This window comes from Haloferax elongans ATCC BAA-1513 (genome assembly GCF_000336755.1).
Taxonomy (GTDB): Archaea; Halobacteriota; Halobacteria; order Halobacteriales; family Haloferacaceae; genus Haloferax; species Haloferax elongans.
This window is the reverse complement of record NZ_AOLK01000011.1, coordinates 1-57,671: the sequence shown is the minus strand read 5'-3', so window position 1 is coordinate 57,671 and position 57,671 is coordinate 1. Positions and strand designations below refer to the sequence as shown.

The window sequence follows — 57,671 nt, the reverse complement described above, 5'->3', positions numbered from 1 at the left end:
GCGACCGAACTCTCCGGGGCGGGCGCGAGTTACGTCCTCGCGCGGGCGCTCGAACCCGAGGGCGGCGACAACCGCGACCTCGCGGCCCTCGCCGTCGTCGGCGCAGTCGGCGACATGCAAGACTCCGACGGCGGCCTCCACGGCGCGAACGAAGGCATCGTCGAAGAGGGTATCGAGGCAGGTGTCGTCGACGAGGGAACCGACCTCCTCATCTACGGCCGCCAGACGCGACCGCTTCCCAAACTCCTCGAATACGCGACCGACGTGCGGATTCCGGGCATCTCCAACGACCAAGCGGGAGCCATCGAGTTCCTGACCGAACTCGACGTGCCCTGCCGCGACGACGACGGCGAGTGGAAGCGCTGGGTCGACCTGACGGGCGACGAGCGACAGACGCTCGCCAGTGCCCTGATGCGCCGAGCCATCGCCAGCGGCGTTCCCGCCAGACGCATCGACGACCTCGTGGGGACGACCTACGTCCTGACGCAGGAAGCCGAAGGGACCGAACTCCGCGACGTAAGCGAGTTCTCGACGGTGTTGAACGCGACAGCCCGCTACGACCGCGCGGATGTCGGTCTCGCGGTCTGTCTCGGCGACCGCGACCGCGCTCTCGACCGGGCGCGCCGACTCCTCCAGAACCACCGCAAACATCTCTCGAACGGGCTCAACTGGGTGAAAGACCACGGGGTGACGGTCGAAGAGAACCTCCAGTGGTTCGACGCGGGCGACGCGATTCGCGAGACAATCGTCGGCATCGTCGCCGGGATGTCCGTCGGTACTGACGCGACGCGCGCTGGGATTCCTGTCCTCGCGTTCGCCGACAAGGAAGACGGCGAAGTGAAAGTCTCCTCGCGCGGGTCGTACGTGATGGTTCGCAAGGGTCTCGACCTCTCGGCGGTCATGCGCGAGGCGTCTCGTGCAGTCGGCGGCGACGGCGGCGGCCACGACGTCGCTGCGGGCGCGACGATTCCGAAGGGCACCGTCGAGGAGTTCATCGCCGAAGCGGACCGCATCGTCGGCGAGCAGTTAGCGTAGAGAGCGAAAGTCGGACCTCTCACTCGTCGACTGGGTTCGCTCCGAACCTCGCCGGTACCCAGTTTTGACTGTCGATTGGCGGGCGTTCGTATCCGGTGTTGTCCTGTCTGGGCGGGAGTTCGATCGGGTCGGGCGTGAGGTCCTCGTAGTCGATTTGGTCCAGCAGGTGTGAGATACAGTTCAGTCGCGCGTGGCGTTTCACGTCGGCGTGGACGACGTTCCACGGTGCCTCGTCGATGTCAGTGTGTTCGAACATCTCGTCTTTCGCCTTCGAGTACTCGACCCACTGCGAGCGCGCTTCGAGGTCCATCGGGCTCAGTTTCCACCGCCGCTTCGGGTCGTCGGAGCGCTTCTGGAAACGCCGTTCCTGTTCGTCGTCGCTGATAGAGAACCAGTACTTGATGAGAATCGTTCCCGACCGGACGAGCATCCGCTCGAACTCCGGGCAGGTTCGGAGGAACTCTTCGTACTCCTCGTCGGTACAGAAGTCCATCACGCGCTCGACACCCGCGCGGTTGTACCAACTTCGGTCGAAAAGCACCATCTCTCCCTCTGTCGGTAACTGCTCGACGTAGCGCTGGAAGTACCACTGTCCCTGTTCGCGGTCGGTGGGCTTTCCGAGCGCGACGACGCGTGCGACCCGCGGGTTGAGCCGTCGCGTGATTCGCTTGATAACGCCGCCTTTCCCCGCGGCGTCGCGCCCCTCGAAGACGACACAGACTCGGAGGTCGTTTTCTTTTATCCAGTACTGGAGTTTGACCAACTCTTCTTGCAGCCGGTGGAGCTCGCGCTTGTAGTGTTTCTTCTTCAGAACACCGTCGTCAGTGTACAGGTCCGAGTCGGTCGCCATACACAGATTGTGTATTCAGTTAACAAATAACAAGCGGCTCACTCGATTCCTCCACGACTCACTGTCTGTCCGGCTCCCAATTCGCACGCCAATGTACATTCAATATCGCGGTATCTGGTTTATCGGTGCTGATTTACTGACTCTCTCAGAATCCGGAATAGTCGCAAATTCTCGCTCGTACCCACCGAAATCCGCGAAATCCTCATATTGGATGCTTGTGTATGACACGGTACCGGCCGTGCCGGTCGGTCGGGGGGACGCCGATGGCGACAGCAAAATCGAACAGGTTCGAATACGAGTACCCGGTTGGTTACGAACCGGAGGTAGAGACAGAGACGGTCGAGCTGAACCGTCGAACCGTCGAGCGACTCGACGCGCTGTGCGAGGAGGACGAGTCGCTAGACGAGCTAATCAACGAGTTGGTATCTATCCACGTCGCAAGCGAGCTTCTCGCAGCGCGCGTGGACAGCCCACTCGTCGAGTGACGCATCGCGTCGCTCGATTTCCTACATCTGAGGCGCTCGCTGAGAGGAATCACTCTGTCGCCAGCTGACAAGGATGAATGAATAGACGCTATACGAAACGAGCGCGAGGCGAGGTTCAATCGCTCTCCAACGTTCTGGCGGCCATCAAAAAGGGAACATGTGGAGTCAGTCCGCCTGCATCGAGTGCTTCGAACTCGACGCGAGCAACTCACCATCGAACAGTGCGCGTTCGAGTGAGAACGCACCCGGTCCCAGCAACACGACGACGAGAGCGACCAGACACAGCGTGAGCGTCAATTCGACGCCGCCATCCGAAGCGGGGTATCCGTTCGGGAGGTGGACGAGCACCGTCGCAGCGAACATGACGACGGCGACCAACCCGCCCACGACGCGGACGAGCAACCCGACCAGCAACAGGAGCCCGCCGAAGAGTTCGACGAGGCCGACACCCCAAGCGACCGCAGTCGGCAGTGGAACCCCGAGGTTCGCCAAGAACCCTGCAAAATTCGAGATTCCCATGGCTTTCGGGCCGACTGCAAAGACCTTCCCAACACCAGAGATGAGGATGGGAATCGCGAGGGCGAGCCGAACGAGCACTGAGGACCACTCCATGGCCGTCTCAGACGATGAGCGACGAGACATGAGTTACGGCACCTCACTTGTCGGACAGTTCTGCGGACAGTCTGTTTCGGTAGGAGGTACTTCCATCCCAGTCCTACAATCAGTTAGAAGATTAATATAATATTTGCAACATTATTGTGTGTCTCAACACATCGTTCGAGAACACTATTCGCGCGAGCGGAGCGTGCACCGGCCAATCGTCCGATTTTTTGCTGGCAACGGGAAAGCACTGGTATGAGCGACTTCGACCCCGAGAAGTTCGAAGACAAATACGTCCACTACTTCCCTCAGCTCCAGCGAGCGTACAAGAACGCGTTCGAGACGATGAACGACGAGTTCGACTCGACGCTCATCCACGGCATCGACCAGCAGATTCTCAACGAGTCTGAGCCCTTCTACGAGGACGGCGACTTCGTCGTCGAACTCCCGAAAAACCCCGGCGAGCGGCTCACTGCCGTCGTCGTGGACGATGACAAGCTCGATGCGGTTCTCGAACGCTATATCGACGAAATCGAGGCCGAACTGCACCGCGTCTTCGGCGTCGAAGCCTAACCCGAACCAAAGGCCTAAGCCCGTTCACCCCGAAGCCGCGCCCATGAGCACGGAGACGCAGGACGGCGAGGACGACCTCAAAGAGCGTGTCGTTAATTTCCTCCGCCGCAACTTCCCGCAAATCCAGATGCACGGCGGCAGCGCAGCCATTCGTGACCTCGACCGCGAGTCGGGCGAAGTCACGATTCTCCTCGGCGGTGCCTGCTCCGGCTGTGGCATCTCCCCGATGACCATCCAGGCCATCAAGACGCGAATGGTCAAGGAGATTCCCGAAATCAACGAAGTCCACGCCGACACCGGTATGGACGGAGACGGCATGGGTGGCGAGAGCCGCGGCGGGAGCCCGTCGTTCCCCGGCGACACCACCGACGACCGCGAAGACGACCAAGGCCCGCAAGCGCCCTTCTAAGCGGCTGCAGTTCGGTTCTAGCGTGTCGTTCGACTGACGCGCATCCGAGAACAGGAGTTTTATCGGCGACTACGCCCCACCGTGGGGTATGACCGCCGAGTCGCCCGAGAACGTCCTCTTCGTCGTCATGGACACGGTCCGAAAGGACCACCTCACCCCGTACGGGTACGACCGACCGACGACGCCGGGACTCGAGCAGTTCGCCGAGGAGGCGACCGTCTTCGAGCAGGCCGTCGCGCCCGCGCCGTGGACGCTGCCAGTCCACGCGTCGTTGTTCACCGGGATGTACCCGAGTCAACACGGTGCCGACCAGGAAAACCCCTACCTCGAAGGCGCGACCACCTTGGCCGAGACACTCTCGGCCGCCGGGTACGACACCGCCTGCTACTCCTCGAACGCCTGGATTACGCCCTACACACACCTGACCGACGGCTTCGACGAACAGGACAACTTCTTCGAAGTCATGCCGGGCGACTTCCTCTCCGGGCCGCTGGCGAAGGCCTGGAAGACGATGAACGACAGCGACACCCTCCGCGCGCTCGCCGACAAGCTCGTCAGCCTCGGCAACACCGCCCACGAGTATCTCGCCGGCGGTGAGGGTGCCGACTCGAAGACACCCACAGTCATCGACCAGACTATCGACTTCATCGACGACTCCGAGGAGTTCTTCGCCTTCATCAACCTGATGGACGCACACCTCCCGTACCACCCGCCGAAGGAGTACGCCGACGAGTTCGCACCGGGCGTCGATTCGTCGGAGGTGTGCCAGAATTCCAAGGAGTACAACGCCGGAGCCTACGAAATCGAAGACGACGAGTGGGAGGACATCCGCGGCCTCTACGACGCCGAAATCGCCCACATCGACGACCAACTCACCCGCCTGTTCGACCACCTCAAAGAGACCGGCCAGTGGGACGACACCATGGTCGTCGTCTGTGCCGACCACGGCGAACTCCACGGTGAGCATGGCCTCTACGGCCACGAATTCTGCCTCTACGACCCGCTCATCAACGTCCCGCTCATGGTCAAGCACCCGAAACTCGGGGCAGAGCGCCGCGAGGACCAGGTCGAACTGGTGGACCTCTATCACACGGTGCTCGACTCGCTCGGCGTCGAAGGCGGCGAGCCCGCGAGTCCCGGCGACGACGCTATCGCCCTCGACCGGACGCGGTCGCTCCTCTCGGTGGACTACCGCGACTTCGCCAAGGCGACGAATGACGACCCCGGCCAACTCCGCGACGGCGAGTACGCGTTCGTCGAGTACTCGCGTCCCGTGGTCGAACTCAAGCAACTCGAAGAGAAGGCCGCGAGCGCGAACATCGTCCTCGGCGAGAACACTCGGTTCTACTCGCGGATGCGGTCTGCACGGCGCACGGACGCCAAATACACCCGCATCGACCGTATCGAAGACGAGGCGTTCCGTCTCGACACCGACCCCGAGGAGTTAGAGAACCTCGCCGACTCGGACGACGAGGCCATCCGCGAGACCGAAGCCGCGCTCGCGGAGTTCGAAGACGAAATCGGCGGCGCGTGGACCGACGCGCTTGATACCGACGTTTCAGACGATTCGGTCGACCAGATGGACGACGAGGCACAAGAGCGCCTTCGCGACCTCGGCTACCTCGAATAGCGGCTGTCTTTCCGCCCTACCGAAGCCCTTCTCCTCGTTCCCACGCCCGCAAGAGCGCCGTGAGCGTCCGATTCGTCGGCACCTCGAAGTTGTGGCGGGTGGCACTGTCGACCACGGCACCGTTGATGGCGTCGACTTCGGTTCGCTTACCCGCGTCTACGTCTTGCAGCATCGACGAGCGGTTCGCAGCGGTCTTCTCGACGACCCGGTCGATAGCGTCGCGTGCCACTCGGTTGGGCAAGCGAACGCCCTCTAACCGAGCGACGCGGGCCGTCTCGCGAGCGGCCAGATGAGCAACGTCGTGCGCGTCATCGCTGGCGAGCGCGCCGTTTTCGACCCGCGCGAGTGCGGTGACGGCGTTGATGCCCGCGTTGACGGCGAGTTTCTCCCAGCGACGCCGCGGCATGTCCGAGGCGACGAGCGTGTTGATGTCGGCGTCGCGGAACGCCTTTCCGACACGTTCTGCGAGCGGAGAGGGTCCGCCACCGAGCGCGCCGAGAACGACGCGGCCGATTCCGGTACACTCCACGCGACCCGGGTCGACGAGGCGAGCGCCGTAGGTCGCGGTTCCGGCGAGAACAGGCACATTAAGGGCCGATTCGAGAGTTTCCTCGGTCAGTCCGTTTTGCAGTGAGAGGACGGCGTCGACGTCGCACTCGGCAAGTGACTCGGCCGCGGCGTCCGTGTCGAACGATTTGACGGTTACCAAGGCGAGGTCGGCGTCGTGGCCCGTCTGTACCGTCGTCGCATCTGGGGAGACGTGCCGAGATTCAGCGCCGACGATGTCGAGGCCAGCCTCAGCGACCCGCGAGGCGTGAGGGTCGCGGGCGACGAGCGTCACGTCGTGGACCGACGCGAGAAGTCCGCCGATGAGCGTCCCGAGACTGCCCGCGCCGAAGACGAGGATACGCATGGCTGGACGTACACGTCGGGCGATAAAAATCGAGGAGTCTGCGGGCCGCGCGTCTCAATCTTCGGTCCAGTAGTAGATGTTCTCCCGCTCGGTGCCGCAGTTGGGACACGTGTCGGGTAAGTCGTTGACAGAGCCCATCTCGCCGCACTCGTCACACCGCCACATCAACTCCGCCTCGCCGAACTCGTGGCCCGCGCGCTCGTGTTCGATGGACATCCCCTCGATCCCCTCGCGGGTCGTGACGAAGAAACCGTCCTCGTCGAAGCCGCGGATGGTTCCGATTTCGATTCCGTCCTCGGTGTAGACCGTCATTCCGACCGTTGGCTCACTTTTGGTTGCCATATGCCCACATTAGTCATGCAACGACCTAAATTCGAATGGCCACCGAGCCGCACTTGTGGCTGCGACAGCGACCCGAATATAAGTAATAAACTGAATAGCGCGATATAGAATTAGAGAAGAGGCTGAACAGTATCGTCGAACACGGAGTGTCAGAAACGAGTTCGGCTCAGGTGTCGAAAAGGAAGGTGAAGCCCCGTCTCGTGGGGGTGGTCAGTACGTCGCGTCTACGATGTCGTCGTCGAGGTCCGAGAACTGTTCGAGGTAGGACGTCCGCTCGGCACGGAGGTCGCTGTGGGCGTCGGCGAAGTCTTCGACGTGGTCGGCGACCGCGAACTGCTCGATGTCGATGCCGGGAACAGCCGACGGAACGGTTAGACCGAGCGTGTCGTCGTGGGTCCACTCGATGTTCTCGCGGGCGACACCTTCGAGAATGGCGATGGTCTCTTCGACGCCGACATCGACAGGGTCGTCGGTACCGACCGCACCGGTGTTGATGACGAAACAGTCCACGTCGAGGTCGTCGATGAGGTCACGGAAGCGGTTGCCCTCTTCACCCTCCGACCCGACGATGAAGGGGTTGGTTCCAACGACCCGAATCGGTTCGCCGATGCGCGAGGGGTCGCCGGCGCTCGTCTCGACGGACTCGCCGAGCATGAACGCGGCTGCCGCCTGCGACTCGTCGAGTTTCGCAATCGGTGGCATCAGCGGGTTTCGCGTGATGAAAAACACCTGGTCGACCTGTTCGAGGTCGATGTCGTCCGCCGAGCTTTCGAGGTGGTCACGTCGAATCACCGCACGCGCGTTCCGCCCGTGGCGCGGTTCGTCGAAGTGGACGGTCCCGTCGTCGTCGACGGCGACGTTTTCGAGGACCGCGCTGTCGTCGGTCGCCGCCCCGTGGAGTTCGGGCTGTTCGTCGGCGTCGAGGCCGAGCGTCTTGATGTAGAGGCCGCCGCCCTCACTACCGGCGACAGTTCCCGAGGGGAGCAGTGCACAGACGTCGTCCTGAAGCATCTCCGCGCCCTCCGGGTCGTCTAACCAGAGACCGTGGCTGGTGAGCGTCGACTTACCGGTTCCCGACAGTCCCAAAAAGAGCTGTCCGACCTCGCGGCGGCCGTCGGCCGCGTCGAGCGCGACTCGCTTACTCCCGGCGTGCAGTCCGAGCCCACCGGCCTGCTTCGCACGGAGCATGAACAGTCGCAGGAACGACTTTTTCGCCTCACCAGTGTAGTCGCTGCCGAGGACCGTGGTGAGTCCTTCTTCGGGGAGGATACGAATACACGGCTCGTCGGTAGCGTCGGGGAGTTGGACAGTGACGAAGTCCGGTTCAGCACCGTCTTCGGGCTCTTCGAGGAGTTTGGCCCACGCGAGTGCGATGCGGCCGTACTCCTTCGGGAGGAACAGTCGACAGACAGCCGAGACTTCCTCGTGGCGACCGACGACCCGGTCGACACAGAGCACGTCGTTCGAGGGGTCAGACACCCACTCGATACCGCGCTGAAACACGTCGAAGTCGTCGTCGTCGAACGAATCGTCGACAGCGTTCGCGGTCCGGTCGGCACTCCGAGACCGATACGAACTGACGTACGACGGGGACTCGTAGTCGGTGGTCGTCTCGAAGTGTGCAGAGTAGTCGCGGAGGTCCGCAAACGACGGATTGTACGTGATGTGGTCCGTCGCCACAGGGTCGGGGAAGTCGGCTACTGTCGGCCAGAGAGTCGATTTTGCCATTCCACAAGATACTCCGCTAGATATCAGCATAAGCTTTTTTGAACTAGAAATACTGATGAAGAAAATTCACTTGCGTCCGGGTTAATCTAACAAACAATCATACACAATCGTCAGCGTGTGTCACGTCGAAAGACAACTAGAGGGTAAGAAAACAGTACTCGGCACTGGATCAATGTGCCAGCACTTCGCACGCGCGTGCCGGACACATAACTAGAGTAGTGTACAAGGTCGGCTTGTGTCGTACGTCATTATCGGCGAGCGCCGATTATCACCACACTATGCCCCAAGAGTGGAAATCCACGAGCAGATACTAACAGATGGTTTTGGGATCGTATCTGCGGTCCATTCCACCTTGTGCGCTGAGGAAGTGCGCGGGACACCGCTCGAAAACCTGGAGGAAAAAGCTGCACCGGACCGACGGCCACACCTACATGAAGTCCGCAATTCCCGACTGCTTGTTCTCCACTTTTTCTCCCCGAGTGACTCCGTCACTCGACTCGAAAACCTGGAGGAAAAAGCTGCACCGGACCGACGGCCACACCTACATGAAGTCCGCAATTCCCGACTGCTTGTTCTNCTCGAAAACCTGGAGGAAAAAGCTGCACCGGACCGACGGCCACACCTACATGAAGTCCGCAATTCCCGACTGCTTGTTCTTGTCGTTCTCGAAGATAGATTCGAGGCTCTTTTCGAGCACTTCGAGGCGCTGTTTGGTGTAGTCGCGGCAGTCGAACTCCTCTGCAACCTGAATCGCGGTGTCCATGTACTTGTTCACCGAACCCTGGTGGACGGTGAGGTTCACTCGACCACCGCACTCGCGGCAGTCACCCGTCAGGGGCATCCGCCGGTACTTCTCGCCGCAGTCGAGACAGCGCGTCTCCTGCCGGGAGAACGCACGGAGGTTTCCGATGAGGTCCGGCAGGAAGTGGTACTCGATGACGCGCTCGGCTACGTCGGTCTCGTCGACCGCCCGGAGCTTTCGCGCGAGGAACAACTGGGCGTCCATCTTGTCCATCATCGACCCGAGCGTCTTGTACGCGGAGAGGTCCGGCCCGGCGGCGATGTCGGTGGTGTCGTGGGTGTGGTCGAATCCGGTGTACTCGCGGTCGGTACCGAGGTACTCCTCGGCGATGGTGACTTCGTCTTCCCAATCGTCGGGGTCTTCCATCCGACGGGTCGCCTCGTAGAACTCCCGCGGGTACTGCCGGACGATGTCCATGTTGTGTGCCTCGTCGTCGATTTCCGAAGGGTCGATACGCGAGGACATCACGAGCGGGGCGTCCATCTGCCCACCGCGTTTGTCGGGGAGGAATTCTTTCGAGAAGTTGAGAAGGCCGTCCATCAGGAGCATCACACAGTCTTCGTCACCATCGCACTGCTTTTGCGAGAGGTCGTTAGCGACGAGCGAGTGTGTCTCTGCGACGGTGAGACAGTACGTGTGGTCGGTATCCGCAGCGACGTACTCGACGCTCGCAACCGACTCGACGAGATAGTCTCCGTCCCCCCCGTCGAACACGCGCCGAGCAGCGGGTGTAATAGTGTCTACTTGGCGACGAAGTTTCTCGTCTTTCCGAGTCAAGTGGAACCCGATTTGCTGGCTGAACATCACTGCGTCCGACGACGTGACGTAGACGACGTACGACTGCGCAGATTTCGATTCGTCGCCAATTTCGTAATGGTCCGGGAACTTCCCGCACAGTGGCACCGGATCGTGGATGTTCACCTGGGCAGTGATACCAAGTCGCTTCAAGAGTGCAACAACATCCTCTTTGAGTTCACGGCTAACAGTCGTCGCAGAGACTTTCAATGCGTTTTTGGAAACGCAACCGTCACCACTGAAGTACCCGTTCAAGTACGCCTCGACGATGTAATCCGGCGCATTAAACATCACCCGCGGCACGCGTTTTTCTGTAGCGAGGACTCCGGCATCGAGTATCGTATCGAAGAACGTCCGAAGAAGCCGCCCAGAGACAGTCACCTTTGCCTCGTTCTCCCGGTATGGCTCGACACCGAACGCGTTCTCTAAAACCTCGACAAAGAAACTGCGTGCCTCTAGTTCAGTCCCACAGATTGTCGTCTGGTTGACAGTCCCTTTCGGTGTTTCCTGTACTCGGGTGAACCCCTCTGCGGCGTAGTATCCGAGAAGTGTTGCGAGGTCCTCGTCTAACGTCACGTATCGGTCGATAGATGTCCGGTCCCGCGTAAGTCCCAGCTTCACGTTGTCTGGTACGTATGAGAGGAGTTCTTCATCTGTATCGAAGAATTCGCGTAGCAGCGAGACGGGGAGGCTCTCTCGGTAGAGATAGTTACTCAACCCTTTCTTCGTGAGTCCGAGGTGTTCGGCAGTGCTCTGGAGCGGGTAGAACGCGCCCTCCCAGTCATCGGCGAGCTTCGACTCGAACAGGTCGTACAACTGGTCTCTCTCCAGCCCGCGAATCGTTAGCCGGTCGATCGGGAAGTCGTCCATCGCGAAGAATTCTTCGAGGAGGTCGAAGCGCGGGGTGTCGACCGATGGTGCTACGGTCGTCAGTCGCTCGGGAGTGACCGTGTAATCTTCACTCGAGACTTCGCTTGCCCGTTTAGAGACGAGGCGACCATCCTCGAAGACGTGCATCTCGTGGTCTGGAGTCACCGTTATTTCTCGACCACTCCGCGTCTCGACACGAATCATGTGGTCCGGGGATTGGTGTTTCGACACCGCTTCGACCGGTTGTAGTACTTCGTTTCCGTGGGGGCCAATCGACGGAACGGACACCTCCCCATTGAGTTCCTGTACCAACGTTCCGAAGTCGTCTGTCTCTGGGTCGTCGAGCCGGTCCTCTACGAACGTTCGAATGTCGTCGTAGTGCCAGCTATCGGCTTCGTCCCTGTACCAAACCTTGGTTTCGGGGTGGAAGCAATTCCGGCGTTTCGCGGCGTGAAAGTACGGATGGGCATATCCGACAGCTGCTGTCGTGAATCCGATAACTCTGCCGACGACTGCCGCGGAGGTGTGGGGTGCCATCCCGAAGACGAGTTCGCCGATAAGGTCGTCGCGCTCGTCCATCTTGTAGAACGGCTCCAACCCGTAGAACTGCTCTAAGAGGTCGTCGACGAAGTTCGCGGTCTGCATCATATGCTTCGCCGCACCGTTCGAGAGGACGATGTCCTGAACTTTGAGTTCGACCAGTTGGTCGTCGAACCGGAGCGGTTCGCCGTCGATGTCTGTCTCGTAGCCGAGTTCGCGGAAGTGGTCGGCCGTCACGTCGAGTTCTTCGGGGCGGACCGCCGTGACCGGGAGGTCGGTCATGTCGTAGCGGACGGTTCCGTCTTTGAACGAGGAAACGTCGTGTTTTGCCCGGAGGATGCCCTTCTCGATGGGTTCGGGCGTCTTGTTCGACGACGTGAGTCCTTTGACGCCTTTGAGAATCTCGAAGGAGGACTCCCGCTCCCCGACCGATTCGAGCGCGTCCCGATATTCGGTGTTCAGGTCGATAGTCTGCCACTCGGCGCTCTCGACGTCCCACTCACAGCGGTCACAGTAGACACGACCCGATTCGTCGGGCTGGATGACCGTGCCGCAGTCGTCGCACTCGTAGTGAGGCTTCGTGTGGCCGCCGCAGTTGGAGCACTTCGGTTTGAACCCGAATTGCCCACAGTCGGGGCACTTTCGCTTCCCGAGTCGCACGGAGACTTCGCCGCGCTTGCCCGAGTCGCCGAATTTCCGAGCGGCGTCGCCGACGTCGCGTTGGCTCCCGCCCGCTTCGCCAATTGGGAAGAGCGTGTGAACCGCAGGCGAGAGGTCGCGGCGCTCGGATTTCTCGGGGCGACCCATTCGACCGCCGATTCGGGTCGGGGCTCGTTCGCGGACTTCGAACGGTGCGAGTTCGTTGACCGCCTCGACGGCGTTGTCGCCGTCGTCCCATTCGCGGGCGCGCGCCGAAAGGTCATCAAGGGACCACGTACGCTCCCGGTCGTCAGCAAGGCCGAGCGAGCGAGCGAGTGGTCGCCAGATAGGAATACGAAGCTCCTCGTCGGTCTGTCGGTGTTCGACGAGGAGGTTTTCGAGTGTTTCGCGGATTTCTGGCGTGTTCTCGACGACGAGCGTGCCCTCGTTTCCGTCTTCGGGTTCGACGGCGATATCGCCGCCATCGGCACGGTCACCACCTGCTCGGCTGCTGCGCGACTGTCCACCGTCTGCTTCGGCGGCGACAATCTCGCCCGCTGCGACAGCATCGGTGAGAGCGTCGTACTGCTCGACTGAGATATCGTGCCAGAGATAGGTGAATTTCGGATGCAGCGGGGCGTCGTACTCGTCGGCCCAGGCGAGTGCCTCCTCGACAGTCGGGTCTTCGAGCGAGACGGTCGGGTCGTCGCGGAGGGCTTGTACGTTAGCGTCGGTCGCTTCGAAGTCCTGAATCCACCACTCGAAGACGTAGGAAGCGGGTGCGAGCGGGTGATTGTTCTCGACGAACTCGCCGAAGTTGACGAGGTACTCGCCGAGGTCGATGATTTTCTCGACCCCGTTTTGCAGTTCCTCGGCTTCTTCGGGGTCGTCAATGCGGCGAACGTCGCCATTGGCGAGTCTGACCGTCGGCCCCTCGATAGAATCAACGGGGACGACACCGCCTGCCTTCCCGGGGCGTTCGGTCTTAATCTGGGTCCCGGTGGCGATGAAGTCGTCTACGATGTGCATCGTCGCCGGGTGGACGCCGGCCGTCGCGAATCCGTGGTTGCGAGCGCGGCCGTATCGAAGCCGGAATCCACCGGGTGCCGAGGGGTGGCCGAAGACCGGGCGACCAGCGATGAGGTCACGGAGGAACTTGGTGGCGGGGTCGACACGAGGCGGCCCTTCGGGTTCGTCGTGAGCGTCGTCGTCTTCGGCGGCGTCGGCGTCGTCTTCGTCACCATCGTCGGACTCGGAATCTGCTTCGGCCTCGCTTTCGTCGTTCTTCCCGTCGTCCTTGCCGATGGTGCCGTCGATGAGGTCTTGCAGCCATGGCCACTCCACTTCGTCGAGTTGTCGGGTGTAGCGCTGAATCTTCGGGGCCTTGAGCGCGATACCCTCGGCCATGACGAGACACATGCCACCGCGTGCGGAGTTGGTATCGACGCGTTCGAGGTCACGAAAGCCAGAGACTTCTTCGTCGCCGGTCGCCTCGCCGTCGAGCATGATGGGCATGTTCGTGGCGATAAAACGGGTCTCTTTGTCCTTCGGCGAGTACTGGAGGCCAGTCTCCTTGTCGTAGAGGTTGACTTCCTCGACGTAGCGCTCGATTTCGTCGTCTCGGCCCTTGTACTCGTCTATCCCGAGAAGTGAGCGGGCGTAGTCGGCAACGAGCACCGAAAGTGCTTGTGCAGTCCCACCCGCAGAGCGAATCGGCCCGGCGTAGTAGACGTTGACGAACTCGGTGCCGTCGTCGTTTTCGAGAATCTCGACACGGTCGATACCTTCGATTGGTGCGGCGACCACACCCTCGGTGAGGAGGGCAACAGCAGTTCGAACCGCACCCTCGACTTTGCCCTCGCGGGAGTCGTAGTCACCGACGTTGCCGTCGACGAAGTCGGTCACGAGTTCGAGGGCGGCCTCCTCGCGTGACATCTCCCCTTCGAGTTCGCGGACGCGCTCGGCGACACCATCGATGCCGAGGATGTTCTCGACACGGTCGGCCATGTCCTTGGCGACCGGGATTTCGACGTCCTGTTTCGGGTCGTGGCCCTGCTGTTTTGCGGCGCGTGCGACTTCGAACGCCTCGTCGAGTCGGCCTTCGATGCGTCCGAAGTACCGTTCTTCCTCTTCGCGCACGGTTTACAACCAGAGGTCGAGGTCGGTTACGTCGTCGTGTTCGCGTTCGAGCGGTTCTTCGAACGCACGGAGATACAGTTCGCCCGCGAAGACGGTCCCCGCGTTGAGGTGGCCTGCGAGTGACTGCCCACTTCGACGGGAGAGGACAGCATGAGTGTGCGCGAAGGGTTCACCGTCGAGGAGTGCGACGTTCCCCACGCACGAAGCGACTTCGAGCGGTTCGTCGAACGTGACAGACTGATACTCCTGGGTATTCTGGTCGTAGAACCAGAGTTCGGCGTCTTGGACGGCACCCATCGCGTTGAACCACGCGGAGTCGATGTCCTTTCTGGCGCAGAACTCCTCTATCTCCTCGCGCCAGTCTGCCCCGTGTTCGAGGCTCGCGAGGTACTCCTCGCTCACCGTCACCGCTCGAGCGTTCATACTACGAGTCACGGGAGAGTCAGACTAAAATGTGAATGTTCTTCGCGTGGACCGCGAGAGCGATTATCGCCAGTCGTCGAGTGCGAGTGCGTCGGCTACGTCGGCCGCGAGCCATGCGTCGTCGCGGGAGATGTCCGCGATAATAAGACGCTGGCCCGTCTGAGTACGATCCACCGAGGACATAACCTCGGCGCCTGAGTCGTCGACGGAAGCCGTCGCATCCGGCGTCATGTATGATACATAGTGTCACCCCTATATAAGTTGCCCGAAACGGCAGTGTCCCACGTCAACACGGGGTGTCGATTCTGTCCTCTCGAAAACTAGTTTAAAATCCAAGACGTAAGTTCCGGCAGTTCTCGCGGCAGTTTTCGCCGTTTGGGTGGGTAACTACACCCCAACCAATCCACACCATATCAAACAAATCGAATACGGTAAGTTTATCCTCGAGGACTGGAAAGAGTTGTCCGAATGCCAGACACTAACAAACTCTCGCGTCGCCGTTTCCTGAAGGCAACGGGTGGGGCCGCTACGGCCGCTGCTCTCGCCGGTTGTACCGGTGGCGGTGATGGAGAAGAGACGACGACAGACGATGGAACTGGTGGCGATGATACCACCGAACAGCAGACCACGGCTGAAGACAGCGGACAGGAACTCTCCGGGTCCGTCTTCAATCGTATCCTCTCGGGGACCATCACGACGATGGACCCTGTTTCGGCGACGGACACGTCCTCCGGTATCGTCATTCAGCAGGTCTTCGACTGCCTGATGTCCTATCCGGACGGACTGCCGACGGTCGAGAACGAGCTCGCCGCGGACTACACCGTCTCCGACGACTTCACGACGTACACGTTCCAGCTCGAGGACGCAACGTACCACGACGGTTCGAAGGTCAAAGCGTCTGACTTCGCCTACGCGTGGGAGCGCCTCGCATCCTCCGAGAACAGCCGCCGCGCTTACTTCATCCTCGATTCCATCGGTGTCAAGCACGAGACGGACAGCGAAGATAGCTACAAGCCCGGTACGCTCAGCATCGAAGCCCCGAGCGAGACCGAGCTCGTCGTCACCCTCGACGAGCCGTTCCACAGCACCCTCGAGATGCTCGCCTACACCTCGTTCGCCGCCGTGCCGGAAGGCATCGTCGGTGACGTCGGCGACTACGACGGCGAGATGGAGTACACGGAGTTCGCCAGCAAGAACCCGATTGGCTCCGGTCCGTTCGAGTTCAACTTCTGGGAGAAAGGTACCGCCGCAGCCGTCACCAAGTACGACGACTACTACGGTGAAGTTGCGAAGGTCGACAACGTCCGCTGGCAGGTCATCGAGGACGACACGGCCCGCTACAACTACGCGATGAACGAGAACGCAGACTACTTCGGTCTGCCCACCGCGCAGTACGACCCCGGTAAGGTCCAGGTGGAGTCTACTGACGAGTTCGGCCGTGAAATCGGTACGTACGGCCCGCTCCGCAACGGCAAGACCGCCAACTACGTCGGCGTTCCGACCCTGTCGATCTTCTACGTCGGCTTCAACATGAACAAGGTCCCGAAGCCGGTTCGCCAGGCGTTCGCGTACGTCCTGAACCAGGACCAGATGGTCGAAGAAGTGTTCAAGGGTCGCGGCTCCCCGGCGTACGTCTTCACGCCGCCGACCATCTACCCCGGTGGCGCACAGGCGGCGAACGACAAGATCGAGTCCGACTACCCGTACGGTGTCGCCGAGACGAACATCCAGAAGGCAAAGGAGGTCATGGAAGAAGCTGGCTACGGTCCGGACAACAAGTTCGAAGTCCAGTGGACCCAGTACAACTCCGACACGTGGGAGGAGATGGCGAAGATTCTGCGCGACCAGCTCGCGTCGGCTCACGTCAACATGAAGATTCAGAAGGCCGACTTCTCGACGCTCCTCGAACGCGGCCGCAACGGTCAGCTCGAAGCGTACACCCTCGGCTGGATTGCTGACTGGCCAGCACCGGACAACTTCCTCCAGCTGCTGAACCCGCCGCAGACGGACACGTCGAAGCAGGGCCCCATCTCGTACGTCAACTGGACGGCTGACAACGGCGACGCCTACCAGAAGGCGACCGACGCCTACCAGGAAGTCGTCAACAACCCGGCACCGACCGACGACGCCCAGCAAACCCGCAACGACGCCTACGTCGCCATCGAAGAGGCGAACTGGGAGGACGTTGCGATGCTCAACATCTACAACCGCAAGGACGAGACGTTCTGGTACGACAGCGTCGACATCGAACCGTTCGGTGGCATGGGCCCGAGTCGCCAGAAGCTGAACAAGGTTCAGCTCAACCGGTAACCACCCGTAGCGTCGCGGGAAGCCACCGGCGCACTTCCGCGCCAATCGACAGACAACACTCGAAATATTTTTTACAATCGTTTAATTAGCCACTTCTGCCCGTAATATTCGGCAGCCATAGTGCCTGAGAGTTCGATATTACAACTTGGAAGCGCAAGACATATCCATCCCTCTCATTAAACCCTTACAATAATGTCCGCTCGAACGGTCAGTGAGGTGACTCCATGAGTCGATGGCAGTACTTCATGCGACGGGTACTGATGTCGATTCCTGTCGTCATATTTGGGACAACGATTACGTTCGCGCTCATCCGTCTGGGTCCACTGGACCCTGTATCGGCAATTCTGGGGACACAGTACAACCCAGAGGCGGCAGAGCAAATTCGAACGAATCTCGGCTTGAACCAACCGCTCTGGAGTCAGTACTTCGACTTCATGTATCGCTTGTTCACTTTCAACCTCGGCCAGTCGTGGGTTATCGCACCCGGGACGACGGCGTACGAGCTTATCCAAGTGTACGCACCACGGACGATTTGGCTCGGCTTCTGGTCGGTCCTCATCGCGCTGTTCGTCGGGATTCCGCTCGGCTTCTACGCTGGGCTGAACCCGAACACGCCGTCTGACTACTTCGCCTCCTTCGGCGGAATCGTCTGGCGTGCGATGCCAAACTTCTGGCTCGCGATTATGCTCGTCACAGCCCTCTCACAGACTGGGCAGTGGACGAATGGCTTCTTCACGTGGCAATCGTGGATCGTGAAGACGAACGTCGTGACACCGCCAACGCTGGGCTTCTTCGTCTCTCCGCTCGAAAGCTTCATGCAAAATCCAGGGGAGTGGCTGAACGAACTCGTCCGAGCAACAAAGCAGATTGCACCCGCCGCGCTGGTCCTCGGGTCGGCGTCGATGGGTAACGAGATGCGTATTGGTCGGACCGCCGTCCTCGAGACCATCAACTCGAACTACGTCGAGACCGCCCGCGCAAAGGGCGTCTCCGGACGGACGCTCGTCTGGAAGCACATCTTCCGGAACGCGCTCATCCCGCTCGTGCCCATCATCACGGGTGAGGCGTTCCTGCTTCTCGGCGGTTCTGTCTTCGTTGAGACAGTCTTCGCTATCAACGGCCTCGGGTGGCTGTTCTTCAACGCAGCCATCAACGGCGACTTGCCGCTCATCGGGACGCTGATGTACATCTTCATCCTCATCCTGGTGGGAACGAACATCCTACAGGACTTCCTGTACACGATTATCGACCCGCGCGTCGGGTACGAGGGGTGACTTACAGTGAGTACGAAAACCGAAACTGAACTTCCGCTTCGACAACGTATCGCTGAGAATCCCCAACCGGCACTCGTCTGGGCAGCCGTTGGTGCAGTACTCATCGGGGTCGAACTCGGTGCAGTCTTGCAGGTCTTCGGTGCGCTCGCCGGCGTCATCGTCAACTTGCTTCCGGGGGACCCGGGGGCCGCCACCGTCGCGTCCCTCCAAGAGTCGCTGAAGAGCATCCCGACGCTCGTCTCACGCGACGTCATTCCGAACCAGGGCTACTGGGACGGGTCGCAGTACGTCGGGACGTTCCTCGGACTGTCGCCCGCAGCAGCGTGGGCGGTTCGTTTCGTCTTGGTCTACGCATACGCGTTCGCAGTCCTCGCGTGGCTCTGGGACGGGTATAACCGCTTCCGTCGACACTACCGCCGCGTCGACTGGACGCCCCGCGACGACGTTATCGACCGCTTCCGGGGACACTCCTGGGGCGAGTTCGGTCTTATCATTACTATCATGTTTGTGGTTATGGCGGTATTCGCGCCCGCCGTCGGTCCAACCACAATGGAGAAGAACATTCTCCAGCCGTACGACTACGAAATCAGCTACTTCGACGAAGAAACCGAGTCCGTCGAGACGGCACTCGTCGGTGAGGCCAACATCGGTTCGGGGTCACAGGGTGCCGGTGACGAAAACGTCGGTCCCATGAGCTACGACGACTTCGGCAGATTCCATCCGTTCGGGACTGCGACAAACGGGAAGGACTTATTCACACAGGTGGTGTTCGGGGCCAGGATATCCCTGACCATCGCCACCTTGTCCATCGGTATCGCCGGTCTCATCGGCCTCGCATTGGCCATGATCACAGCGTACTACAAGGGCCTCGCCGACATGGTCGTCGTGCTGGCGAGTGACTCGATACAGTCACTACCACTCATCATGGTCCTCATCTTGATGCTCGTCATCTTCCAAAACACCTGGGTAAGGGAGTTATATGACGGTGCGGTGTTGATTATCCTCATCTTCAGCCTGGTCTACTGGCCCTTCATTTGGCGTGCGATACGTGGTCCAGCATTCCAGGTGTCCGAGCAGGACTGGATTGACGCCGCGAAATCGTTCGGTCAGACACCCGGGCAGGTCATGCGCAAGCACATGGCTCCGTACGTGTTCAGCTACATGCTCATCTACGCTTCGCTCAGTCTCGGTGGTATCATCATCAGCGTCGCCGGTCTCTCGTACCTCAACCTCGGGATTACGGCTCCGACGCCCGAGTGGGGACGACTCATCGCCGACGGTCAGCAGTACGTCGCAAGCCCCTCGTGGCACATCTCGTTCATCCCTGGTGTGCTCATCACGCTCGTCGTGACGGGACTCAACGCGTTCGGTGACGGTATCCGCGACGCTATCGACCCGCAGGCTGACACTGGCGAGAACGAAACCGCGGCCGCAGGGGGTGGTGGTGCATGAGCACCGACCAGTCCACGAAGACCCGTGCCGACGCAGAGCCCATCCTGTCGGTCGAGAACCTACGCACGGCGTTCTACACCGACAAAGAGGTCATCCGCGCCGTCGACGGCGTCTCGTTCGACATCTATCGCGGCGAGACGGTCGGTATCGTCGGCGAGTCCGGGTCCGGAAAGTCGGTCACTGCCCGCTCTATCATGCGTCTTATCGACTCACCGGGACGCATCGAAAACGGGCGCATCATGTTCGACGGCGAGGACCTAATCGAGAAATCGCCCAAGCAGATGCGGTCGATTCGCGGTGGCAGCATCGCGATGGTGTTCCAGGACCCGCTGACCAGTCTGAACCCCGTGTACACCGTCGGGAACCAGATTAAGGAAGCACTCCGCCTGCACCGCGGGCTATCTGGTTCGAAGGCGACACAGGAAGCAATCGAACTCCTCGAAGCAGTCGGGATTCCGGACGCCAACCGCCGACTGCGCGAGTATCCCCACCAGTTCTCTGGCGGGATGCGCCAGCGTGCCGTCATCGCGATGGCGCTCGCGTGCGACCCCGAACTGCTCATCTGCGACGAGCCGACGACGGCACTCGACGTGACCATCCAGGCGCAGATTCTGGAACTTCTCGAAGAGTTACAGGAAGAACGCGACCTGGCGATTATGTTCATCACCCACGACATGGGTGTCATCGCCGAAATCGCAGACCGCGTCAACGTGATGTACGCTGGCGAAATCATCGAGAACGCGCCGGTCGTCGAACTGTTCGAGTCGCCGAAGCACCCCTACACGCAGGGGCTGCTCAATTCAATTCCGGGGCAAGGGCTCGGCGAGGACGACCGCCTCTCGACTATCGAGGGGGACGTCCCGACGCCGAACGAAGACCCCACCTATTGTCGATTTGCACCGCGCTGTCCGAAGGCGTTCGACCAGTGTGACGTAGTGCATCCGAAGCCCATGAGCGTGGGGTCGGACGACACCGAACACCTCGCAGCGTGTCTCCTCTACCCGGAGGACATCTCGACAGACGAGGCGGTCGCAATCCACCGCGACGGCAACACACAGAGAGGTGACAACTGATGAGTACGACGACGACCGAAGAAGAAGAAGCAGTGACCCGAGAGACACAGGAGACGCTCCTCGAAGTCAACGACCTGAAGACCTACTACGAAGACGGGGGGTTCCTCAGCAGTAACCCAGTCAAGGCAGTTGACGGTGTCTCGTTCGACATCAAACGGGGCGAGACGCTCGGGCTCGTCGGTGAGTCCGGCTGTGGGAAGTCCACGCTCGGTCGCACGCTGATGCGTCTCGAAGAGGCCACTGCGGGTGAGGTCAAACTCAACGGAACCGACATCACGACGCTGTCGGGAGCGGACCTCAAACAGTTCCGCCGCGACGTTCAGATGGTGTTTCAGGACCCCGATTCGAGCCTCAACGAGCGGATGACTGTCGGTGAAATCGTCCGCGAACCACTCGATGTCCACGAGTGGAAGACGCCGAAGGAGCGTCGCCAGCGCGTCCGCGACCTCCTCGAAACCGTCGGCTTGCAAGAGCAGCACTACTACCGCTACCCGCACCAGTTCTCCGGCGGCCAGCGCCAGCGTATCGGCATTGCCCGAGCGCTCGCGCTCGAACCCGATTTCATCATCCTCGACGAGCCGGTCTCTGCGCTCGACGTGTCGGTGCAGGCGAAGATTCTCAACCTGCTCGAAGACCTCCAAGAGGAGTTCGGGCTAACGTACCTGTTTATCGCCCACGACCTCGCCGTCGTCCGGCACATCTGTGACCGCGTGGCAGTGATGTACCTCGGGAACATCATGGAAATCGGTCCGTCGGACGAGATGTTCGAGGCACCGGCGAACCCGTACACGCACGCACTCCTGTCGTCGATTCCGGAGCCAGACCCGACAACGGCACGCGACCGAATTACCCTTCGGGGTACGCCACCGAGCCCGCGTGACCCGCCGGCTGGCTGTCCGTTCTCGACGCGCTGTCCGGTCAAGATTCGTCCCGACGAGTATCGCTCGCTCGACGACGACGTGTGGCAGCGCATCGAGGTGTTTCGCGAAGTTCTCCGCGAGCGGTCACGCGTCGAGCCATCGATTTCCGATCGGGTGCGCGAACTTCTCGGCCGCGAGACCCACGAATCGGGGATGGACGAGATACTCGAGGAACTGTTCGGCAACCTCGACGTTCCGAACACGGTCATGGAACACATCAACGAGGCAGCCGAATACGCCGAAAACGACGACGAAGAGGCCGGGCGGACGTATCTCCGTGAAGAGTTCGGGAGCGTCTGTGATCGCGAGCGCCCCAGCCAACTCGGTGTTGGCGACCAGGGTCGCCTGAGCCTCTGTCACCGCCACGAGGACGAATACGACGAGCCTGCAACCGTCTTCGAGTCACTCGTTCACTAAGCCATGGAGTTCAATCCACGCCGATTCGGTCTCAAGACCATCGATGCGGTGGCCTACGCCGTCGTACTCACCGGCGTGGTGTTCGGCCTGACTGCCACGGTGAGTGTTCTCGCCGGTGGTGGTCTCCCGGGAGCAAAGTGGCTCATGTTCTTCCTGGGGTTCACGATGCTCGCATATGCGTCCCTGAAGGTGCGTCCGAAAGCAGCGTGGAAAGACGGACGTGACGATGGTGGGTTGTTCTCCGGCGGCGACGAACAGGTCGGCATCGAGAAACTGGTCTCGTCCCTCCTCGACGTGACGTTGCCGCCGACACTTCGCCCAGGTCCGAACGAGCGCCCGTCGAGTGGGACAAAGCTGTTTCTCGCAGCGATGTGCATCCTCGCGATGTCGTTCGCGATGGAAGTCGTCTTCGGCATCAACTACTGACAGCCCTGTTCGCACACGGGTCGAACGACCGAACCGTGTGCTTCGATGCCTTTTACCATATCCATCGTCCAGCATCTGTATGGTCGAAATCGGAGACGAGGAGACGCCCGACGTCGAGCGCATCGCGAGCGAAGCGGACCGCCGTCGAGAGGCGTGGGGAGCAACCCTCGACGACATGACTGCGATGGCCGATGACCTCGAAGCAGATGGGTGGGACACCGTTCGTATCGCCGCCGGTGACACCGGCGTGTTTGGTCCATCATCACTGAAAAGCGACGATGAGGCATACGGCATCGCGTACGTGGTTCCCGGAGACAAAGCCGAGGAGATCTCCGAACTCTTCGAAGAGACACAGTTCCCAGAGTACGAGGTGTACCGCGCCGAGAACGACGGCCGCGTCTACATGGTGACGGCACTATTTGCACCGGACATCGACACTGCCGTGCTCGTCGCCGGCGCGTGGAACCTCCGCGAGGCGCTGGAGTGTGCGACGGTGGCCGTCGAAGAGGGTTACATGTACACGTATCTCCAGAAACTCGACGGAACAGTCGTCGGTATCGTCGAACACGACGACCCCGAGAAGTTCTTCCCCAACCTCGACGCCATCCGACGACTCGCGCCGAACGCGGACGGCGACGAGGAGTAAGTCAGTCGGACGACCGGCCCACGATGGGAGCATCGAGGTGGCGTCGAAGTTTCAGGTTCTCTCTTTCACGCACCTACCCGACGCTCATGCTATGTTATTGATGCGTTTGTTTGAGAACTCGAACGAAGAACCAACCGTGTGAAGGATGCGCGAGCCTTCGCAGAGTACATTAGGCGTGGGGATGAAAGCGGTGGTATGAAAGTAGCCGACGCGATGACGCCCGGTGAGAAGGTCGTGACGGTCTCCCTGCCGGGTACCCGCGATGACGTGCTGGAGTATCTGCAGGAGCGCGGTTTTTCCTCCGTGCCGGTCGTCAAAGAGACGGACGAAGGGACGAAGTACCGCGGTCTCATCTCCCGAGAGGACCTCATCAAGCACCCGGACGAAGACCAGCTTGCGGTCCTCGTCCGCGAAGTACCGACCGTGAGTTCGGACGACGACCTCGAAGTCGTCGCCGAGACGATGGTCTCGGAAGATGCGCGACGCATCCCCGTCATCAACGGTGACGGTATCGAAGGCATCCTCACCGTGACGGACGTCATCCGCGCAATCGCTCGCGGCGACATCGACGGTGAGACCCCGGTCGGCGACCTCGCCGCTCGCGACGTGAACACGACGTACATCGAGACGCCGCTGCCGGTCGTCGAACGCGAAATCTACTACGCGAACGTCCCGTACGCGGTCGTCCTCGACGACGAAGCGTCGCTGGCCGGTATCGTCACCGAAGTCGACATCATCGAAGTCGCTCGCGTCGTCGAAGGCGAGGCAGGCACCGGCGACTCCGTCGCGGGGCAGGACGACGAGTGGATGTGGGAAGGCATCAAGGCCGTCGGCAACCGCTACATCCCGACTCGGAACGTCGAGATTCCGGCTGAACCGGTCTCGAAGTTCATGACCGACGACCTCGTCTCCGTCTCGACGCGCGTCACCGCAAAGGACGCCGCCCAGACGATGATTCGCGAGGACATCGAACAGATTCCGCTCGTCTCGGGCGACGAACTCATCGGCATCGTCCGCGACATCAACCTGCTGGAGGCGCTGCATGAGTGAGGGTAACGAGGCGGCCGCACTCGTCGAACTGGCGAAGCGACGCGGCTTCTTCTTCGGTTCGTCCGGTGCCTACGGTGGCGTCGGCGGCTTCTACACGTACGGCCCGCAGGGCGCGGCGCTGAAGTCCAACGTCGAAGAGGCGTGGCGCGACCGCTTTGCGGTCCAAGAGGGCAACCTCGAAATCGAGGCTCCGACCATCATGCCGGAGCCAGTGTTCGAGGCTTCCGGCCACCTCGACGGCTTCGACGACATGCTCGTCGAGTGCGCCGAGTGCAGCGAATCGCACCGCGCGGACCACCTCATCGAGGACAACTCCGACCTCGAAGACGCCGAGACGCTGTCGCTCGAAGAAGCCGCAGAGAAGATTGCGGAGCTCGACCTCGTCTGTCCGAACTGCGGTGCCGAACTCGCTGGCCAGTCCGTCGAGAGCTTCAACCTGATGTTCTCGACGAACATCGGCCCCGGTTCCTCGTCCCCCGGCTACCTCCGGCCCGAGACGGCACAGGGCATCTTCGTGGAGTTCCCGCGAATCAAAGAGTACGCGCGGAACCAGCTTCCGTTCGGCGTGACCCAAATCGGCCGCGCCTACCGCAACGAGATTAGCCCGCGCAAGAGCATCGTCCGCACCCGCGAGTTCACGCAGGCCGAACTCGAACACTTCATCGACCCCGAGCGAGACGAACCCGACCTCTCTGGCGTCGAGGACGTTGAGGTGCTTCTGTACCCCGCGACCGAGCAGCAGGCCGACGACGGCGACTACGTCGAGACGACCATCGGCGAGGCTGTGGAAGACGGCATCATCGGCAACGCGTGGCTCGGCTACTTCCTCGGCATCACCCAGGAGTGGTACGAGAACATCGGCGTCGACATGGACCGCTTCCGCTTCCGCCAGCACCTCGCGGGCGAGCGCGCCCACTACTCTGCGGACTGTTGGGACGCCGAAAGCGAAGTCGACGGCGACTGGATAGAGATTGCGGGCTTCTCGTACCGCAGCGACTACGACCTCTCGAAGCACGGCGAGTACGGCGACGACGACTTCACCGTCTTCCAGCAGTACGACGAACCCAAGACGGTCGAACGCGCCGTCGTCGACCCCGACATGGCGACGCTCGGTCCCGAGTTCGGCGCACAGGCCGCAGACGTGGCCGAGGCGCTCGAAACCCTCGCCGAGCGCGACCCTGACGCCTTCGACGCCGACGAAGTCACCCTCGACCTCGACGGCGAGGAAGTCACCGTCGATACCGACGTCGCGAACTTCTCGGTCGAGACGCAGACCGAGGCGGGCGAGCACATCACGCCGCACGTCGTCGAACCCTCGTTCGGCGTCGACCGCACGGTGTACACGCTTCTCGCGCACGCGTACGAGACCGACGAGGTCGACGGCGAAGAGCGCTCGTTCCTCTCGCTTTCGCCCACCGTCGCACCGACGAACGTCGGTGTCTTCCCTCTCGTCAGCAACGTCGACGAACTCGTCGACCTCGCAGACGACATCGCGGAGAAACTCCGCGCCGCTGGCTTCGCAGTCGCCTACGACGACTCCGGCAGCATCGGTCGGCGCTACCGCCGACAGGACGAAGTCGGCACGCCGTTCTGCGTGACCGTCGACCGCGATGGGATGGAAGGCGATGGCCCGAACACCGTCACCATCCGCGAACGCGACTCCGGCCGACAGGTCCGTGTCGCAGTGTCCGACCTCGTCGACACGCTGGTCGGTCTCCGCGCCGGAACCGTCTCGTTCGACGCGGTGGTCGAAGACAACGAGGCAGTCGAAGCCTAAACTCACCGTGTGGCGACCGAGTACCGCCGAAGTCAAGCGGCGACTGGTGCACGCGAGTGGCTCGGGGATGCCGCTTTTGTACATCCTCGACCTCGTCGACTGGCGGGTACTCGGCTATCTGTTCATCCTCGCGTCTGTCGTCGTCACCGTCCTCGAAGCGCTCCGTCTGTTCGGCGGCCTCGACTGGCGCATCTACGACGAACTCACCCGCGAGTACGAACAGGACAACGTCGCGGGCTACGCACTCTACATCTACAGCCAGACGGCTGTCGCGCTGGTGTTCGCACCCCACATCGCCGTCCCCGGAATGTTGATGCTCACTATCGGCGACCCGATAAGCGGGCTTCTCGGGTCAGCCCCGGTCGGTGAGATGAAGTCGCTTCCGACGCTCGGCGCGATGTTCACCGTTTGTTTCGCCCTCGCTGCACCCTTCGTCGTGCCCGTCGTCGGCGTCGTCGCTGGCGTCGGCGCATCGGTGGTCGGTGCAGTTGGTGCGACACTGGCCGACGGCGCAAAGCCGGTCGTCGCGGGCTACGTCATCGACGACAACCTCTCGATTCCGCCGGTCGCATGTGTCGGTATCGCGGCGATGCTCTGGGTCGTCGCCTGAGCTCGTCGACCTCGCCGACGACAGACCGGACTTCGGTCCAAACCGGGAGACGGCTTTATTTTTGTTTGTCGCTAAGGTTTCTGTCGTGACTGTCTACGAGAGCGACCTTCCGGGCGTCGGGAAGAAACACGAAGTGGAAATCGGTGACGGGTCTCGACTCGTCATCGTGACCCACAACACAGGTAAAAGAGAGGTGTTCCGCCGCGAGAGTGCCGACAGCGACTCCGAGAAGCTGTTCGAACTCAACGATAAACTCGCCAGACAGGTCGGGACACTCCTCGAAGGGGCCTACTTCCAGCCGATTCGGTCCGGAGATATCCAGACGTTCCTCGGCGAGGACACACTCATCGAGTGGGTCGAAGTCAAGGAAGAGTCCGAGGTGGCCGGAAAGACGCTCGGCGAGTCTGACCTCCGACAGGAGACCGGTGCGTCGGTCATCGCCATCGAGCGCGGGGACGAAGTCATCACCTCACCCGGCGGCGACACGACCATCAAGACGGGCGATAGGCTCGTCGTCATCGGCCCGAAAGAGGCCTGCCGGAACTTCGTCGACCTCGTCGAAGGGAGCTGATGGCTGGAGAACTGCTCGAATTCGGCTACCTGTTTGCGGTGGTCGCAGTGACGGGTGCGGTCGCACTCCGTCTTGGGCTCTCGGTTATCCCGCTGTACGTCGTCGGCGGTGTCGTCGTCGGGCCGCACGTCGCGGGCAGACTCGGCATGCCGTACGTCGCCGACGGCGAGGTCGTCGCACTGCTGGCCGAACTCGGTATTGTCTTGCTTTTGTTCTTCCTCGGCTTGGAGTTCAGTCTCGACAGACTCCGTGCTGCGCGACGCAATATCGGCCGCGCGGGCATCATCGACCTCGGCATCAACCTCCCGCTCGGTATCGTCATCGGACTCGCGTTCGGGTGGTCAATCGTCGAGGCGCTCCTTCTCGGCGGCATCGTCTACATCTCGTCGTCGGCAATCGTGACGAAGACGCTCATCGACCTCGGGTGGATTGCCGACCCCGAATCGGAGCCGATACTGGGGACGCTCGTCTTCGAAGACCTCGCTATCGCAGTCTACCTCGCAGTCGTCACGTCGCTCGTCCTCGGCGGCGGGGGCGCGGGGAACGGCGGTGTGGCCGCAATCGGCCAGTCGCTGGCCATCGCGTTCGGCTTCCTCGGCCTCCTACTCGTGGCCGTCCAGTACGGGACGGGGCTTTTCACCCGCGTCCTCGACATCGAAAATCAGGAAGCGTTCGTCGTCCGCACGCTGGCGGTGGTCATTCCGATTTCGGGCGCGGCCCTGGCACTCGGCGTGAGCGAGGCCGTCGCCGCCTTCTTCGTCGGCATGGGCTTCTCGACGAGCGGCCATCGAGAGCGAATCGAGCGTCTGCTCGTTCCCGTTCGCGACGTGTTCGCGGCCGTCTTCTTCGTCTGGATTGGTCTCGGAACCGACCCGATGCTCCTCGGGGCGGCCGCCGTCCCGCTCGTCGTGGCGGTGGTGTTGACGACGCCCGCGAAGGTACTGTCGGGCTATCTGGGCGGGCGCGTCTACGACCTCTCGACCCACCGGTCGCTCCGCGTCGGCGTCGGGTTAGTCCCGCGCGGCGAGTTCTCGCTCGTCATCGCGGCGTTGGCCGCGTCGGGAACCACGCAGGTGATGCGGGAGGTGATTCCGGCGTTCGCCGTCGGCTACGTCCTCGTCATGAGCGCCTTCGGGACGGTGTTGATGCAGCGGTCGGACCTCGTCGAACGACTGGTCTTTCGCAGTGGGACGACAGAACCGAACGCCTGACGGGAGAATCTGGACACGGCCAGACGGCCACAGAGCATTTTTCCGACGCGTGACTCACGCCCGGATGCATCCATGACACTCATCGAATGGCTCGCAGTCGGTCTCGTCGTCCTCCTCGTGGTTGCACTCGTGGTCGCACTGTTCGACCGAGAACTCCTCTTCGAACTCGCCGTCGAGGTGCTCGACTGAGGCGAAGGTTGCGTCGCCGAAAGAATTTAATAGGGACGCTGTTGTACTCATTCGCAACTATGGCGACTCGCAGCACCCTCGCCACTTTTGCCCCGCTGCGAGCCGCTGCTGTCCGACGACGACGACCGGCCCTTTAGGGCCAGTATCATCATATCCTTCGGGACACGTCGAATTTGCTAATCTTCCTTTTTCGTGGCTATAGACATCTCTACCCCTTAATTTCATAATCTAAATGCAAAGAATTTATTTAGCTATCCACGTCACAAACAGGTACATGAAGAAAGTCGCACTCGCGTTCTCGGGCGGACTGGACACAACAGTCTGCGTTCCGATTCTCGAAGAAGAGTACGGATACGACGAAGTAATCGGCGTCACGGTCGACGTCGGCCAGCCAGAAGAAGAGTTCGAGGAAGCCTACGAAACCGCAGAGGCGCTCGGTCTCGACCACTACGTCATCGACGCGAAACAGGAGTTCGCACAGCTCTGTCTCGACTCGGTCTGCGCCAACGCGGACTATCAGGGCTATCCGCTCGGTACGGCGCTCGCGCGCCCGGTCATCGCACAGGCGATTCTCGACCTCGCACAGGAAGAGGGCTGTGACGGCATCGCCCACGGCTGTACGGGCAAGGGGAACGACCAACTCCGCTTCGAGGCCGTCTGGCGCGCCTCCGACCTCGAAGTCATCGCGCCCGTCCGCGAGATGGGCATGACCCGCGAGTGGGAAATCGAGTACGCCGCCGAGAAGGACCTACCCGTGCAGGGCGGCAATGAGGGCGTCTGGTCCATCGACACGAACCTCTGGAGCCGTTCCATCGAGGGCGGCAACCTCGAAGACCCCAGCTACGTCCCGCCGGAAGACATCTACGAGTGGACCGACCAGCCCACCGGTGAGACGGAACTCGTCGAAATCGAGTTCGAAGATGGCTACCCCGTCGCCATCGACGGCGAGGCGATGGAACCCCTCGAACTCATCTCGCATCTCAACGAGAAGGCCGGTTCCTACGGCGTCGGCCGCACGGACATGATGGAAGACCGCATGCTCGGCCTGAAGGTGCGCGAGAACTACGAGCACCCGGCCGCGACGACGCTTCTGAACGCCCACAAGGCGCTCGAAGGCCTCGTCCTCACGAAAGAAGAACGCGACTTCAAGGCCACCGTGGACAACGAGTGGTCCCAGAAGGCCTACGAAGGCCTCATCGACGCCCCGCTCGTGGGCGCGCTGAACGCGTTCCTCGAAACGACCCAAGAGCGCGTCACGGGCACCGTGACCATCAAGTTCGAGGGCGGACAGGCCCGCCCGGTCGGCCGCGAGTCCGAGTACGCCGCCTACTCCGAGTCCGCCGCCTCCTTCAACACGGAGACGGTCGACGGCATCGAGCAGGCCGACGCCACGGGCGTCGCCAAGTACCACGGCTTCCAGGCGCGTCTGGCAAACCAGAGCGCAGCACAGAAAGAAAAGCCCGAACTCGCCGCCGACGGCGGCAGCGAAGAGTAAGATGACAGGCGAGGACGGCGACTCCGAGAGCGTCATTCGCCGGGACCGCTTCAGCGGCGGCCCCGCCCGCGGGTTCATGTCGAGCCTCGCGTCCGACGAGCGCATCTTCGAAGCCGACCTCGCCGTCGACCGGGCGCACGTGGTGATGCTCGCGGCACAGGACATCATCGAGTCCGACGTTGCAAGCGAGATTCTCGACGCGCTGGACGAGGTCGAGACCGCTGGCCACGACTCGCTTTCCGGCGGCGAAGACGTCCACGAAGCCATCGAGGCCGCCGTCATCGACATCGTCGGTGTCGACGGCGGGAAGATGCACACCGCGCGTTCGCGCAACGACGAGGTGGCGACCTGTATTCGCTACCGCCTGCGCGAAGACGTGCTGGAGGCGCTCGACGCCGCGCTCGCCCTGCGCGAGTCGCTCGTCGAGACAGCCGCCGAGCACACCGAGACGGTGATGCCCGGCTACACGCACCTGCAACCTGCCCAACCCACGACGGTTGCGCACTTCTTGCTCTCGTACGAGCGAGCGGTCGCCCGCGACTGCGCCCGCCTCGTCTGCGCGTACGAGCGCATCAACCAGTCACCCCTCGGGTCGGCCGCCTTCGCGGGCACGCCCTTCGACGTGAACCGCGAACTCGTCGCCGACCTGCTCGGCTTCGACAGCGTCATGGAGAACTCGATGGACGCCTCCGCGACCCGCGACTTTCTCGCGGAGACGCTGTCCGCACTCGCCACGCACGCGGTCACGCTGTCAGGACTCGCCGAAGACCTCGTCGTCTTCTCGAACAAGGGACTCGTCGACCTCTCCGACGACTACTCCTCTACGTCGTCGATTATGCCGCAGAAGAAGAACCCCGACACGATGGAACTCGTCCGCGCCGTCGCGGGCGACGCTGTCGGGGAACTCACCGGCCTGTTGACGACGCTGAAGGGACTGCCCCGCGCGTACAACCGCGACCTGCAACGCGCGCACAACCACACGTTCCGCGCGGTGGACGACGTGACCGAAGCGGCCGCCGTGGCCGCTGGGGCAGTCGCCTCCGCGACGTGGCCCGAAGACGAATTGGCGGAGGCCGCGGGCGAAGGGTTCTCGACGGCGACGGGCGTCGCCGACCTGCTGGCGATGGCCGGGCTGCCGTTCCGCACGGCCCACGAAGTCGTCGCCGAAGCGGCCGCCCGCTCCTCGGGAACCCCCGACGTGGCAACACTTGACGCCGTCGCTACGGACGTATTAGGTGAGTCACTGTATACACACGTGAGCGAAGCGGCCGTCAACGCAGCGCTGGACCCCACCGAGAGCGTCGCCAGTCGCGACTCCCTCGGCGGTCCCGCCCCCGTCGCCGTCGAGGCGACGCTTTCGACGGCCCGTGACGAACTCGAAGCCGACGCTGCGGCGGTCGCCGACGCCCGCGCCTCGCTGGCGGCGGCCGCCGAGCAACTCGACGAAGAGGTATCGAACTATGTCTGAGAACGCGACCCGCAGCTCCGGCCTGCCGCGACCGCCGCGAGCTGTTGCTCCGCGACGACCGCGACGAGCGGTTTCGGTCCCGCGACGACCGCGAACCGAACCGCGACCGCGACCACGACCGCGCCCGACGCTGGGGACGGCCCGACCGGTCCCGTCCCCGGTGTTGGGTGAGGCTGGCAACCGAGCCCGACGCGTCGTTCGACCGACCACCAGTGTCGGTCGATTCGCCCGATAACCACCGAGAGACGCTTCTTTACACTGTTTTTTGCTTCGTAAATTTCGACGGATTTAATACCCATCACCGTCCAGAATCGGGTGTAATGAGCGACACCATCACTGCGGAAGACCCGCTGACCGGCGAAGAAATCGAGCTGCCGTCCGACGTGGAAGTCGGCGAGATTATCGACAGTCCCGCGACGGGGACGGAACTCGAGGTCGTCTCCCTCGACCCCGTGACACTGGAAGAAGCACCTGAACTCGAAGAGGACTGGGGAGAGTAAGCGTGAATATTGGACTGCTCTATTCCCGGATTCGCCGCGACGAGAAGTTGCTTCTCAACGAGCTTCGCGACCGCGGTCACGAGGTGACGAAGATAGACGTGCGGAAAGAGCAGTTCGACCTCTCTGAGCCACCGGCGGCGTTCGACGACGTGGACATCGTCGTCGACCGCTGTCTGGCGACAAGCAGGAGCCTCTACATCACGCGCTTCCTGCAGTCGTACGGCATTCCCGTCGTCAACTCCCACGAGACGGCCGACATCTGCGCCGACAAGGCGAAAAACAGCCTCGCACTCGCAGATGCGGGTGTCCCCACGCCGAACACGAAGGTCGCGTTCACCGTCGACTCCGCGATGGACATCGTCGAGGAGTTCGGCTACCCCTGCGTCCTCAAGCCCGTCGTGGGCTCGTGGGGTCGTCTGATGGCGAAAATCGACTCCGAGGCGGCCGCCGAGGCCATCCTCGAACACAAAGCGACGCTCGGCAACTACGAGCACAAGGTGTTCTACATCCAGGAGTTCGTCGAGAAGCCCGGCCGCGACATCCGCGTGCTGGCTATCGACGGCGAGCCCATCGCCGCGATGACCCGCTCGTCGGACCACTGGCTCACCAACGCCGCGAAGGGCGCAGACGCCGAGGCATTCGAACTCGACGCCCGCGCGAAAGAACTCGTACAGCAGGCGTCCGACGCAGTCGGCGGCGGTCTGCTCGGTATCGACCTCATGGAGACAGGAGAAGACTATACCGTCCACGAGGTCAACCACACCGTCGAGTTCAAGGCGCTCAACGAGGCCGTCGACGTGGACGTGCCCGCGACAGTCGTCGATTGGCTCGAATCGAAGGTCGAAGGCGAAAAGACGCTCGCGGAGGCCTCCCTATGACCGAGCAACTCACCGCGGGCGTCGTCGGTGGCTCCGGGTTCACTGGGGGCGAACTCCTTCGCCTCCTCGATGGCCACCCGAACTTCGAGGTCGAACAGGCCACGAGTCGCTCCTACGAGCGCAAGACCGTCGGCCACGTCCACCCGAACCTCCGCCACCTCGACCTCCGCTTTACGTCGCCTGCGGACCTCGAATCCGTGGACGTCCTCTTTACCGCGACCCCTCACGGCGTCTCGATGGAACACATCGATGCATTCCAAGAGGCCGCAGGCACCGTCGTCGACCTCTCTGCTGACTTCCGCCTCTCCGAGGAAGCGCAGTACGACGAGTGGTACGACGGCCACATCTGTCCCGAATACCTCGACAAATCCGAGTATGCGCTTCCCGAGCTGAACCGCGAGAACCTGCCCGGTGCTGACCTCATCGCGGCAGGTGGCTGTAACGCGACGGCGACGATGCTCGGTCTCAAGCCCCTCTTCGACGCCGAGATTCTCTCCGGTGACGAACAGGTCGTCGTCGACGTGAAAGTCGGCTCGTCGGAAGGCGGCGCGGGCGCGAGTAAAGCGTCCTCGCACGCAGAACGCTCCGGCATCGTCCGGCCCTATGCACCAACCGGACACCGCCACGAAGCCGAGATTCAGGAGTATCTGGGCCTCTCGGTCTCGTTTACCGTCCACGCCGTGGACATGGTTCGCGGCGCGGCGGCGACCTGTCACGTCTTCCCCGACGACCCGGTCTCGAAAGGTGACATGTGGAAATCGTTCCGCGGCACCTACGGCGACGAGCCGTTCATGCGCACCGTCGCTGGCGGCGGCGGCGTCTATCGCTACCCCGAACCCAAGTCCGTTGCAGGTACCAACTTCGGCGAAGTCGGCTTCGAAATCGACCCGACGAACGGCCGACTCGTCGTCTTCTCCGCCATCGACAACATGATGAAAGGCTCCGCCGGGCAGGCAGTCCACGCGGCCAACATCGCACTCGGACTGGAGGAGACCGCCGGATTGGAATTCACCGGTCTCCACCCGGTCGGCTCACCCTGAGCGCATCGTCCCCGAACATCCCCCAGACTGACCACCTCTCGAACCACATCGACAATGACAGACTACACACGTGAGGAACTGCTCGCGGCACACGAACAGCTCGTCGACAACGACAAAAACCTCGTTACGGATGGCGGCTCTGAACCGCCGGTCGTCGTCAAAGTCGGCGGCGCGAAGGCCGTCGACCCGGAAGGAGCCGTCAACGACGTGGCCCACCTCGTCGCCAACGGCACCGACGTCGTCGTCGTCCACGGCGGTTCGACAGCCGTCGACGAGACGCTCGAAGAACTCGGCGAGGAACCCACCTACGTCGAATCGCCCTCCGGCGTCACCGGCCGCTTCACCGACGAGCGCACCATGGACGTCTTCTCGATGGTGATGCCCGGCAAGCTCAACACCGACCTGACGGCGCTGTTCCGCGAGGCCGGTGTCGACGCGCTCGGCCTCTCGGGCGTCGATGGCGGTCTCCTCACCGGCCCGCGCAAATCGGCAGTTCGCGTCGTCGAAGACGGCAAGAAGAAAATCAAGCGCGGCGACCACTCCGGGAAGATTACCGCGGTCAACACAGACCTCCTCGAAACGCTTCTCGACGGCGGCTACACGCCTATCGTGACGGTTCCGATGCTCGCAGACGACGGCGTCCCGGTCAACGCGGACGCCGACCGCGCCGCCGCAGCAGTCGCGGGCGCACTCGGCGCGAGACTCGTCGTCCTCACCGACGTGAAAGGTGTCTACGAGGACCCCGACGACGAATCGACGCTCATCGAGACGGCCGACACGCCTGACGAGTTCGCGGCCCTCGAAGACGCCGCTGAAGGGTTCATGACGAAGAAGGTCATGGCCACGAAGGAAGCACTCGACGGCGGGGCCGCCGAAGTCGTCGTGTCCGACGCGAACCTGAACGACCCCATCACCACCGCACTCGACGGCGGCGGCACGCACGTGACGCCCGGCGCGCTCGTCGAGACAGAGACGACGGAGGCCACACAATAATGTCCGGCTTCGTCTTCAACGAGAAACCCATCACCATCGAATCCGGTGAGGGTGCGTACCTCTACGCTGACGACGGCACCGAGTACCTCGACTTTGGCGCGAGTTACGCCGTCGCGGCGCTCGGCCACTCCCACCCCGCCGTCACCGAGGCAATCCAAGCGCAGGCTGCCAAACTGACCTACGTGCAGGCGTCGTATCCCGTGGAGGTTCGCACCGAACTCTACGAGAAGCTTGCGGCGCTCGCACCCGGCGACATCGAGAACGTCTGGCTCTGTAACTCCGGGACCGAGGCCAACGAGGCGGCGATGAAGTTCGCCCGCTCGGCGACCGGACGCGAGAAAATCGTCGCCACTAAGCGCGCCTTCCACGGCCGTACCCTCGGGTCGCTCGCACTCACGTGGAAACAGAAGTACAAGAAGCCCTACGAGCCGGTCGCAGGCGGCGTCGAGTTCGTCACCTACGGCGACGCCGAAGAACTGGCCGAAGCCGTCGACGACGAGACAGCCGCCGTCTTCCTCGAGCCCATTCAGGGCGAAGGCGGCATCAACCCGGCCACGACCGAATATCTCCAGACCGCCCGCGACCTGACCGAAGACGCGGGCGCAGCGCTCGTCTTCGACGAGATTCAGACCGGTATCGGCCGCACCGGGACGCTCTGGGCCTGCGAACAGGCCGGTGTCGTCCCCGACATCCTCACGAGCGCGAAGGGCATCGCCAACGGCCTTCCCCTCGGCGCGACGCTCTGTGCCGACTGGATTGCCGACGGCGCGGCCTCTCACGGCTCGACCTTCTCGGGCGGTCCCGTGGTTTGTGCTGCCGCCAACGCCACCCTCGACACCATCGTCGAGGAAGACTTGCCCGGCCACGCGGGCGCGGTGGGTGAGTACCTCACGAGCGAACTCGAAGCGGCCGTCGAGGAACACGACCTCCCGGTTCGCGACGTTCGCGGCGATGGCCTGATGGTCGGCGTCGAAGTCAAACGCGGCGCGAACCGCACGCTCAAGCATCTCGCGCTGTCCGAACAACTGCTCGCGCTCCCTGCCGGACGTTCCGTCGTGCGCTTCCTCCCGCCGCTGATTATCGAGGAAGAACACGCCGACCGCGCGGTAGACGCGATGACGAACGTGTTGTCATGAACGCCGGAATCGACCACGACGCCACAGGAGAGGGCGACTCGGCAGCACACACGGATGCACCCGCGGAACTGACCGCCGGGAGCGACTGGGCCGACGCGCGCGAACTCCTCTACGACATGGTCTCGACGCCCTCGGTCTCGGGCGACGAGGAGGCCGCCGCCGAGGTGCTGAAGGCGTTCTTCGAGGCCCACGACCGCGAGGTCTGGATAGACGAGGTCGGCAACGTCCGCGCACCTGCCGACGACTCGGTCTTACTGACCTCGCACATCGACACCGTCCCCGGAGACATCCCCGTGACGGTCGAAGACGGGGCGCTCTGGGGGCGCGGCAGCGTGGACGCGACTGGCCCACTCTGCTCGATGGCCGCCGCGGCCGTCGAAACCGGTGTCTCGTTCGTCGGCGTCGTCGGCGAAGAGACAACCTCGCGCGGCGCGTGGCACCTCGTCGAAGACCGCGAGGAACCCGACGCCGTCGTCAACGGCGAACCCTCCGGCTGGGACGGCGTGACCCTCGGCTACCGCGGGTTCCTCTCGGGGACCTACGTTGCGACGAGCGAGTTGGGACACTCCTCGCGCCCCGAGGACAACGCCATCCAGTCGGCCGTCGCGTGGTGGTCGCGCGTGGCCGACTTCTTCGACGAAGACCGCGACGGCGTCTTCGACACGGTGACGACCAAACCCGTGAACTTCGACGGCGGCCCCACCGAGGACGGCCTCGCGGTCGAAGCGACCGTGGACGTGCAGTTCCGCGTCCCGCCGCGTCTCAGTATCGACGACGTGCGCGAAGTCGCCGAAGGCGAACTCACTCGCGGCAGCGTCCACTGGAACAAGCCCATCCCGCCCGTGATGATGAGTCCGCGCACGGACGTCGCACGGGCCTTCCGCGTCGCTATCCGCGGTGTTGGCGACACGAAGCCACGCTTGCTCCGCAAGACTGGCACCAGCGACATGAACATCTTCGCCGGGACGTGGGACTGCCCGATGGCGACCTACGGCCCCGGCGATTCCGACCTCGACCACGCGCCGAACGAACACCTCGAACTCGACGAGTTCGACGACGCAATCGACGTGCTGGTCACCGTCTGCGAGCGTCTCGCGGACGACTGAGGCATCGACTCGACAGGAGACACGATTACCACAATGCTCGAAACGACACACTTCATCGACATCGACGACATCAGCGCATCGGAGTTAGACCGCGTTCTTTCCCGTGCCGCCGCCATCAAGGCCGGCGACGACGAGACGCGACTGCCCCGAACGACGATGGCGATGCTCTTCGAGAAGCCGAGTACGCGCACCCGTGTCTCCTTCGAGACCGGCATGACCCAACTGGGCGGCCACGCGCTCTTTCTCGGCCCAGAAGACATCCAACTCGGACACGGCGAACCGCTCTGTGACACCGCCCGCGTGCTGGGTCGCTACGGCGACACCATCATGGCCCGTCTGTTCGACCACGACGACCTGCTGGAAATCGCCGAACACTCCACGGCACCAGTCATCAACGGCCTGACCGACGACGCCCACCCCTGCCAGACGCTCGCCGACCTGCTCACCATCCGCGAGCACGTCGGGTCGTTCGAGGAGGTGCAGGCCGCGTGGGTCGGCGACGGCAACAACGTCGGCCAGTCGTTCGTCCTCGGCTGTGCCATGGCCGGTATCGACCTCACGGTGGCGACGCCACCGGACTACGCGATGGACGACGAAGTCATGGAGCGCGCCGCCGACCTCGGACAGGCACCGACGGTCACGACCGACCCCGAGGAAGCTATCGACGGAGCCGACGTGGTCTACACCGACGTGTGGATTTCGATGGGCCAAGAGGACCAACGCGACGAAAAGCTCGAAGCGTTCGAGGGGTTCCAACTGAACGAGGACCTGCTCGACGGGACCGACGCGCAGGTCATGCACTGTCTGCCCGCCCACCGCGGCGAGGAGATTACCGGCGACGTGCTCGAAGGCGAGCAGTCGCTCGTCTGGGAGCAAGCGGAGAACCGCCTGCACGCCCAGAAGGGACTCATCGTCGAGTTGCTGGAAGAATAGTCGGTCGGAGCGGCGATTCCTTTTGCAGCCAGTTTAGAAGACGCGCTCGACTGCGGGGTACGCGACTCCGAGCGCAGCACCGTAGACGATGTGACCGACGAGGCTCGTCGTGCTCACGTTCGGCAGCGGCGGGTTCGCGGGCGACCCGACTGCGCTCAGCCAGACGGGCATCACGAGAACGGCGAGAACGACCCAGAGAACGATGCCGTAGCCGACGCCGAGGCCGAGTGACTTCGGTGTCGAGTCGAGGTCAACGACGCCAGCGACCCCTGCGAACGCGACCCCGAGGACCGCGCCGTGGGCGACGTGGATACTGAATCCGGCGGCACCGCCCATCAGGGTGTACATCGACGGGATAGCGACTTCGAGAACCGGGCGCATCTGTACGACCATCATCGCGCCCATGACGACGGCGGCGACCGCGCCAGCGACGACGCCCGCTTGCCAGTCCGCGTCGAGTGTCGATTCGGTTCGTGAGGTGGCAGTGTCTGTTGCCATGTAGCCGGACGTTCACGAGAGCGCGACAAAATGCTCTCTCGGACGGGCATCGCGGTCGCAACGCGGAGATACGATTAAGTAGGGTGTGTCAAGTGGGGGGTCCCCCTCCGAGGTTTTTAACCGGATGGCGACCGAGAATCGGTCGTGTCCCACGCAGACGACTCCCGCGACGAGGCCGACGCCGGGAGGACGTGGCGATTCTTCCCCTACGACGAGCCGTATCCGAATCAGGAGGCGGCGATGTCGGGAATCGCCGACGCGCTCGACGAGGAGCGAAACGTCCTCCTCGAAGGCGCGACCGGGACGGGAAAGACCATCTCGGCGCTCGTGCCCGCCCTCCAGTACGCCCGCGAACGCGACAAGACGGTCGTCATCACGACGAACGTCCACCAGCAGATGCGCCAGTTCGTCGCCGACGCCCGGCAGATAACGCGAACCGAGCCGATTCGCGCCGTGGTGTTTCGCGGCAAATCCTCGATGTGCCACATCGACGTGGGCTTTCAGGAGTGTCAGACCCTCCGCGACACCACCCGAAGCATCGTCGAAAAGGAGTCGGACAAATCCGAACTCTCGGAGCAGGCCGACCTCCTCTTGGACCAGATGCGCGAGGGTGACTCGAACGCCGCCGACGCCAGAAGTGCCGTCACCGACGAACTCGACCGCCTCGACGAGGAGTTAGACGAGTTGCAGGAGGGCAACTACTGCGACCACTACTACAACAACCTCACGCGGAACACAGACGAGTTCTTCCAGTGGTTGTTCGACGACGTGCGGACGCCCGACGAGATTTTCGAATACGCCGGCAAGCAGAATTTCTGCGGCTACGAGTTGCTGAAGGAGGGCATGGAGGGCATCGACCTCGTGGTCTGTAACTACCACCACCTGCTCGACCCGATGATTCGCGAGCAGTTCTTCCGGTGGTTAGACCGCGAACCCGAGGACATCATCACGGTGTTCGACGAGGCCCACAACATCGAAGGCGCCGCCCGCGACCACGCGAGTCGCGCGCTCACGGAGAACACCCTCGAAAGCGCGATGAACGAGTTAGAGGGCGTCGAGGACTCGCGTGCCGAGAGTGCCCGCAACGTCGTCGGAAGCTTCCTCGACGCCCTCCGTGAGAGCTACGACGAGGCGTTCGGCTTCGGCGAGCGCGAACAGGTCGGCGAGAACTGGTACGACCTCTCTATCGCCAACAAAAACCGCCGTGACGACCTGACGCTCACGTTCCTCCAGTCGTACGAGGGCCGCGGCATCGACGTGGAAGTCGAACTCGCGTTGCAGTTGGGCAAGCGTCTCGACGAGCAGTACGAAGAGGAGTACAAAAACGGCGACGCGACCACGCGCAAGGAGTGTCAGACGTTGCAGGCGGCGAACTTCATCGCCGACTGGATGGAGATGGGCGGCGAACTCGGCCGCCATCCGATGCTCTCGGTACGGCGCGACGGCGGCACCGACGAAATCTACGGCCGCGCCGAACTCTACACCTGCATCCCGCACGACGTGACGAGCGAACTGTTCGAGGAAGTTCACGCGAGCATCCTGATGTCGGCGACGCTCCGCCCGTTCGACGTGACCGAAGAGACGCTCGGTCTCGACGACCCGGTGACGATGGCCTATGGCCTCGAATATCCCGAGGAGAACCGGCGGACGTTCGCCGTTTCGTTGCCCGCGCTGTTCTCGTCGGAGCGCGACGACACGGGCACACAGGAGACTATCGAGCAGTTGCTTCTCGATACCGCGCGGTTCACGCCGGGGAACACGCTCGTGTTCTTCCCGTCGTACGCGGAGGCAGAACGCTACCACGAGCGGTTGCGCGCGAATCCGCAGGTCGACCACACGCTCTTTCTCGACGAGCCGGGCGTCCGCGCCGAAGAGGCCCGCCAAAAGTTCGTCGGCAACGACGACGCGGTCCTCCTCACGTCGCTGTGGGGGACGCTCGCGGAGGGCGTGAGTTTCGACGGCGACGACGCGCGAACCGTTCTCGTCGTCGGGGTTCCGTACCCACACCTCTCCGAGCGGATGGAGGCGGTACAAGACGCCTACGACCGAATCTACCGCGGGAAGCGAGATGCAGGGTGGCGATACGCCGTCGAGATTCCGACCATCCGAAAGACGCGGCAGGCGCTCGGCCGGGTCATCCGCGCGCCGGACGACTACGGGGTTCGTATCCTCGCCGACAAGCGCTACACCCGTGAGAGTTCGTCGATGGGGAAATACGGCGTTCGCGGGTCGTTCCCGGTCGAAGAGCGCTCGGAGATGGTCGACATCACGCCGAAGAAACTCAAGTTCGCGATGCTCAACTTCTACAACGACCACGACGCCTACGACGGCGACCCGCCGCGGCCGTAACTGCAGGGTTCAGTTCACGAGTTCTCGAACCGTCTGCAGCCCGACGAAGCGAGGGACTCGTGTCACGTACTGTTCGTACTCCTCTCCGTATTCGTTGCGAAGGTGTGGCTCTTCAGCGACGGGCAGCAGGAAGACCCAACCGATGTGCGCCGCGGCGAGCACCGTGACGAAAAGCGCGTTCGAAAGCAGCGCGAATCCGGCGGTTCCGATAATCATGCCGACGTACTGCGGATTCCGACTGTAGGCGTAGGGACCGCCCGTGTAGAGGTCGCCGGTGACGCCGCGAACCTCGTCGGACTGCATCACGTTGGCCCCGCGGACGAAGATGCCCGCACCGAGTGCGGTGAGGAGTCCTCCGACGACGAGCGAGGACGGACGCGGCAAGAGCCACGTATTCCACTCGAGAATCGCGACGAGGAGGGTCGAGACGTTGAACACGCCGACGAGCGACCAGTGAAGGTGGTACGCCCACGTCTTGTCGCCCGGTGGCCACCACTGTCGGTCCGTGGTGAGCGTGACTGCCAATATGAGGTAGACTCCGCCAGCGGCCAACAGGCCTGCGACGAACGCGACCAGCGAGAGGGTCGAAAGAACTTCCATAGCGGTTCGTAGACGAGTCTGCGAAATACGCCCGCTGCCGCACTCGTGGGGGCGGTTTTTATATGCGGGACCGAACCGGTGGCGCGCAAGCACCCCGGTACCGCCGTGTGGTTCTTACCTCTTCGAACCAACACATACCCGATGAGTGCGACCCCTCCCGGACCGAAAGGCGTCCCGCTGTTCGGCGCGAGTCGGCAGTACGCCCGCGACCCGTTTAGTTTCCTGACGGCGGTTGCGGACGCCTACGGCGACGTGATTCACTTCGACCTCGGACCGCTGGACACCTACATGCTCACGAACCCCCGCGACATCGAGCGGGTGCTCGTGAGCGAGGCGTCGCGGTTCCGAAAACCGCAGTTTCAGGACCAAGCAATCGGCGACTTGCTCGGTGACGGTCTCCTCATGAGCGAGGGCGAGACGTGGCAAACACAGCGTCGACTCGCCCAGCCAGCCTTCGACATGCGCCGTATCTCGACTATGGCGGGGATGATGACCGACCGAACCGAGTCGATGCTGGCCGACTGGCACGACGGCGACGTGGTGGACATCCAGTTGGAGATGACTCGACTGACCGTCGAGATAATCGTCGACGCGATGTTCGGGAGCGACCTCGACGACGAGCGAATCCGCCGTCTGCAAGAGCATCTCGAACCGCTGGGTGCCCGGTTCGAACCCGACCCGATTCGGTTCCTCACGCCCGATTGGGTGCCGACGAGAGAGAACCGCGAGTACAAGGAGGCGCTGTCGGTGCTCGAAGACATCATCTGGGACCTCGTCGAGGAGCGCCGCGGGACCGAGTACGGACCCGGCCCGGCGTCGTCGGTCGCCGACGACTCNCCAGCCGATGGACCTCCTGTCGATTCTCCTTCGCGCCTACGACCGCGGCGAACAGACCGACAAGAACCTCCGCGACGAACTGATGACGATGCTCTTGGCGGGCCACGACACTACCGCGCTGACGCTCACGTACGCGTGGTACCTGCTTTCGCAGCATCCCGACGCGGAGGCGAAACTGCACCGCGAGGTGGACGAAGTGCTCGGCGGTCGCACGCCCACCTTCGAGGACGTGCGGCAGTTGGAGTACACAGAGCGCGTCCTGAACGAGGCGATGCGGCTGTACCCGCCGGTGTACGTGATGTTCCGCGAACCCAAAATCGACGTTCGAATCGGTGGCTATCGCATCCCCGAGGGCTCGGCGCTCATGCTCCCACAGTGGGTTGTCCACCGCTCGGAGCGCTGGTGGGACGACCCGCTCGAATTCGACCCAGACCGCTGGACGCCCGAGCGGGCCGCCAACCGACCGAGTTTCGCGTACTTCCCCTTCGGCGGCGGGCCGCGTCACTGTATCGGCAAACACCTGTCGCTACTCGAAGGTCGTCTCATTATGGGAACGATTGCGCAGCGATACGAACTCGAATACATCCGCGACGAACCGTTCTCGCTTCGCGGGTCGCTGACGATGCACCCGCAGGAACCGATTGGGATGCGACTGCAGGCGCGCGAGAAGCCGTAGCTCAGTCTCGACCTCGACTCCCCAAAAAACCCGTTTCAGGCTGGAAGCGAAATCGACGCCGCCGTCTCGCGGAACTCGGCGTCGTAGAGGTCGAGTTGCGAGACGGTCCACTCGACGGGGTCGATGTCGTGGCTAGCTAGCGACCGGGCGTCTGCAATAGAACCACCGCGGGCGAGCGTCACGTGCGGGGTGTAGTCGTCGCCTTCGAGTCCGTCGACAGCGCCGAATTCGTCGACGAGGCGTTCGTGCAGCGACAGGAGTCCCGGACTCTCGACGGCGAGATAGACGACGGGCGCACTTCCACGAGGCGGGTCTTCGAAGTACTCGACGCCCGTGATGCGTGCCTCGAAGGCGGGCGCTCCTCGAAGTGCCTCGTGGAGACGAGTCCGAAGATGGTCGTAGTCGGTCTCCTCGAAGCGCTTGCAGACCAGCGTGTGACGGTCGCGAACCCGGTCGAACGGAGCGAGGTACGGGAAGAGGTCGGACGCGACCCGTGCAACCTGTCCCGGAATCGGGACGTTCAGACTGTACACGACCGTTTTTCACACGAAAGATACAAATGGATATCGACGTCCGACAATTTCTGTCATCTAATTCACACGGGTGTTAGATTCGGTCGAGGAGCCAGAGGACGATGAGGACGACGACGACCAAACCGAGAATCGGCCGGAATGGCCCGAGAAGGGCGGTAAACAGGCCGAGTACCTCCCCAAGTATTTCGAGTGCCAGCCAGACGACGGCGAGAACTAACACGAGTTTCAACAGGTCTTCGACTTCGATACCGCCGTAGTCAGGTCTCATGGTCGGGGGTCGAACGGACGGAGGCAAATACTTGGTGGCCACACTGGCGCAGTGCGCCAGTGCCAACGCCGAGACAATCCCGAAACATCTCACGATTCCGACGCCGACAGGCGGGTAGTTTTTGTCGCCGCCGATGCTACCACCTCACATGGATAGTCTGTTCTACCAACTCGGGAAGCTCTCGACGTCGACATCGTCGTCGGCGACGAAAGTCGAAAGCGGTCCGCCCCGCGTCCCGCGTTGGGTTGGTCCCCTCGCAGTCGCGGTGCTGGCGTTCGGTGCCGCCGTCATCGCCCTCCCCGTGACGCCGCTCACACTCGCCGGCTACGTCGTTCTCGCGCTCGCCATCGCGGCGGTGTACGACGCGGTCGAAATCGTACAGGCGTACGAAAAGCGGACGCTCACCACCTTCGGAGAGTATCAAGGCATCCTCGAACCGGGGCTGAACATCATCCCGCCGTTCATCTCGAAGACCTATCGGTTCGACATGCGGACCCAGACGCTCGACGTGCCCACACAGGAGGCAATCACCGAGGACAACTCGCCGGTGACTGCCGACGCCGTCGTCTACATCCGCGTGATGGACCCCGAGCGCGCCTTCCTCGAAGTCGACAACTACCGCCGAGCCGTCTCACTGCTCGCACAGACGACGCTCCGGGCCGCGCTCGGTGACATGGAACTGGACGACACGCTGGCGCGACGGGACCACATCAACGCCCGGATTCGCAAGGAACTCGACGAACCCACAGACGAGTGGGGCGTCCGTGTCGAATCCGTCGAGGTTCGCGAGGTGAAACCCTCCGCGGACGTCGAGAACGCGATGGAGCAACAGACCTCCGCCGAGCGCCGTCGTCGTGCCATGATTCTCGAAGCGCAGGGTGAACGCCGCTCCGCCGTCGAGAAGGCCGAAGGTGAGAAGTCGTCGAACATCATCCGCGCGCAAGGTGAAAAGCAGTCGCAGATTCTCGAAGCGCAGGGTGACGCCATCTCGACCGTTCTCCGCGCCCGCGCCGCCGAGTCGATGGGCGAACGCGCCATCATCGACAAAGGAATGGAGTCGCTGGCGAACATCGGCACCTCGCCGTCGACGACCTACGTGCTCCCGCAGGAACTCACGTCGCTGCTTGGTCGCTACGGAAAAGGCCTGACCGGGTCCGACGTGCAGCAGGCCGACGGACTGGAGAGCAAGGACTTCGACGCGGAGACCCGAAAGTTACTCGGGTTGGACGATATCGAGGAGATTCTCGGCGAACTCGAACTGGACGAGACGGCCGACATCTCCGCGGACGCCGTCGACATCGAAATCGAAGACGGCGGAGTCGAGACCCAGACCGAATCGTAGGTCAGGGCACCGACTGGTACTCACGATAGACCTTCCAGAGATATGCGCTACTGAGTATTCCCGCGATTCCGAGAAGAATCCAGTTATTCGAAAAGGGAGGCTGTGGGTCCATCGCTCGAAAGAGGGACGCCGTCACTAAGCCGACGATAATTAGCTTCGTTTTCTTGGAGACCAGAGAGATCAACGTACGCCCCATTTAGCAACCAATTGTCATCAAGCAGTCGTTCTGGCGAACAGATAGACGAACAGCGTAAACGAACTGCCAAACGTCAATACTGCGTACAGAAGCACGGACTTCCACGAGTCGGTCGTGCCGTACCAACTCGTCACTGCAGTTCCGACTACCGACAGTCCCAGAAGGCTATACACGATTGGCATTCCTTCTAACGAGAGGTCGCCACCAACGACCTCCACAGCGACGAGTGTAGAAATAAGCCCGCAACAGATAGCGAGGAGGCCAGCAGTGGACCGCCGTTCGATAGTCAACCCCATGCCACAATTGACAATTTTTTAGAATGAATACTTTGTCATAGTGGTGGGTACTGAACCCTGTTCTCAGAAGAAGAGTTGAGAACGCTTGGTTGGTGGGTCGGCGCCGAATCCAGCTATTCTTCGTCAGCGCGAACCGTCATCACCGGCACGGGAGACGACCTGACGACGCGCTCGGCGACACTCCCGATGAGGTAGTGGTCGATACCCGTCCGGCCGTGGGTACCCATGATGATTGCGTCGACGTCGGTGTCGGCCGCGTAGTCGGTGATGACCGAATGTGGGATGCCTTCCTGGACGACACGCTCGACTGCGACGTCGTCCGGGAGTGCGTCGGCCGCCGCCTCGACCGCCTTCTCGGCGCGGTCGAGTTCTGACTCGCGCCACACGTCGGGCGCGATGCCGCCGGACGGGCTCTCGAACCGGTTTCGGGAGTCGGCGACCGAGAGGACGTGCACGGTCGCGCCCAACGTCTCGGCGAGTGATGCGGCGTGTTCGATTGCAGCGCTCGATGCGTCGCTTCCGTCGGTCGGCAGGAGGATGTGTTCGTACATGTGTCGAAGGCAGAGCTACGGATAGTTAGTCGGTTTGGGTGATTCCGAGTGTGTTGGAAGATTGTTCGAGTGGAAAAGCGATGCCGGTGTGGGGTGGGCTGAAACCGGGTCGCCGGGGTTCGCGGCGGTTAGAACCCGGCAGCCATCAGGAACAGCGCCAGCGAGATGATGGCGAAGAGGACGCCGACGAAGTTCTTGATGGTCTCAGTTTCGAGTGCGTTCGAGACGTACGGGGCGATTTGGCCGCCGAGGACCGTCGCGGGGACGGTGAAGACGACCATGTTCCAGTGCGTGCTGGCGAGCGACAGCGAGTGCCCGCCGACGAGACCGCCGCCGAAGACGTGGACGAGCGATGCCAGAATGGCAGTCAGCGCGACCACGATGTGGTTCGTCCCGATAGCGACGCGGACGGGGACTTTCGTGCTGAGCATCGAGATGATGCCGAGTTCACCGACACCGAATCCAGCGAGTCCCTGGAAGGTGCCGCCGATGCTGTAGTTGGCGAAGCGACGGAGGTAGCCACCGCGCGTGTAGCGGTAGTCGTCGCCTTCGCGGTCGACACGGGTGACAGTTCCGTCGTCGGCCGTCCGAACGCCTGCGGGACCGAGCTTGCCAGGGTCGTTCGGGAGGTCGGAAACTGCACCGCCATCGGTGGCAGTGGCGTGGTCCGAATTAGAACTGGTGCTGGAACCGGGTTCCTCGTGGGCGAGGTCGGTGTTGAAAAGCAGGTAGGACGCCGCGAGGAGCGCGATGCCGAGAAGCGCGTGGAAGACGACCTCCGGGATGATAAAGGAGAGGAGCGCGCCCCCGACGACGAACGGGATGGACCCTGCAACGAGCGTGAGCGCGAGTCGGCGGTCGACGAGTCCGTACTGGATGAACGCGATGGCCGAACTCGACAGGCCGAACGCTTCGCTGATGAGGCCAATCTTCACCAACTGCGCGGGTTCGAGGGGGTTGGCGAAGATGGGGAAGATGAAGATGAGGAACGGGACGAACAGAGCAGACCCGCTGATGCCGACCGTGTTCACGATAGTCGCACCGGTGAGGAACACCGGGAACAACCACCAGTACTGCAGCCAGTAATCCGTGCCAGCGCCGGACGGCGTCGGCGCGATGGTGAACACGGCGGTGAGGAACAGCAGTGGTGCGATGAACACGAGGATGTGTTGATACTTCAGGAACGACTTCTGGACGTGACTGAGAGACTGAGTGCTCATGGTTCTCGTTGAGTCAGTTACGCAGTGTTGTTCGCGCCTGCTCTGTTGGAGCGACGCGATAGAAGTGAGCCGTATGCCGAATCGTCAGCGGAGTCGTCGCACCACGTGCGACCGACCACCGTGTCCGAAGGGGTAGCCGACTCACACGCCGGCGCTGCCGGAGTGAAGTCGTTTCCCGAGATGTCGAGCGACCAACGTGCCGTTGTCGGGAACATCTACGTGATGCCTCCCTTGGGAAAGAGGTGGTGTACGTCGTGTCCTACGGGCTCGTCCGCCGAGTTGCGGGTCACGGTGGAAGTGGCATAGCGAGGTCGGGGTAATAAGTCTTGATGACGATACAGGTTTTGGGTACAGTCACCACACCGACGCGCGTCGAAAAGGTGGCAACGTGTGCTTCGACCCACAGTCTGTATCAGTCGAAGATGGCTCGTCGAACGAGTTCGCGCTCGTTTTCGTACGTCAGTCGGTCGAGTGCTGCGGTCGGCTGGAGCCACGCGCGAGCGTCCACCTCGTCGTCTGAGTCGAACGGATGCTCCTCAGCGAGTTGCATATGCCAGACGAACACGCCCTTTGGGTTGGCGTCGACCGCGTACTCGTAGCGCCCAGCGAACCGCCCGCAGTCAACTGTGCAATCCGTCTCCTCGTGGACTTCGCGCACGGCGGTTTCGGCCAGCGTCTCTCCGGGTTCGAGCTTTCCTTTCGGGAGCGACCAGTCGTCGTAGCGCGGGCGGTGGACGAGACAGAGCGCACCGTCGTCCCGGCGGAGGAGGCCGCCAGCGGCGAAAGTGAGTGTTGGAGTGTCAGTGTTCACGTCAGAACTCGTCCGGGGGGGTGAGGCTGTCGTCGTCGGGGACCTCAGGTTCGATACCGTCGTCGAGCGACTGCAGGTCGAACTCGCGGCGGAGGTCGTGAATCCGGTCGCGGATGTCGGCCGCCAGTTCGAATTCGAGGTTGTCTGCGGCCTCTTGCATCCGGTCTTCGAGGAAGGAAATCTGTTCGCGGGCCTCCTCTTCGTCCTCGGGGCCGTCGCCGGAGATGCCGCGGGTGTCGGTCTTGCTCCCCGGGAGGTTCGTCTCGCCGACTTCCTTGTCGATGGTCGTCGGGGTGTGGCCGTGTTCCTCGTTGAACTCCTGCTGGATGCGACGACGACGCTGCGTCTCGGAGATAGCCGACTCCATCGCGTCGGTCATCTCGTCGGCGTAGAGGACGACCTCGCCGTTGACGTTGCGGGCGGCCCGTCCCATCGTCTGGACGAGCGTGGTCTCAGAGCGCAGGAAGCCTTGCTGGTCGGCGTCGAGAATGGCGACGAGTGAGACTTCGGGAATGTCCAGCCCTTCCCGGAGGAGGTTGATGCCGACGAGCACGTCGATGTCGCCGAGGCGGAGCGACCGAATGAGTTCGTGGCGTTCGAGCGTGTCGGTCTCGTCGTGCATGTACGCCACGTCGACGCCCGCTTCTTCGAGGTATTCGGTGAGGTCTTCGGCCATCCGCTTCGTGAGGGTGGTGACGAGGACGCGCTCGTCGCGGTCGATTCGCTCGTCGATACGAGCCATCAGGTCGTCGACCTGCCCGGTCGCTTCGGTGACTTCGACCTTCGGGTCCACGAGGTGGGTCGGGCGAACGATTTGCTCGACGATTTGCTCGGAGTGCTCGCGCTCGTAATCGCCGGGCGTCGCGGAGACGAAGAGCGTCTTGCCGGTCTTCTCTTCGAACTCCTCGAACGTCAGCGGGCGATTGTCGTAGGCCGTCGGGAGGCGGAAGCCGTTTTCGACCAGCGAGTCCTTTCGGGACTTGTCGCCAGCGTACTGGCCCTTGATTTGCGGGAGCGTCACGTGCGACTCGTCCACGACAGTGAGGAAGTCGTCGGGGAAGTAATCGAGGAGCGTGTACGGGGCGTCGCCCGATTCGCGGTCAGAGAGGTGGACCGAGTAGTTCTCGATGCCCGAGCAGTGGCCCGTCTCGCGTAACATCTCGATGTCGAAGGTGGTGCGTTCTTCGATGCGCTGGGCAGCGACGAGGTCGCCCTGTCGCTGGAAGTAGCGGACGCGGTCTTCCATCAGCGCCTCGATTTCCGAGATGGCGTCCTCCAGTTGGTCCTCGGGAATCGAGTAGTGTTCCGCCGGGTGGACGAGCACTGCCGGTTCGGAGGACTTGACCTCGCCCTCCAGCGGGTCGAGTTTCAGCATGCGGTCGATTTCGTCGCCCCAGAACTCGATGCGGACGGCGTAGCGGCCGTACATCGGATAGACTTCGACGGTGTCGCCGCGGACGCGGAACGTCCCCTGTCGGAAGTCCACGTCGTTGCGCTCGTAGTTCAGGTCGACGAGTTGCCGCAGGAGTTCGTCGCGGTCGATTTGCTCGCCGACTTCGAGGCGGAGGGCCATGTCGGTGTAGTTCGTCGGGTCACCGAGTCCGTAGATAGCCGAGACAGAGGCCACGACGATGACATCATCGCGGGTGAGAAGCGACCGAGTCGCAGAGTGTCGCAGGCGGTCGATTTCCTCGTTTATCGACATGTCCTTGTCGATGTAGGTGTCGGTCTGTTCGATGTAGGCTTCAGGTTGGTAGTAGTCGTAGTAGGAGACGAAGTACTCGACCGCGTTGTCGGGAAAGAGATTCTTGAACTCCTCGTACAGTTGGGCGGCGAGCGTCTTGTTGTGGGCGAGGACGAGCGTCGGTTTCTGTATCTCTTCGACGACCCACGACACGGTGTTCGTTTTGCCGGAACCGGTGACACCGAGCAGGGTTTGGACGTCGGCACCCTCGCGGAATCCGCGGGCCAACGCCTCGATAGCCTCGGGTTGGTCGCCCGCCGGGTCGAAGGGCGCATCGACCCGGAATTCGCGCTCTGCGTCGGGTCTGTCGGCGGACAGGGGACCGGACTCACTCATTGCCCCGACGTTGGGCCGGGGCGTACTTGAGCGAGGCGGTGCTTGTCACCGTGGGAATCGTTTTCCCCCGCTAGGTCGTACAGTACGACATGACACGCGAGGAACTCGAACGCGCGAGCATGTTGCTCAAAGAAGCCGCCGAAGCGACCGACGGCGACGTACAGGAACAACTCTACGAGCAGTCCGACCAGTTGGCGAAACTCGCGACCCGTGACCAAGGGCCCGACCACGGTCGTCTCGCCCGCCACATGACTGTGCTCCACGACCTCGCCGAGGAACTCGACGGCGACGTTGCCGAGACGGTGCGCGACGCACGACAAGAAGTCCTCGAATACCGCAAAGACGTTCCGGGCGTCTGAGCGACAACGGACAGTTCGGTGGCTGAAACGCTCCACAGACATAGCGAGCGTCTGACGCTCGGCAGACACACCCCTTCGTTTCAACTGGAACAAGAGGGACTGACACAGGAAGCTGTGTACAGAGACACGGCCGACTTAGATGGCCAAAGAACTTCGACAAAAAGAGCTTAGCAGACGTTCTTCGGCTTGATTCCCATTCCTTCCAGCGTCTCGACGTACTCGTCGTAGGCCGCTTCGACCACTGCATCGGCAGCCTCGCGGGCGACAGCCTCGTCTTCGACGAGGTCGTCGATAGCGGCCTCGATGGTGTCGAGTTGGTCGTTGAGGTCAGACTTGAGCGTGCGGAAGTCGTTGGCAGTCATCGGGTCCGCGTCGCCGACGAAGAACCCGACCATCTGCTCGACGGTCTTCAGCGAGACGAGCGCGCGGGCGAGCGCGCCACCGAGGCGGCCGTCGGTCGATTCGAACTCCGAGAGCACGTCGTAGACGTTCGGCTTGGTGTCCGCTGGGTCGGAATCGACGGCGGCGGCGTGCTCGCCGGCGGTGTCGGCGAGGTCCGAAAACAGCGCGGCGGCCTCGTCGTTCGGTTCGTCGTCGGACCACCAGTCGAACAGGTCGGCGGCGGCGTCCGCCTCGGCAGCGGCCGCGGCGCGAACCGCGTCGCCCTCCATCTCACCGCCGGTGACGGCGTAGAGGGCTTTCGAAGAGCCGAGGCGGGAAAGCGGTGTCTCGTGGTCGTCGCGGAGCGTATCGAGAAGGTCTGACATGTGTTGGGTGTACGTCCGTTTCGGGTTTGTACCCATCGGCGGCGGCGAGTTCGGCGGGTGGTCTGTGATGCCCCGGGAGACGTGGAAGTGTTGTCCCAGTCGCCCGATTCGGCCTTTCGACGGCGGCCGATGGGTCAGAATATAAAACATTATGTGATGTTTATTCGTGAGGTATTCTGTAGCATGTCGAACGTTATCAGGTCAGCAGCAGAGAGTAGTTCGAGATTGGTCGAGCGCTACCTCCCCGACGCGTTCCTGTTCGCAATCATCCTCACGGGTGTCGCATACGCGCTCGCGATGGTCTTCGTCGCTCCGGGTGACGGAGCCGGAATGGTTGGCCACGCCCAGAACCTCCTCATCGACGGCTGGTACAGTGGCTTCTGGAACCTGCTCTCGTTCGGGATGCAGATGACGCTCATCTTGATGACCGGCTACGCGCTCGCACAGACGCGGCACGTCGATGCACTGCTGACCAGACTGGCTCGGGTTCCGAACTCCGAGCGCGGTGCCGCGGCGATGGTTCCCGTCGTGGCTGCGGCGGCGTCGTTCGTCCACTGGGGACTTGGCCTCGTCGTCGGAGCCCTGTTCGCCCGGAAGATTGCATCCGAGGTCCGCACCATCGACTTCCCAATCGTCGTCGCGGGGGCGTACGCCGGGTTCGTCGTCTGGCACGGCGGCCTCGCGGGGTCGATTCCGCTGCTTTTGAACACCGACGGCAACTTCCTCATCGAAGCGGGCGTTCTCAGTTCGACGTTCGGGACAGGTGGGACGATATTCACCGTGGCGAACCTCGTGCTCGTCGTCACGGTCGGCTTCCTCTTTCTCCCGGCGCTCTTCGCGCTGATGTACCCGAAATCGGACGCGAAGAAGACACCCATCGACCCCGAGGAGCTGGATGCAGCGGCCGATGGCGGTTCGACCGCGTCGGCGACGCTCGGTGCCGACGCGACGCTCGCGACGCGCATCGAACACTCGACAGTCGTCGCGGTCGGTATCGGTCTGGCTGGTCTCGTCGCGGTCGGCCTCTACTTCGTCGAGGGAGTCGCAAACGGGACGATGCCGTGGAACAACCTCAATCTGAACATCGTCAACTTCGCGTTCCTCTTTCTCGGCTTGACGCTTCACGGAACACCCAAAGCCTACGTCGAGTCCATTATCGAGGCAGTCGAGAACGTCTGGGGAATCATTCTGCAGTTCCCCTTCTACGCGGGTATCATGGGAATCATGGCCTATGCGCCGGGTGAGTCAGTGAGTCTGGCGACGCAAATCGCACAAGGGATGGTCGCCGTCTCACCCGAGGGAGCACTGGCGGTGATTGCGTTCTTCACAGCCGGTCTCGTGAACTTCTTCGTCCCCTCGGGCGGCGGCGAATGGGCAGTTATCGGCGAGACGCTCGTCACCGCCGCGAAGGCGTCTGGAACGTCGATTCCGCGGGTCGCGATGGCCGCCGCGTGGGGTGACGCGTGGACCAACATGATTCAGCCCTTCTGGGCGATTCCGCTGCTCTCCATCAGTGGCCTGTCGGTCCGCGACATCATGGGCTACTGCGTGATGGTCTTACTCGGAACCGGCGTGCTGGTCGCTGTCGGAATCAGCGTGTTGCCGATGTAGCCGCGAAAAGAACCGAAGAATCGAAGCGTCGAATTCGACGCGAACTGAAGTCGAGTCGCGCTCAGTTGCCCTTCTCGACCGGGGCACCGACGAGGTTGCCCCACTCCGTCCACGAGCCGTCGTAGTTGGTGACGTTGTCGTAGCCGAGCAGTTCGTGGAGCGCGAACCACGCGATAGACGAGCGCTCGCCGATGCGGCAGTAGGCGATGGTGGACTCGTCGCCTTCGATGCCTTCGTCGGCGTAGAGGTCGCGGAGTTCGTCGGCGGACTTGAAGGTACCGTCAGCGTTGACCGTCGCGGCCCACGAGATGTTACTTGCACCGGGGACGTGGCCGCCGCGCTGGGCGGTCTCCTGGAGTCCCGGGGGCGCGAGAATCTCGCCGGAGAACTCTTCGGGCGAGCGAACGTCGACGAGCGGCAGGCCCTTGTCGACCGCCTTTTCGACGTCGTCGCGGTAGGCGCGAATGTCCTCGAACGGACCCTTCGCCGTGTAGTCTTGCTCCGAGAAGGACGGGACTTCGTCCGTGGTCGGGTAGTCGTTGTCGAGCCAGTAGTCGCGGCCACCGTTCATGAGACGAACGTCCTCGTGGCCGTAGTACTTGAACTGCCAATAGGTGTAGGCGGCGAACCAGTTGGAGTTGTCGCCGTAGAGAACAACCGTCGAGTCCGGGGAGATACCGTGGGAGCTGAGAAGGTCACCGAAGTCCTCCTTCGTCAGCACGTCACGCGTCGTCTGGTCCTGCAGTTGGGACTCCCAGTTGAAGCCGATGGCACCGGGAGCGTGACTCTCGTCGTACGCCTCGGTGTCCACGTCAACTTCGACGAGTCGGTACGCCGGGTCGTCACTCTGGAAGTCGTCGAGGTGGTCCTCCACCCAGTCCGCAGAGACGAGTACGTCCTTCGCGTAATCGGAGTTTGACATCGCATTTCACTGTACGACAGCCTTCCCCATAACTTTCACAGCGACGGCACGTACGGCCTCACCCCCGGTGATGGGGAAAATATTGCCGCGTAAGGCCAGCCGTATCGGCCGTTTTTCGCACCGATTCCGACTGATACAGCTGGTTTTCGGGGGTAAATCGACACCATCGGCAACATCGTCCGGTATTTCGGACACGGGGCGAGGGGTGCGAAGAGGCACGCACCTAAATCCACGGCCCCAATAGGAGTCGATATGACAGACGTAGTCTCTGCGGCGTGGCTCGCCGACCGACTCGGCGACGTTCGCCTCGTGGACGTGCGAGACGCGTGGGAGTTCGACGGTATCGGCCACCTCCCCGGTGCGGCGTCGATTCCGTTCGATGAATTCCGGAGCGCCGACGGCGACGTGGGAATGCTCCCGGGACGCGACGTATGGGAGGACCTGCTCTCTGCGGCGGGCATCTCGGCTGGCGACGACATCGTCGCCTACGACGACATGCACGGCGTCTTCGCGGCCCGGTTTCTCGTGACCGCACTTCTCTACGGTCACGACCCGGAGAAACTGCACCTGCTCGACGGCGACTTCAGCGCGTGGAACCAACAGTACGAGACGACGAGCGAGGCGAGTGACCTGCCGGAAGCGACCTACGACGTGACCGACCCCGAAAAATCGCCATTGGTCGACTTCGAGACGGTCGATGCCGCGCTTGACGACGACGAAGTCGTCATCGTGGATACGCGCGACCCCGACGAGTTCGACGACGGGCACCTCCCCGGCGCGGTCAACCTCGACTGGCGCGAACTCGTCGACGACGAGACACGCGGGCTGAAACCCCGAAAAGAACTCGACGCCATCCTCGACGCCGCCGGTCTTACGCCCGACCGGCGAATCGTCCTCTACTGCAACACGGCGCGGCGAATCAGCCACACCTACGTCGTCCTCTCGCACCTCGGCTACGAGCACGTCGAATTCTACGAGGGGAGCCTCACCGAGTGGGAAGCACGCGACGGCCGAATCGTCGAGGAGTAGAGGTCAGTTTCCAACCTCGGTCGAGTCCGTCGCCGAGTCCTTGGTCGATTCGGCGGAAGTTGAGAAGTCAGAGAGCGTCGGCGTCGACGTCGCCGGGGGAGCCTCGTCTTCGACGTTCAGTTCGTCCCCGAGGAGGTTCACGGCCTCGACGACCAGCGCGACGACGAGCGGCCCCGCGATGATGCCGATTGGACCGAGGCTCAGCAGCCCTCCGACGAACCCGACGAAATAGAGGCTTCCAGGGAGGTCGGCCGTCTCCTTTGCGAGTCTGGGGCGAATGAGAATGTCGGGAAGCCACGCGATGGCGAACCCGCCGACGAAGACGACGAGGACCGCAGCGACGACTTCTCCGACCGCAAGATGGTAGATAGCCATCCCGGCGAGCAAGAAACTCGGCCCGACGATGGGGATGAACTGGAGGACTGCAGCGACAGTCGAGAGCGTGATGACGTAGGTGTAGCCGAGCGCCCAGAAGACCGCGAGCGCGATGAAAAACGTCCCGAAAGCAGTCGCAGCCTGTAAAACGTAGATTGCAAAGAGCGTCTCGCGACAGCGAGCGTTGAGGGCGCGGGCCGCAAAGCGGTACTCCTCGGGGACGAGCGCGAGCAACGTTTTCCCGACGGAGTCACCGCTGAGGAGCAACGCGAACACCAGAAATCCAGCGAGCGTGAGTTTGATGAGTAAGACGGGTGCGGCCGTCGCAACCGACTGCCCGACCGACCGAAGTACCGAGAAGACGACCGTTCGAATCTCTTCGACTGTCTCCACGAACGTCACGCCGAAAAGCTCGAACGAGATGGTGTCGGGAACGAGAGAAGCGAGTTCGAGAAGCACGTCCAACCGGAGCAAGAAGATGATGACGAGCGGCGAGAGCACGGCGACGACGCCGATTCCGGCGGCAACCGTTGCGATGACGCTCGACACCCACCGAGTCGTTCCCAGTGTTTCGAGACGGCGACGAAGCGGGATGAGGAGATAGGCGACCGTGATAGCGAAAAACACCGTCGCGAGCACGTCTACGAGGATGACTGCCGCGGCAATCGCGGTCAATGCAAGCACACCGCCGAGGACGTATGGACGGGAATTAGTCACATGTGTGACTACTCTTGCAACCGGCTAAACCGTATCGTCGCACGCGACAGACGTGACAATTTGTCTTAATATTCAATGAGGCCGACATCACGGGCGTTAAATACCACAGAGTGCAACAACCAAGTAATGAGACGACGCACCTTTATCAAATCTGCCGGTGCAGCAGGTGTATCGGCGCTTCTCGCTGGATGTACTGGAGGTAGTGGGACCGAACAGACGACCACCGATTCGGGTGGTTCGACGCAGACTGAGACGACGAGTTCGACTGGAACGACGGTCGGCGGCGAAGACCAGACGCTCGTCGTCGGGACCTACGGTTCGTTCGTCGACGCGCCCAGTACGAGTCCCGGACCATGGCTGAAAGACCAGTTCGAATCCGAGTTCGACGCGACGCTGGAGTGGCAGACCCCGGACGCGGGCGTGAATCACTACATCGAGCGTGCCCTTCGTGGGGTCGAGTCCGGTGCCGACCTCTACGTCGGCCTCGACGCGCAGATGCTCGTCCGCGTGGACGAGAAACTCGACGACGCGCTCTTCGCCCCCGCCGAGGGACTCTCCCGCCTCGGCGACGTGAACGAACAACTCGAATTCGACCCCGACGGTCGCGCGGTTCCCTACGACACGGGGTACATCTCGCTCGTCTACGACGAGACGCAGAGCGAAGGCGGAAAATTCACCGCACCCGAGACGTTCGACGGTCTCCTCGACCCCGAGTACGAAGGCGCACTTCTCGCGCAAAACCCCACGTCGTCGGCGACGGGGCTGGCGTTCTTGCTCCACACCATCGACGCGAAGGGCGAAGACGGTTACCTCGACTACTGGGCCGAGTTGAAGGAAAACGACGTGCGCGTCCTCGGCAACTGGTCTGACTCCTACACCGCCTACTCGAACGGCGAGGCACCCATGGTCGTGTCGTACTCGACCGACCAGGTGTACGCCAACGAGTCGGGCGCTGACATGGCCAAGCACCAGATTCGCTTCCTGAACGACCAGGGCTTCGCCAACCCCGAGGGGATGGCACCCTTCGCCGACGCCGCAAGCCCGGACCTCGCCTCGGAGTTCATGGACTTCATGCTCCGCCCCGAAGTGCAGGCCGAAATCGCGGTCCGCAACGTCGCGTTCCCGGCAACCACGACGGCCGAACTCCCCGAAGAGTTCGCCAAGTACGCCCACGAGCCGCCGGAGGCCGTCACGTTCTCCTACGACCGCCTTCAAGGCAACTTGAGTGGCTGGACCGACGAGTGGGCCCGCGAGTTCGCCAGTAAGTAAGGTGGTCCGCACGGCCAGTCGCCGTGTCGCCCGCCACCTCGAACAGCGACTGCTCTCCGTCGTCGCCGCGGCGACTGCCGTCATCCTCGTCGTTCTGTTTTACTACCCCGTCGCGAC

The 57,671-nt window shown here is 62.5% G+C and carries 53 protein-coding genes and 1 pseudogene (1 of these 54 running past the window's edge); 33 read left to right on the top strand and 21 right to left on the bottom strand.

Features of this window, described 5'->3' with window-relative positions; translation table 11 throughout:
• Window positions 1-1,035: the 3' portion of a DHHA1 domain-containing protein gene (locus C453_RS02545; RefSeq protein WP_008322537.1), read on the top strand. 384 nt of this gene lie to the left of the window's left edge; only the last 1,035 of its 1,419 coding nucleotides appear in the window; the start codon falls outside the window, past its left edge; the stop codon is at window positions 1,033-1,035.
• Window positions 1,036-1,054: 19 nt separating this feature from the next.
• Here C453_RS02545 and ppk2 read toward each other — a convergent pair whose 3' ends face one another.
• A complete protein-coding gene (gene ppk2, locus C453_RS02540; protein ID WP_008322536.1) occupies window positions 1,055-1,885 on the bottom strand; it encodes a polyphosphate kinase 2 in 831 nt (276 codons plus the stop codon).
• Window positions 1,886-2,148: 263 nt separating this feature from the next.
• On the opposite strand from ppk2, the gene C453_RS02535 reads away from it, so the two are divergent.
• Window positions 2,149-2,370: a DUF7557 family protein gene (locus tag C453_RS02535; RefSeq protein WP_007544074.1), complete on the top strand. Its 222-nt coding sequence runs from the start codon at window positions 2,149-2,151 to the stop codon at window positions 2,368-2,370.
• Window positions 2,371-2,535: 165 nt separating this feature from the next.
• Here the strand turns inward: C453_RS02535 and C453_RS02530 are convergent, their stop codons facing one another.
• Complete coding sequence (locus C453_RS02530) at window positions 2,536-2,982, bottom strand: DoxX family protein (RefSeq protein ID WP_008322534.1); 447 nt, start codon at window positions 2,980-2,982, stop codon at window positions 2,536-2,538.
• Window positions 2,983-3,225: 243 nt separating this feature from the next.
• On the opposite strand from C453_RS02530, the gene C453_RS02525 reads away from it, so the two are divergent.
• The 3 genes from C453_RS02525 (at window position 3,226) to C453_RS02515 (ending at window position 5,582) form a co-directional block, all read left to right on the top strand.
• Complete coding sequence (locus C453_RS02525; protein WP_008322533.1) at window positions 3,226-3,543, top strand: DUF5783 family protein; 318 nt, start codon at window positions 3,226-3,228, stop codon at window positions 3,541-3,543.
• Between the two features lie 43 nt (window positions 3,544-3,586).
• A complete protein-coding gene (locus C453_RS02520) occupies window positions 3,587-3,952 on the top strand; it encodes a NifU family protein (protein WP_008322532.1) in 366 nt (121 codons plus the stop codon).
• Between the two features lie 88 nt (window positions 3,953-4,040).
• The gene (locus C453_RS02515) at window positions 4,041-5,582 is read left to right on the top strand and encodes a sulfatase (protein WP_008322531.1); all 1,542 of its coding nucleotides are present in this window, start codon (window positions 4,041-4,043) and stop codon (window positions 5,580-5,582) included.
• Window positions 5,583-5,598: 16 nt separating this feature from the next.
• On the opposite strand, the gene C453_RS02510 is transcribed toward C453_RS02515, so the two are convergent.
• The 6 genes from C453_RS02510 to C453_RS21100 all read right to left on the bottom strand — a co-directional run bounded on the left by C453_RS02510 (window position 5,599) and on the right by C453_RS21100 (window position 15,004).
• Complete coding sequence (locus C453_RS02510; RefSeq protein WP_008322530.1) at window positions 5,599-6,495, bottom strand: ketopantoate reductase family protein; 897 nt, start codon at window positions 6,493-6,495, stop codon at window positions 5,599-5,601.
• 54 nt (window positions 6,496-6,549) lie between these two features.
• Window positions 6,550-6,837: a DUF7130 family rubredoxin-like protein gene (locus tag C453_RS02505; protein WP_008322529.1), complete on the bottom strand. Its 288-nt coding sequence runs from the start codon at window positions 6,835-6,837 to the stop codon at window positions 6,550-6,552.
• 210 nt (window positions 6,838-7,047) lie between these two features.
• Window positions 7,048-8,565: a phosphoenolpyruvate carboxykinase (ATP) gene (locus C453_RS02500; RefSeq protein ID WP_049907474.1), complete on the bottom strand. Its 1,518-nt coding sequence runs from the start codon at window positions 8,563-8,565 to the stop codon at window positions 7,048-7,050.
• 622 nt (window positions 8,566-9,187) lie between these two features.
• Window positions 9,188-14,350 carry a DNA polymerase II large subunit gene (locus tag C453_RS02495; RefSeq protein ID WP_008322527.1) on the bottom strand — a complete coding sequence of 1,721 codons (5,163 nt, stop codon included), beginning with the start codon at window positions 14,348-14,350 and terminating at the stop codon, window positions 9,188-9,190.
• A 3-nt stretch (window positions 14,351-14,353) separates the two neighbouring features.
• Window positions 14,354-14,773 carry a PPC domain-containing DNA-binding protein gene (locus C453_RS02490; RefSeq protein WP_008322526.1) on the bottom strand — a complete coding sequence of 140 codons (420 nt, stop codon included), beginning with the start codon at window positions 14,771-14,773 and terminating at the stop codon, window positions 14,354-14,356.
• 63 nt (window positions 14,774-14,836) lie between these two features.
• The gene (locus tag C453_RS21100; RefSeq protein WP_008322525.1) at window positions 14,837-15,004 is read right to left on the bottom strand and encodes a DUF7556 family protein; all 168 of its coding nucleotides are present in this window, start codon (window positions 15,002-15,004) and stop codon (window positions 14,837-14,839) included.
• Between the two features lie 237 nt (window positions 15,005-15,241).
• On the opposite strand from C453_RS21100, the gene C453_RS02485 reads away from it, so the two are divergent.
• The 14 genes from C453_RS02485 (at window position 15,242) to argH (ending at window position 31,662) form a co-directional block, all read left to right on the top strand.
• The gene (locus C453_RS02485; protein ID WP_008322524.1) at window positions 15,242-17,083 is read left to right on the top strand and encodes an ABC transporter substrate-binding protein; all 1,842 of its coding nucleotides are present in this window, start codon (window positions 15,242-15,244) and stop codon (window positions 17,081-17,083) included.
• Between the two features lie 224 nt (window positions 17,084-17,307).
• Window positions 17,308-18,357 (top strand): ABC transporter permease, encoded by a 1,050-nt coding sequence (locus C453_RS02480; protein WP_008322521.1) that lies wholly within the window; start codon window positions 17,308-17,310, stop codon window positions 18,355-18,357.
• Between the two features lie 6 nt (window positions 18,358-18,363).
• Window positions 18,364-19,809 carry an ABC transporter permease gene (locus tag C453_RS02475; protein WP_008322519.1) on the top strand — a complete coding sequence of 482 codons (1,446 nt, stop codon included), beginning with the start codon at window positions 18,364-18,366 and terminating at the stop codon, window positions 19,807-19,809.
• The gene (locus tag C453_RS02470) at window positions 19,806-20,882 is read left to right on the top strand and encodes an ABC transporter ATP-binding protein (RefSeq protein WP_008322516.1); all 1,077 of its coding nucleotides are present in this window, start codon (window positions 19,806-19,808) and stop codon (window positions 20,880-20,882) included. The genes C453_RS02475 and C453_RS02470 overlap by 4 nt, the downstream gene beginning before the upstream one ends.
• On the top strand, window positions 20,882-22,219 hold the full coding sequence (locus C453_RS02465) for an ABC transporter ATP-binding protein (RefSeq protein WP_008322515.1): 1,338 nt from the start codon (window positions 20,882-20,884) through the stop codon (window positions 22,217-22,219). Before C453_RS02470 ends, C453_RS02465 begins: the two co-directional genes overlap by 1 nt.
• Window positions 22,220-22,222: 3 nt before the next feature.
• A complete protein-coding gene (locus tag C453_RS02460; RefSeq protein WP_008322514.1) occupies window positions 22,223-22,645 on the top strand; it encodes a DUF7555 family protein in 423 nt (140 codons plus the stop codon).
• A gap of 79 nt (window positions 22,646-22,724) precedes the next feature.
• Window positions 22,725-23,291 (top strand): DUF7529 family protein, encoded by a 567-nt coding sequence (locus C453_RS02455; RefSeq protein WP_008322513.1) that lies wholly within the window; start codon window positions 22,725-22,727, stop codon window positions 23,289-23,291.
• Window positions 23,292-23,486: 195 nt separating this feature from the next.
• Complete coding sequence (locus C453_RS02450; protein WP_008322512.1) at window positions 23,487-24,341, top strand: CBS domain-containing protein; 855 nt, start codon at window positions 23,487-23,489, stop codon at window positions 24,339-24,341.
• Complete coding sequence (gene glyS / locus C453_RS02445) at window positions 24,334-26,118, top strand: glycine--tRNA ligase (RefSeq protein WP_008322511.1); 1,785 nt, start codon at window positions 24,334-24,336, stop codon at window positions 26,116-26,118. The genes C453_RS02450 and glyS overlap by 8 nt, the downstream gene beginning before the upstream one ends.
• A 7-nt stretch (window positions 26,119-26,125) precedes the next feature.
• Window positions 26,126-26,728, top strand: coding sequence for a diacylglycerol/polyprenol kinase family protein (locus tag C453_RS02440; protein WP_049907473.1), 603 nt, complete (start codon window positions 26,126-26,128; stop codon window positions 26,726-26,728).
• An 85-nt stretch (window positions 26,729-26,813) separates the two neighbouring features.
• Window positions 26,814-27,299, top strand: coding sequence for a cation:proton antiporter regulatory subunit (locus C453_RS02435; protein ID WP_008322508.1), 486 nt, complete (start codon window positions 26,814-26,816; stop codon window positions 27,297-27,299).
• The gene (locus C453_RS02430) at window positions 27,299-28,510 is read left to right on the top strand and encodes a cation:proton antiporter (RefSeq protein WP_008322506.1); all 1,212 of its coding nucleotides are present in this window, start codon (window positions 27,299-27,301) and stop codon (window positions 28,508-28,510) included. The genes C453_RS02435 and C453_RS02430 overlap by 1 nt, the downstream gene beginning before the upstream one ends.
• 463 nt (window positions 28,511-28,973) lie before the next feature.
• The gene (locus tag C453_RS02425; RefSeq protein WP_008322504.1) at window positions 28,974-30,194 is read left to right on the top strand and encodes an argininosuccinate synthase; all 1,221 of its coding nucleotides are present in this window, start codon (window positions 28,974-28,976) and stop codon (window positions 30,192-30,194) included.
• A gap of 1 nt (window position 30,195) precedes the next feature.
• A complete protein-coding gene (gene argH, locus C453_RS02420) occupies window positions 30,196-31,662 on the top strand; it encodes an argininosuccinate lyase (protein ID WP_008322502.1) in 1,467 nt (488 codons plus the stop codon).
• Here argH and C453_RS02415 read toward each other — a convergent pair.
• Window positions 31,653-31,961: a hypothetical protein gene (locus tag C453_RS02415; RefSeq protein WP_008322500.1), complete on the bottom strand. Its 309-nt coding sequence runs from the start codon at window positions 31,959-31,961 to the stop codon at window positions 31,653-31,655. The genes argH and C453_RS02415 overlap by 10 nt on opposite strands.
• Window positions 31,962-31,982: 21 nt before the next feature.
• On the opposite strand from C453_RS02415, the gene lysW reads away from it, so the two are divergent.
• From lysW to argF, 7 genes are read left to right on the top strand one after another with little or no spacing between them, the layout of a single operon-like run.
• Window positions 31,983-32,162 carry a lysine biosynthesis protein LysW gene (gene lysW, locus C453_RS02410; protein ID WP_008322498.1) on the top strand — a complete coding sequence of 60 codons (180 nt, stop codon included), beginning with the start codon at window positions 31,983-31,985 and terminating at the stop codon, window positions 32,160-32,162.
• Window positions 32,163-32,164: 2 nt separating this feature from the next.
• Window positions 32,165-33,040 (top strand): lysine biosynthesis protein LysX, encoded by an 876-nt coding sequence (gene lysX / locus C453_RS02405; protein ID WP_008322497.1) that lies wholly within the window; start codon window positions 32,165-32,167, stop codon window positions 33,038-33,040.
• Window positions 33,037-34,080: an N-acetyl-gamma-glutamyl-phosphate reductase gene (argC, locus tag C453_RS02400; protein WP_008322496.1), complete on the top strand. Its 1,044-nt coding sequence runs from the start codon at window positions 33,037-33,039 to the stop codon at window positions 34,078-34,080. The genes lysX and argC overlap by 4 nt, the downstream gene beginning before the upstream one ends.
• Before the next feature lie 54 nt (window positions 34,081-34,134).
• On the top strand, window positions 34,135-35,073 hold the full coding sequence (locus C453_RS02395; protein ID WP_008322495.1) for an acetylglutamate/acetylaminoadipate kinase: 939 nt from the start codon (window positions 34,135-34,137) through the stop codon (window positions 35,071-35,073).
• Window positions 35,073-36,209, top strand: coding sequence for an aspartate aminotransferase family protein (locus tag C453_RS02390; protein ID WP_008322494.1), 1,137 nt, complete (start codon window positions 35,073-35,075; stop codon window positions 36,207-36,209). Before C453_RS02395 ends, C453_RS02390 begins: the two co-directional genes overlap by 1 nt.
• Window positions 36,206-37,315, top strand: coding sequence for a [LysW]-lysine hydrolase (locus tag C453_RS02385; RefSeq protein ID WP_008322493.1), 1,110 nt, complete (start codon window positions 36,206-36,208; stop codon window positions 37,313-37,315). The genes C453_RS02390 and C453_RS02385 overlap by 4 nt, the downstream gene beginning before the upstream one ends.
• Window positions 37,316-37,348: 33 nt before the next feature.
• Entirely contained in the window at window positions 37,349-38,248 is a 900-nt protein-coding gene (argF, locus tag C453_RS02380) for an ornithine carbamoyltransferase (RefSeq protein ID WP_008322492.1), read from the top strand.
• A 33-nt stretch (window positions 38,249-38,281) separates the two neighbouring features.
• Here argF and C453_RS02375 read toward each other — a convergent pair whose 3' ends face one another.
• The gene (locus tag C453_RS02375) at window positions 38,282-38,746 is read right to left on the bottom strand and encodes a DUF6789 family protein (protein ID WP_008322491.1); all 465 of its coding nucleotides are present in this window, start codon (window positions 38,744-38,746) and stop codon (window positions 38,282-38,284) included.
• Between the two features lie 144 nt (window positions 38,747-38,890).
• Between C453_RS02375 and C453_RS02370 the strand changes: the two genes are divergently transcribed.
• A complete protein-coding gene (locus C453_RS02370; RefSeq protein ID WP_008322490.1) occupies window positions 38,891-41,095 on the top strand; it encodes an ATP-dependent DNA helicase in 2,205 nt (734 codons plus the stop codon).
• A gap of 9 nt (window positions 41,096-41,104) precedes the next feature.
• Here the strand turns inward: C453_RS02370 and C453_RS02365 are convergent, their stop codons facing one another.
• The gene (locus C453_RS02365; RefSeq protein WP_008322483.1) at window positions 41,105-41,695 is read right to left on the bottom strand and encodes a methyltransferase family protein; all 591 of its coding nucleotides are present in this window, start codon (window positions 41,693-41,695) and stop codon (window positions 41,105-41,107) included.
• A gap of 141 nt (window positions 41,696-41,836) precedes the next feature.
• Between C453_RS02365 and C453_RS02360 the strand changes: the two are divergent.
• A pseudogene (locus C453_RS02360) lies at window positions 41,837-43,208 on the top strand (cytochrome P450).
• Window positions 43,209-43,243: 35 nt separating this feature from the next.
• Here C453_RS02360 and C453_RS02355 read toward each other — a convergent pair.
• The gene (locus tag C453_RS02355) at window positions 43,244-43,741 is read right to left on the bottom strand and encodes a 2'-5' RNA ligase family protein (protein WP_008322475.1); all 498 of its coding nucleotides are present in this window, start codon (window positions 43,739-43,741) and stop codon (window positions 43,244-43,246) included.
• Window positions 43,742-43,814: 73 nt separating this feature from the next.
• Entirely contained in the window at window positions 43,815-44,009 is a 195-nt protein-coding gene (locus C453_RS02350; RefSeq protein WP_008322474.1) for a DUF7554 family protein, read from the bottom strand.
• Between the two features lie 148 nt (window positions 44,010-44,157).
• On the opposite strand from C453_RS02350, the gene C453_RS02345 reads away from it, so the two are divergent.
• The gene (locus C453_RS02345) at window positions 44,158-45,351 is read left to right on the top strand and encodes an SPFH domain-containing protein (RefSeq protein ID WP_008322473.1); all 1,194 of its coding nucleotides are present in this window, start codon (window positions 44,158-44,160) and stop codon (window positions 45,349-45,351) included.
• A 213-nt stretch (window positions 45,352-45,564) separates the two neighbouring features.
• Here the strand turns inward: C453_RS02345 and C453_RS02335 are convergent, their stop codons facing one another.
• The 5 genes from C453_RS02335 to uvrB all read right to left on the bottom strand — a co-directional run bounded on the left by C453_RS02335 (window position 45,565) and on the right by uvrB (window position 50,505).
• Complete coding sequence (locus C453_RS02335) at window positions 45,565-45,843, bottom strand: hypothetical protein (protein WP_008322471.1); 279 nt, start codon at window positions 45,841-45,843, stop codon at window positions 45,565-45,567.
• A gap of 113 nt (window positions 45,844-45,956) precedes the next feature.
• A complete protein-coding gene (locus tag C453_RS02330) occupies window positions 45,957-46,394 on the bottom strand; it encodes a universal stress protein (RefSeq protein ID WP_008322470.1) in 438 nt (145 codons plus the stop codon).
• A gap of 128 nt (window positions 46,395-46,522) precedes the next feature.
• On the bottom strand, window positions 46,523-47,614 hold the full coding sequence (locus C453_RS02325; RefSeq protein WP_008322468.1) for a sulfite exporter TauE/SafE family protein: 1,092 nt from the start codon (window positions 47,612-47,614) through the stop codon (window positions 46,523-46,525).
• A gap of 412 nt (window positions 47,615-48,026) precedes the next feature.
• A complete protein-coding gene (locus C453_RS02320) occupies window positions 48,027-48,425 on the bottom strand; it encodes an NUDIX hydrolase (protein ID WP_008322466.1) in 399 nt (132 codons plus the stop codon).
• A 1-nt stretch (window position 48,426) separates the two neighbouring features.
• Window positions 48,427-50,505, bottom strand: a complete 2,079-nt coding sequence (gene uvrB / locus C453_RS02315; protein ID WP_008322463.1) for an excinuclease ABC subunit UvrB — start codon at window positions 50,503-50,505, stop codon at window positions 48,427-48,429.
• A gap of 89 nt (window positions 50,506-50,594) precedes the next feature.
• Between uvrB and C453_RS02310 the strand changes: the two genes are divergently transcribed.
• Window positions 50,595-50,864, top strand: coding sequence for a DUF7553 family protein (locus C453_RS02310; RefSeq protein WP_008322461.1), 270 nt, complete (start codon window positions 50,595-50,597; stop codon window positions 50,862-50,864).
• A 167-nt stretch (window positions 50,865-51,031) separates the two neighbouring features.
• Here the strand turns inward: C453_RS02310 and C453_RS02305 are convergent, their stop codons facing one another.
• Window positions 51,032-51,631 (bottom strand): hypothetical protein, encoded by a 600-nt coding sequence (locus C453_RS02305; RefSeq protein ID WP_049907512.1) that lies wholly within the window; start codon window positions 51,629-51,631, stop codon window positions 51,032-51,034.
• Between the two features lie 183 nt (window positions 51,632-51,814).
• Between C453_RS02305 and C453_RS02300 the strand changes: the two genes are divergently transcribed.
• Window positions 51,815-53,242 carry a short-chain fatty acid transporter gene (locus C453_RS02300; RefSeq protein ID WP_008322454.1) on the top strand — a complete coding sequence of 476 codons (1,428 nt, stop codon included), beginning with the start codon at window positions 51,815-51,817 and terminating at the stop codon, window positions 53,240-53,242.
• Window positions 53,243-53,303: 61 nt separating this feature from the next.
• Here the strand turns inward: C453_RS02300 and C453_RS02295 are convergent, their stop codons facing one another.
• Window positions 53,304-54,164 (bottom strand): sulfurtransferase, encoded by an 861-nt coding sequence (locus C453_RS02295; RefSeq protein WP_008322453.1) that lies wholly within the window; start codon window positions 54,162-54,164, stop codon window positions 53,304-53,306.
• 252 nt (window positions 54,165-54,416) lie between these two features.
• On the opposite strand from C453_RS02295, the gene C453_RS02290 reads away from it, so the two are divergent.
• Window positions 54,417-55,193 carry a sulfurtransferase gene (locus C453_RS02290; protein WP_008322452.1) on the top strand — a complete coding sequence of 259 codons (777 nt, stop codon included), beginning with the start codon at window positions 54,417-54,419 and terminating at the stop codon, window positions 55,191-55,193.
• Window positions 55,194-55,196: 3 nt separating this feature from the next.
• Here C453_RS02290 and C453_RS02285 read toward each other — a convergent pair whose 3' ends face one another.
• On the bottom strand, window positions 55,197-56,285 hold the full coding sequence (locus C453_RS02285; RefSeq protein ID WP_049907472.1) for an AI-2E family transporter: 1,089 nt from the start codon (window positions 56,283-56,285) through the stop codon (window positions 55,197-55,199).
• 126 nt (window positions 56,286-56,411) lie between these two features.
• Between C453_RS02285 and C453_RS02280 the strand changes: the two genes are divergently transcribed.
• Window positions 56,412-57,554 carry a thiamine ABC transporter substrate-binding protein gene (locus tag C453_RS02280; RefSeq protein ID WP_008322447.1) on the top strand — a complete coding sequence of 381 codons (1,143 nt, stop codon included), beginning with the start codon at window positions 56,412-56,414 and terminating at the stop codon, window positions 57,552-57,554.
• Window positions 57,555-57,671: the final 117 nt, after the last annotated feature.

Excerpts from the sequence above, each read along its gene's own strand:
- ppk2 (WP_008322536.1), bottom strand. The coding sequence starts at position 1,885 with ATGGCGACCGACTCGGACCTGTACACTGACGACGGTGTTCTGAAGAAG.
- C453_RS02535 (WP_007544074.1), top strand. The coding sequence starts at position 2,149 with ATGGCGACAGCAAAATCGAACAGGTTCGAATACGAGTACCCGGTTGGT.
- C453_RS02530 (WP_008322534.1), bottom strand. The coding sequence starts at position 2,982 with ATGGAGTGGTCCTCAGTGCTCGTTCGGCTCGCCCTCGCGATTCCCATC.
- C453_RS02525 (WP_008322533.1), top strand. The coding sequence starts at position 3,226 with ATGAGCGACTTCGACCCCGAGAAGTTCGAAGACAAATACGTCCACTAC.
- C453_RS02520 (WP_008322532.1), top strand. The coding sequence starts at position 3,587 with ATGAGCACGGAGACGCAGGACGGCGAGGACGACCTCAAAGAGCGTGTC.
- C453_RS02515 (WP_008322531.1), top strand. The coding sequence starts at position 4,041 with ATGACCGCCGAGTCGCCCGAGAACGTCCTCTTCGTCGTCATGGACACG.
- C453_RS02510 (WP_008322530.1), bottom strand. The coding sequence starts at position 6,495 with ATGCGTATCCTCGTCTTCGGCGCGGGCAGTCTCGGGACGCTCATCGGC.
- C453_RS02505 (WP_008322529.1), bottom strand. The coding sequence starts at position 6,837 with ATGGCAACCAAAAGTGAGCCAACGGTCGGAATGACGGTCTACACCGAG.
- C453_RS02500 (WP_049907474.1), bottom strand. The coding sequence starts at position 8,565 with ATGGCAAAATCGACTCTCTGGCCGACAGTAGCCGACTTCCCCGACCCT.
- C453_RS02490 (WP_008322526.1), bottom strand. The coding sequence starts at position 14,773 with ATGAACGCTCGAGCGGTGACGGTGAGCGAGGAGTACCTCGCGAGCCTC.
- C453_RS21100 (WP_008322525.1), bottom strand. The coding sequence starts at position 15,004 with ATGACGCCGGATGCGACGGCTTCCGTCGACGACTCAGGCGCCGAGGTT.
- C453_RS02485 (WP_008322524.1), top strand. The coding sequence starts at position 15,242 with ATGCCAGACACTAACAAACTCTCGCGTCGCCGTTTCCTGAAGGCAACG.
- C453_RS02480 (WP_008322521.1), top strand. The coding sequence starts at position 17,308 with ATGAGTCGATGGCAGTACTTCATGCGACGGGTACTGATGTCGATTCCT.
- C453_RS02470 (WP_008322516.1), top strand. The coding sequence starts at position 19,806 with ATGAGCACCGACCAGTCCACGAAGACCCGTGCCGACGCAGAGCCCATC.
- C453_RS02465 (WP_008322515.1), top strand. The coding sequence starts at position 20,882 with ATGAGTACGACGACGACCGAAGAAGAAGAAGCAGTGACCCGAGAGACA.
- C453_RS02460 (WP_008322514.1), top strand. The coding sequence starts at position 22,223 with ATGGAGTTCAATCCACGCCGATTCGGTCTCAAGACCATCGATGCGGTG.
- C453_RS02455 (WP_008322513.1), top strand. The coding sequence starts at position 22,725 with ATGGTCGAAATCGGAGACGAGGAGACGCCCGACGTCGAGCGCATCGCG.
- C453_RS02450 (WP_008322512.1), top strand. The coding sequence starts at position 23,487 with ATGAAAGTAGCCGACGCGATGACGCCCGGTGAGAAGGTCGTGACGGTC.
- glyS (WP_008322511.1), top strand. The coding sequence starts at position 24,334 with ATGAGTGAGGGTAACGAGGCGGCCGCACTCGTCGAACTGGCGAAGCGA.
- C453_RS02430 (WP_008322506.1), top strand. The coding sequence starts at position 27,299 with ATGGCTGGAGAACTGCTCGAATTCGGCTACCTGTTTGCGGTGGTCGCA.
- C453_RS02425 (WP_008322504.1), top strand. The coding sequence starts at position 28,974 with ATGAAGAAAGTCGCACTCGCGTTCTCGGGCGGACTGGACACAACAGTC.
- argH (WP_008322502.1), top strand. The coding sequence starts at position 30,196 with ATGACAGGCGAGGACGGCGACTCCGAGAGCGTCATTCGCCGGGACCGC.
- C453_RS02415 (WP_008322500.1), bottom strand. The coding sequence starts at position 31,961 with ATGGGTATTAAATCCGTCGAAATTTACGAAGCAAAAAACAGTGTAAAG.
- lysW (WP_008322498.1), top strand. The coding sequence starts at position 31,983 with ATGAGCGACACCATCACTGCGGAAGACCCGCTGACCGGCGAAGAAATC.
- argC (WP_008322496.1), top strand. The coding sequence starts at position 33,037 with ATGACCGAGCAACTCACCGCGGGCGTCGTCGGTGGCTCCGGGTTCACT.
- C453_RS02395 (WP_008322495.1), top strand. The coding sequence starts at position 34,135 with ATGACAGACTACACACGTGAGGAACTGCTCGCGGCACACGAACAGCTC.
- C453_RS02390 (WP_008322494.1), top strand. The coding sequence starts at position 35,073 with ATGTCCGGCTTCGTCTTCAACGAGAAACCCATCACCATCGAATCCGGT.
- C453_RS02385 (WP_008322493.1), top strand. The coding sequence starts at position 36,206 with ATGAACGCCGGAATCGACCACGACGCCACAGGAGAGGGCGACTCGGCA.
- argF (WP_008322492.1), top strand. The coding sequence starts at position 37,349 with ATGCTCGAAACGACACACTTCATCGACATCGACGACATCAGCGCATCG.
- C453_RS02375 (WP_008322491.1), bottom strand. The coding sequence starts at position 38,746 with ATGGCAACAGACACTGCCACCTCACGAACCGAATCGACACTCGACGCG.
- C453_RS02365 (WP_008322483.1), bottom strand. The coding sequence starts at position 41,695 with ATGGAAGTTCTTTCGACCCTCTCGCTGGTCGCGTTCGTCGCAGGCCTG.
- C453_RS02350 (WP_008322474.1), bottom strand. The coding sequence starts at position 44,009 with ATGAGACCTGACTACGGCGGTATCGAAGTCGAAGACCTGTTGAAACTC.
- C453_RS02345 (WP_008322473.1), top strand. The coding sequence starts at position 44,158 with ATGGATAGTCTGTTCTACCAACTCGGGAAGCTCTCGACGTCGACATCG.
- C453_RS02335 (WP_008322471.1), bottom strand. The coding sequence starts at position 45,843 with ATGGGGTTGACTATCGAACGGCGGTCCACTGCTGGCCTCCTCGCTATC.
- C453_RS02330 (WP_008322470.1), bottom strand. The coding sequence starts at position 46,394 with ATGTACGAACACATCCTCCTGCCGACCGACGGAAGCGACGCATCGAGC.
- C453_RS02325 (WP_008322468.1), bottom strand. The coding sequence starts at position 47,614 with ATGAGCACTCAGTCTCTCAGTCACGTCCAGAAGTCGTTCCTGAAGTAT.
- uvrB (WP_008322463.1), bottom strand. The coding sequence starts at position 50,505 with ATGAGTGAGTCCGGTCCCCTGTCCGCCGACAGACCCGACGCAGAGCGC.
- C453_RS02310 (WP_008322461.1), top strand. The coding sequence starts at position 50,595 with ATGACACGCGAGGAACTCGAACGCGCGAGCATGTTGCTCAAAGAAGCC.
- C453_RS02305 (WP_049907512.1), bottom strand. The coding sequence starts at position 51,631 with ATGTCAGACCTTCTCGATACGCTCCGCGACGACCACGAGACACCGCTT.
- C453_RS02300 (WP_008322454.1), top strand. The coding sequence starts at position 51,815 with ATGTCGAACGTTATCAGGTCAGCAGCAGAGAGTAGTTCGAGATTGGTC.
- C453_RS02295 (WP_008322453.1), bottom strand. The coding sequence starts at position 54,164 with ATGTCAAACTCCGATTACGCGAAGGACGTACTCGTCTCTGCGGACTGG.
- C453_RS02290 (WP_008322452.1), top strand. The coding sequence starts at position 54,417 with ATGACAGACGTAGTCTCTGCGGCGTGGCTCGCCGACCGACTCGGCGAC.
- C453_RS02280 (WP_008322447.1), top strand. The coding sequence starts at position 56,412 with ATGAGACGACGCACCTTTATCAAATCTGCCGGTGCAGCAGGTGTATCG.